Source organism: Roseateles sp. FW305-36 (assembly GCF_058787015.1).
On sequence record NZ_JBYSZK010000001.1, the window covers coordinates 167,570 to 222,045 of the forward strand.

57 protein-coding genes (2 of these 57 running past the window's edge) are annotated in these 54,476 nt (G+C 67.8%); 31 read left to right on the forward strand and 26 right to left on the reverse strand.

What is annotated here, in order from left to right; all coding sequences use genetic code 11:
* The 6 genes from AC3WOE_RS00765 to AC3WOE_RS00790 all read right to left on the reverse strand — a co-directional run.
* On the reverse strand, nt 1-534 hold the 5' portion of the coding sequence (locus tag AC3WOE_RS00765) for a hypothetical protein (protein WP_492687590.1). 462 nt of this gene lie to the left of the window's left edge; 534 of the gene's 996 nt are visible here — the first part of the coding sequence; it begins with the start codon at nt 532-534; its stop codon lies beyond the left edge, outside the window.
* 62 nt (nt 535-596) lie between these two features.
* Nucleotides 597-1,910, reverse strand: a complete 1,314-nt coding sequence (locus tag AC3WOE_RS00770; RefSeq protein WP_492687591.1) for a hypothetical protein — start codon at nt 1,908-1,910, stop codon at nt 597-599.
* Between the two features lie 89 nt (nt 1,911-1,999).
* On the reverse strand, nt 2,000-2,242 hold the full coding sequence (locus AC3WOE_RS00775) for a hypothetical protein (RefSeq protein WP_492687592.1): 243 nt from the start codon (nt 2,240-2,242) through the stop codon (nt 2,000-2,002).
* 242 nt (nt 2,243-2,484) lie between these two features.
* Nucleotides 2,485-4,386, reverse strand: coding sequence for a cyanobactin maturation protease PatG family protein (locus AC3WOE_RS00780; RefSeq protein ID WP_492687593.1), 1,902 nt, complete (start codon nt 4,384-4,386; stop codon nt 2,485-2,487).
* Nucleotides 4,387-4,522: 136 nt separating this feature from the next.
* Nucleotides 4,523-4,696, reverse strand: a complete 174-nt coding sequence (locus tag AC3WOE_RS00785; RefSeq protein ID WP_492687594.1) for a response regulator transcription factor — start codon at nt 4,694-4,696, stop codon at nt 4,523-4,525.
* A gap of 7 nt (nt 4,697-4,703) precedes the next feature.
* Nucleotides 4,704-4,943 carry a response regulator transcription factor gene (locus AC3WOE_RS00790; RefSeq protein ID WP_492687595.1) on the reverse strand — a complete coding sequence of 80 codons (240 nt, stop codon included), beginning with the start codon at nt 4,941-4,943 and terminating at the stop codon, nt 4,704-4,706.
* Nucleotides 4,944-5,385: 442 nt separating this feature from the next.
* Between AC3WOE_RS00790 and phaR the strand changes: the two genes are divergently transcribed.
* From phaR to AC3WOE_RS00805, 3 genes are all read left to right on the forward strand, one after another.
* Nucleotides 5,386-5,913 carry a polyhydroxyalkanoate synthesis repressor PhaR gene (gene phaR, locus AC3WOE_RS00795; RefSeq protein ID WP_492687596.1) on the forward strand — a complete coding sequence of 176 codons (528 nt, stop codon included), beginning with the start codon at nt 5,386-5,388 and terminating at the stop codon, nt 5,911-5,913.
* 65 nt (nt 5,914-5,978) lie between these two features.
* Nucleotides 5,979-7,376 carry a 30S ribosomal protein S12 methylthiotransferase RimO gene (rimO, locus tag AC3WOE_RS00800; RefSeq protein ID WP_492687597.1) on the forward strand — a complete coding sequence of 466 codons (1,398 nt, stop codon included), beginning with the start codon at nt 5,979-5,981 and terminating at the stop codon, nt 7,374-7,376.
* A complete protein-coding gene (locus tag AC3WOE_RS00805; protein WP_492687598.1) occupies nt 7,376-8,563 on the forward strand; it encodes a PLP-dependent transferase in 1,188 nt (395 codons plus the stop codon). The genes rimO and AC3WOE_RS00805 overlap by 1 nt, the downstream gene beginning before the upstream one ends.
* Before the next feature lie 59 nt (nt 8,564-8,622).
* Here AC3WOE_RS00805 and smpB read toward each other — a convergent pair whose 3' ends face one another.
* Complete coding sequence (gene smpB, locus AC3WOE_RS00810; protein WP_132570045.1) at nt 8,623-9,084, reverse strand: SsrA-binding protein SmpB; 462 nt, start codon at nt 9,082-9,084, stop codon at nt 8,623-8,625.
* A gap of 47 nt (nt 9,085-9,131) precedes the next feature.
* Between smpB and AC3WOE_RS00815 the strand changes: the two genes are divergently transcribed.
* Complete coding sequence (locus tag AC3WOE_RS00815; RefSeq protein ID WP_492687599.1) at nt 9,132-9,590, forward strand: type II toxin-antitoxin system RatA family toxin; 459 nt, start codon at nt 9,132-9,134, stop codon at nt 9,588-9,590.
* Entirely contained in the window at nt 9,580-9,897 is a 318-nt protein-coding gene (locus AC3WOE_RS00820; RefSeq protein WP_492687600.1) for an RnfH family protein, read from the forward strand. Before AC3WOE_RS00815 ends, AC3WOE_RS00820 begins: the two co-directional genes overlap by 11 nt.
* On the opposite strand, the gene AC3WOE_RS00825 is transcribed toward AC3WOE_RS00820, so the two are convergent.
* Nucleotides 9,898-10,410, reverse strand: coding sequence for a DUF4124 domain-containing protein (locus AC3WOE_RS00825; RefSeq protein ID WP_492687601.1), 513 nt, complete (start codon nt 10,408-10,410; stop codon nt 9,898-9,900). It lies immediately after the preceding gene.
* A 169-nt stretch (nt 10,411-10,579) separates the two neighbouring features.
* Here AC3WOE_RS00825 and guaB point away from each other — a divergent pair, with 169 nt between their 5' ends.
* The 5 genes from guaB to AC3WOE_RS00850 all read left to right on the forward strand — a co-directional run bounded on the left by guaB (nt 10,580) and on the right by AC3WOE_RS00850 (nt 18,038).
* Nucleotides 10,580-12,049: an IMP dehydrogenase gene (gene guaB / locus AC3WOE_RS00830; protein ID WP_492687602.1), complete on the forward strand. Its 1,470-nt coding sequence runs from the start codon at nt 10,580-10,582 to the stop codon at nt 12,047-12,049.
* 60 nt (nt 12,050-12,109) lie between these two features.
* Nucleotides 12,110-13,342 carry a TCR/Tet family MFS transporter gene (locus AC3WOE_RS00835; protein WP_492687603.1) on the forward strand — a complete coding sequence of 411 codons (1,233 nt, stop codon included), beginning with the start codon at nt 12,110-12,112 and terminating at the stop codon, nt 13,340-13,342.
* 7 nt (nt 13,343-13,349) lie between these two features.
* The gene (gene guaA / locus AC3WOE_RS00840) at nt 13,350-14,936 is read left to right on the forward strand and encodes a glutamine-hydrolyzing GMP synthase (protein ID WP_492687604.1); all 1,587 of its coding nucleotides are present in this window, start codon (nt 13,350-13,352) and stop codon (nt 14,934-14,936) included.
* A gap of 520 nt (nt 14,937-15,456) precedes the next feature.
* Nucleotides 15,457-17,568, forward strand: coding sequence for a PKD domain-containing protein (locus AC3WOE_RS00845; RefSeq protein ID WP_492687605.1), 2,112 nt, complete (start codon nt 15,457-15,459; stop codon nt 17,566-17,568).
* A 62-nt stretch (nt 17,569-17,630) separates the two neighbouring features.
* Complete coding sequence (locus AC3WOE_RS00850) at nt 17,631-18,038, forward strand: hypothetical protein (RefSeq protein WP_492687606.1); 408 nt, start codon at nt 17,631-17,633, stop codon at nt 18,036-18,038.
* Here AC3WOE_RS00850 and AC3WOE_RS00855 read toward each other — a convergent pair.
* The 3 genes from AC3WOE_RS00855 to nirK are packed head-to-tail and all read right to left on the reverse strand — an operon-like array spanning nt 18,035 to nt 20,723.
* Nucleotides 18,035-18,595 (reverse strand): SCO family protein, encoded by a 561-nt coding sequence (locus AC3WOE_RS00855; protein ID WP_492687607.1) that lies wholly within the window; start codon nt 18,593-18,595, stop codon nt 18,035-18,037. The genes AC3WOE_RS00850 and AC3WOE_RS00855 overlap by 4 nt on opposite strands.
* The gene (locus AC3WOE_RS00860) at nt 18,592-19,311 is read right to left on the reverse strand and encodes a formylglycine-generating enzyme family protein (RefSeq protein WP_492687608.1); all 720 of its coding nucleotides are present in this window, start codon (nt 19,309-19,311) and stop codon (nt 18,592-18,594) included. Before AC3WOE_RS00860 ends, AC3WOE_RS00855 begins: the two co-directional genes overlap by 4 nt.
* The gene (gene nirK / locus AC3WOE_RS00865; RefSeq protein WP_492688468.1) at nt 19,311-20,723 is read right to left on the reverse strand and encodes a copper-containing nitrite reductase; all 1,413 of its coding nucleotides are present in this window, start codon (nt 20,721-20,723) and stop codon (nt 19,311-19,313) included. Before nirK ends, AC3WOE_RS00860 begins: the two co-directional genes overlap by 1 nt.
* A gap of 177 nt (nt 20,724-20,900) precedes the next feature.
* Between nirK and AC3WOE_RS00870 the strand changes: the two genes are divergently transcribed.
* The 3 genes from AC3WOE_RS00870 (at nt 20,901) to AC3WOE_RS00880 (ending at nt 22,003) form a co-directional block, all read left to right on the forward strand.
* A complete protein-coding gene (locus AC3WOE_RS00870; RefSeq protein WP_492687609.1) occupies nt 20,901-21,131 on the forward strand; it encodes a hypothetical protein in 231 nt (76 codons plus the stop codon).
* Between the two features lie 4 nt (nt 21,132-21,135).
* Complete coding sequence (locus AC3WOE_RS00875) at nt 21,136-21,681, forward strand: 2'-5' RNA ligase family protein (RefSeq protein WP_492687610.1); 546 nt, start codon at nt 21,136-21,138, stop codon at nt 21,679-21,681.
* A gap of 91 nt (nt 21,682-21,772) precedes the next feature.
* Nucleotides 21,773-22,003: a hypothetical protein gene (locus tag AC3WOE_RS00880; protein ID WP_492687611.1), complete on the forward strand. Its 231-nt coding sequence runs from the start codon at nt 21,773-21,775 to the stop codon at nt 22,001-22,003.
* Here the strand turns inward: AC3WOE_RS00880 and AC3WOE_RS00885 are convergent.
* From AC3WOE_RS00885 to pxpB, 6 genes are read right to left on the reverse strand one after another with little or no spacing between them, the layout of a single operon-like run.
* On the reverse strand, nt 21,993-22,976 hold the full coding sequence (locus tag AC3WOE_RS00885; protein ID WP_492687612.1) for a DUF72 domain-containing protein: 984 nt from the start codon (nt 22,974-22,976) through the stop codon (nt 21,993-21,995). The genes AC3WOE_RS00880 and AC3WOE_RS00885 overlap by 11 nt on opposite strands.
* Nucleotides 22,976-23,935 (reverse strand): DUF979 domain-containing protein, encoded by a 960-nt coding sequence (locus tag AC3WOE_RS00890; protein WP_492687613.1) that lies wholly within the window; start codon nt 23,933-23,935, stop codon nt 22,976-22,978. Before AC3WOE_RS00890 ends, AC3WOE_RS00885 begins: the two co-directional genes overlap by 1 nt.
* A complete protein-coding gene (locus AC3WOE_RS00895) occupies nt 23,932-24,642 on the reverse strand; it encodes a DUF969 domain-containing protein (protein WP_492687614.1) in 711 nt (236 codons plus the stop codon). Before AC3WOE_RS00895 ends, AC3WOE_RS00890 begins: the two co-directional genes overlap by 4 nt.
* Nucleotides 24,643-24,655: 13 nt before the next feature.
* A complete protein-coding gene (pxpA, locus tag AC3WOE_RS00900; protein ID WP_492687615.1) occupies nt 24,656-25,390 on the reverse strand; it encodes a 5-oxoprolinase subunit PxpA in 735 nt (244 codons plus the stop codon).
* Nucleotides 25,375-26,310: a 5-oxoprolinase subunit C family protein gene (locus tag AC3WOE_RS00905; RefSeq protein WP_492687616.1), complete on the reverse strand. Its 936-nt coding sequence runs from the start codon at nt 26,308-26,310 to the stop codon at nt 25,375-25,377. Before AC3WOE_RS00905 ends, pxpA begins: the two co-directional genes overlap by 16 nt.
* Nucleotides 26,307-26,957: a 5-oxoprolinase subunit PxpB gene (gene pxpB, locus AC3WOE_RS00910; RefSeq protein WP_492687617.1), complete on the reverse strand. Its 651-nt coding sequence runs from the start codon at nt 26,955-26,957 to the stop codon at nt 26,307-26,309. Before pxpB ends, AC3WOE_RS00905 begins: the two co-directional genes overlap by 4 nt.
* A gap of 57 nt (nt 26,958-27,014) precedes the next feature.
* On the opposite strand from pxpB, the gene AC3WOE_RS00915 reads away from it, so the two are divergent.
* The 13 genes from AC3WOE_RS00915 to AC3WOE_RS00975 all read left to right on the forward strand — a co-directional run bounded on the left by AC3WOE_RS00915 (nt 27,015) and on the right by AC3WOE_RS00975 (nt 42,946).
* A complete protein-coding gene (locus tag AC3WOE_RS00915; RefSeq protein ID WP_492687618.1) occupies nt 27,015-27,518 on the forward strand; it encodes a winged helix DNA-binding protein in 504 nt (167 codons plus the stop codon).
* Between the two features lie 24 nt (nt 27,519-27,542).
* Nucleotides 27,543-28,091, forward strand: a complete 549-nt coding sequence (gene tadA, locus AC3WOE_RS00920) for a tRNA adenosine(34) deaminase TadA (RefSeq protein WP_492687619.1) — start codon at nt 27,543-27,545, stop codon at nt 28,089-28,091.
* Complete coding sequence (locus AC3WOE_RS00925; RefSeq protein ID WP_492687620.1) at nt 28,091-29,077, forward strand: LD-carboxypeptidase; 987 nt, start codon at nt 28,091-28,093, stop codon at nt 29,075-29,077. Before tadA ends, AC3WOE_RS00925 begins: the two co-directional genes overlap by 1 nt.
* A gap of 175 nt (nt 29,078-29,252) precedes the next feature.
* The gene (locus tag AC3WOE_RS00930; RefSeq protein WP_492687621.1) at nt 29,253-31,424 is read left to right on the forward strand and encodes an ABC transporter substrate-binding protein; all 2,172 of its coding nucleotides are present in this window, start codon (nt 29,253-29,255) and stop codon (nt 31,422-31,424) included.
* Complete coding sequence (locus tag AC3WOE_RS00935; protein WP_492687622.1) at nt 31,424-32,407, forward strand: ABC transporter permease; 984 nt, start codon at nt 31,424-31,426, stop codon at nt 32,405-32,407. The genes AC3WOE_RS00930 and AC3WOE_RS00935 overlap by 1 nt, the downstream gene beginning before the upstream one ends.
* Entirely contained in the window at nt 32,404-33,843 is a 1,440-nt protein-coding gene (locus AC3WOE_RS00940; protein WP_492687623.1) for an ABC transporter permease, read from the forward strand. The genes AC3WOE_RS00935 and AC3WOE_RS00940 overlap by 4 nt, the downstream gene beginning before the upstream one ends.
* A complete protein-coding gene (locus AC3WOE_RS00945; RefSeq protein WP_492687624.1) occupies nt 33,836-35,683 on the forward strand; it encodes an ABC transporter ATP-binding protein in 1,848 nt (615 codons plus the stop codon). Before AC3WOE_RS00940 ends, AC3WOE_RS00945 begins: the two co-directional genes overlap by 8 nt.
* 221 nt (nt 35,684-35,904) lie before the next feature.
* Nucleotides 35,905-38,715, forward strand: coding sequence for a TonB-dependent receptor plug domain-containing protein (locus tag AC3WOE_RS00950; RefSeq protein WP_492687625.1), 2,811 nt, complete (start codon nt 35,905-35,907; stop codon nt 38,713-38,715).
* Between the two features lie 432 nt (nt 38,716-39,147).
* Nucleotides 39,148-39,789, forward strand: coding sequence for a hypothetical protein (locus tag AC3WOE_RS00955; protein ID WP_492687626.1), 642 nt, complete (start codon nt 39,148-39,150; stop codon nt 39,787-39,789).
* An 80-nt stretch (nt 39,790-39,869) separates the two neighbouring features.
* On the forward strand, nt 39,870-40,697 hold the full coding sequence (locus tag AC3WOE_RS00960; protein ID WP_492687627.1) for a MotA/TolQ/ExbB proton channel family protein: 828 nt from the start codon (nt 39,870-39,872) through the stop codon (nt 40,695-40,697).
* A 34-nt stretch (nt 40,698-40,731) separates the two neighbouring features.
* Nucleotides 40,732-41,160: an ExbD/TolR family protein gene (locus AC3WOE_RS00965; protein ID WP_492687628.1), complete on the forward strand. Its 429-nt coding sequence runs from the start codon at nt 40,732-40,734 to the stop codon at nt 41,158-41,160.
* Between the two features lie 16 nt (nt 41,161-41,176).
* Nucleotides 41,177-41,617: an ExbD/TolR family protein gene (locus tag AC3WOE_RS00970; RefSeq protein WP_492687629.1), complete on the forward strand. Its 441-nt coding sequence runs from the start codon at nt 41,177-41,179 to the stop codon at nt 41,615-41,617.
* An 81-nt stretch (nt 41,618-41,698) separates the two neighbouring features.
* On the forward strand, nt 41,699-42,946 hold the full coding sequence (locus tag AC3WOE_RS00975) for a hypothetical protein (RefSeq protein WP_492687630.1): 1,248 nt from the start codon (nt 41,699-41,701) through the stop codon (nt 42,944-42,946).
* 86 nt (nt 42,947-43,032) lie between these two features.
* Here AC3WOE_RS00975 and AC3WOE_RS00980 read toward each other — a convergent pair whose 3' ends face one another.
* The 7 genes from AC3WOE_RS00980 to AC3WOE_RS01010 all read right to left on the reverse strand — a co-directional run bounded on the left by AC3WOE_RS00980 (nt 43,033) and on the right by AC3WOE_RS01010 (nt 47,616).
* Complete coding sequence (locus tag AC3WOE_RS00980; RefSeq protein WP_492687631.1) at nt 43,033-43,791, reverse strand: 3-hydroxyacyl-CoA dehydrogenase; 759 nt, start codon at nt 43,789-43,791, stop codon at nt 43,033-43,035.
* 94 nt (nt 43,792-43,885) lie between these two features.
* On the reverse strand, nt 43,886-44,539 hold the full coding sequence (gene adk / locus AC3WOE_RS00985; protein WP_492687632.1) for an adenylate kinase: 654 nt from the start codon (nt 44,537-44,539) through the stop codon (nt 43,886-43,888).
* 89 nt (nt 44,540-44,628) lie between these two features.
* A complete protein-coding gene (gene kdsB, locus AC3WOE_RS00990; RefSeq protein ID WP_492687633.1) occupies nt 44,629-45,366 on the reverse strand; it encodes a 3-deoxy-manno-octulosonate cytidylyltransferase in 738 nt (245 codons plus the stop codon).
* Complete coding sequence (locus AC3WOE_RS00995) at nt 45,363-45,566, reverse strand: Trm112 family protein (RefSeq protein WP_492687634.1); 204 nt, start codon at nt 45,564-45,566, stop codon at nt 45,363-45,365. Before AC3WOE_RS00995 ends, kdsB begins: the two co-directional genes overlap by 4 nt.
* Entirely contained in the window at nt 45,551-46,606 is a 1,056-nt protein-coding gene (gene lpxK / locus AC3WOE_RS01000; RefSeq protein ID WP_492687635.1) for a tetraacyldisaccharide 4'-kinase, read from the reverse strand. The genes AC3WOE_RS00995 and lpxK overlap by 16 nt, the downstream gene beginning before the upstream one ends.
* Complete coding sequence (locus tag AC3WOE_RS01005) at nt 46,572-46,988, reverse strand: ExbD/TolR family protein (protein ID WP_492687636.1); 417 nt, start codon at nt 46,986-46,988, stop codon at nt 46,572-46,574. Before AC3WOE_RS01005 ends, lpxK begins: the two co-directional genes overlap by 35 nt.
* A 10-nt stretch (nt 46,989-46,998) precedes the next feature.
* Entirely contained in the window at nt 46,999-47,616 is a 618-nt protein-coding gene (locus tag AC3WOE_RS01010; RefSeq protein WP_492687637.1) for a MotA/TolQ/ExbB proton channel family protein, read from the reverse strand.
* A 326-nt stretch (nt 47,617-47,942) separates the two neighbouring features.
* On the opposite strand from AC3WOE_RS01010, the gene xseA reads away from it, so the two are divergent.
* From xseA to AC3WOE_RS01025, 3 genes are read left to right on the forward strand one after another with little or no spacing between them, the layout of a single operon-like run.
* Nucleotides 47,943-49,244 carry an exodeoxyribonuclease VII large subunit gene (gene xseA / locus AC3WOE_RS01015; protein WP_492687638.1) on the forward strand — a complete coding sequence of 434 codons (1,302 nt, stop codon included), beginning with the start codon at nt 47,943-47,945 and terminating at the stop codon, nt 49,242-49,244.
* A gap of 59 nt (nt 49,245-49,303) precedes the next feature.
* Nucleotides 49,304-49,885, forward strand: a complete 582-nt coding sequence (locus AC3WOE_RS01020) for a superoxide dismutase (RefSeq protein ID WP_492687639.1) — start codon at nt 49,304-49,306, stop codon at nt 49,883-49,885.
* A gap of 59 nt (nt 49,886-49,944) precedes the next feature.
* Nucleotides 49,945-50,640: an alpha/beta fold hydrolase gene (locus AC3WOE_RS01025; protein WP_492687640.1), complete on the forward strand. Its 696-nt coding sequence runs from the start codon at nt 49,945-49,947 to the stop codon at nt 50,638-50,640.
* Nucleotides 50,641-50,648: 8 nt separating this feature from the next.
* On the opposite strand, the gene AC3WOE_RS01030 is transcribed toward AC3WOE_RS01025, so the two are convergent.
* Complete coding sequence (locus tag AC3WOE_RS01030; protein ID WP_492687641.1) at nt 50,649-51,863, reverse strand: polyhydroxyalkanoate depolymerase; 1,215 nt, start codon at nt 51,861-51,863, stop codon at nt 50,649-50,651.
* A 104-nt stretch (nt 51,864-51,967) separates the two neighbouring features.
* Between AC3WOE_RS01030 and AC3WOE_RS01035 the strand changes: the two genes are divergently transcribed.
* Nucleotides 51,968-52,684, forward strand: a complete 717-nt coding sequence (locus AC3WOE_RS01035; RefSeq protein ID WP_492687642.1) for a glutathione S-transferase family protein — start codon at nt 51,968-51,970, stop codon at nt 52,682-52,684.
* Here AC3WOE_RS01035 and AC3WOE_RS01040 read toward each other — a convergent pair whose 3' ends face one another.
* Nucleotides 52,685-53,137 carry a cupin domain-containing protein gene (locus AC3WOE_RS01040; protein WP_492687643.1) on the reverse strand — a complete coding sequence of 151 codons (453 nt, stop codon included), beginning with the start codon at nt 53,135-53,137 and terminating at the stop codon, nt 52,685-52,687.
* Between the two features lie 123 nt (nt 53,138-53,260).
* Here AC3WOE_RS01040 and AC3WOE_RS01045 point away from each other — a divergent pair, with 123 nt between their 5' ends.
* Nucleotides 53,261-54,476, forward strand: partial view of a heavy metal translocating P-type ATPase gene (locus AC3WOE_RS01045; RefSeq protein WP_492687644.1) — the 5' portion only. Its footprint extends 989 nt past the window's final position; the window shows 1,216 of its 2,205 coding nt (coding positions 1-1,216); its start codon is at nt 53,261-53,263; its stop codon lies off the right edge, out of view.

Genomic DNA, 54,476 nt, shown 5'->3' on the forward strand with positions numbered 1-54,476 from the left:
ATTGAGCGCCAGTCGCAGCGAGTTCGGGTTGTGGAGGGTCCCCGCCTCCACGGCTGCCATCCATGCCGATGCGCTCGGCGGCTGCAGCGTCCAGATGGGCCGCCACTGGGCGTATCCAGCCTCGGTCACCTTGGTCCACCCCGGGGGGGTCGGTGCCGTGGCGGGGTCGCCCGTGGGTGGCGCGATCTGCTGCAGCGCGGTCTGCAGCAGATCCGGATACGGGAACCTGCTGCTGGCAAGCACCCGCAGGAAGGTCATGTAGCTCTGCGAGAAGCTGCGCGACGAGGGCTGATAGAGCGCCCCGTCCACCGTGGACTGGGGGACGGCGTCGGCGAAATGGAACTGCGCACTGCCCGTCGTCCCGATGACCGGATCCGGCCAGCTCCAGGCCGTGGCCGGTATCACCATCTGTCCCGGCAGCAGGGGCGGTGGTGCGGTGGCTGCAAGAGCACGCCGGCGCCCGGCTACGGGCCTCGGCGGCGGCGCCGGGATCACGTTGTCAAGGCCAGCCAGGAACTGCTGGATCACGCTCATGATCATGCTCCGGTGTGCGGGCGGTGCCTCCTCCATCCCTTGCGCCGCCCGCGGGTTTCGGGTCAGGCGACGCCAGGAAAATCGACGATCACGCCGATGATCTGCGGGTTCTCGGAGGTGCTGCCGCCGCTGAAGGTGTTGGCCTTGGCAGTGCTCTTCGTGTACTCGCTCTCGTGCCCGCCGGAGCCGCCGAAAGTGAACGGCCCGATGCGCACGCCCGCGCTCGCATCAAACGCCTGCTTGTTCTGCTGATAGCTGTTGGCACTCATCGTGATCTCGAACGACGGCTTGTAGACCACCAGCAGCTCCGACACTCGCGCGGCGACGATGCCGTTGGGGCCGAACAGCGAACTCGACCCCGGCCCGCCATTGGCCACCCACGGCGCGACGATCGTGTAGCCCTGGGCGTTGGGCCCCTGCTGGGCCTTGCCCAGCGCACTCAGGAAGCCGCCCGGATACCAGTCGCCCGGATCCACCTTCACCCGGGTCGAGGATTCGCAGCTGATGGTCACCGACGAGCTCGAGTCCTGGTTGAAAAGATCGGACTTGCTCCACCCCCCGGATGCATTGACGCTCCAGAACAGGTTGCCGACGCTGGCCGAGCCCTTCGCGAACGAGGACTTGAAGTCGCTGCTGGACTCCGATGCCTTCAGCGAGATCGAGAACGCGCCGGCGCTGCCCTGGCTGAGCGCCGCGCGCCAGTTGGAGCCGGTCGTGTCGATGCGGAAGTCCGGCTGCCAGCGCAGGATGCCAGCGCCGTCAGGCACCTTGGTCCAGCCCGCCGGCGCGTTGGCCGTGGCCGGATCGCCTGATGGGATCTGCATCATGTCGATGGCCCGCTGCAGGTCGCTGGGCATGCCGGCCCGCTCCAGCTCGAGCTTCATCTTGACCGCCTGGTTGTAGGCATCGGTCGCCGCCTGGATGGTCTTGACATAGGCCGCGGCCTCGGGCGCGTTGTTGATCCAGGCGTTGATGTCCGGATAGCGCGCCGCGAAGATCACGCCGCCGTTCTGCTTGGAACTCAGGTAGACCTGGTTCATGTCGCTGTTGGCCTTGACCATCGCGTTGCTCTTCTCGACGCAGGTGTTGGTGAGCGCGTTCAGGTTGGCCTGCTGCTCGGGGCTGACCTTGAAGGTCACATGGCCGAAGATTTGGCGGACGGCATCGAACAGCGTCGCGTCGAGGCTGCCGGACTGGCCGATCGCGGACCACTGCGGCATCCCGCTGACGACCTGGTAGGCCGCCGGATCCCATTGCCCGGTCGGGGCGGTGTTCCAGCTGAAGTCCTTGGGCGTGCCGAGCAACTGGAAGTTCGGCGTGCCGAGGTTGCCGACGAGGGCGTTGTACAGCTGGCTGAACATGGCTTGGTCTGACATGGTGTTGATTCCCTGAAGGTGGATGGACAGGGAGCCGGGCCAGCACTGACCGTGCGGTCAAGGCCGCGGCTCCCGGGGCGGACGAGGGCTCAGTGGCAGGCGACGGCCTGGCCGGTTGCCGGGTGGCGCCACATGAGGGCACCGCGCAATGCGCAGCAGGCCGCGCAATTGAACTTGCCGACGATCTGCTCGCCATTGCCGAGGCACTCGCCGATGAGCTGGTTTTGCGCGGCGGTGCAGGCCGACGGCAGCAAGCCGACCGGTGCGGCCCAGCGGGCCGCCGGAGCGTAAGGATCGCGCGCCACTGGCGCGGCAAACGGAAGCGATGTCATGGATGTACTCCTTGATCGATGGGAAGAGCCGTGCGGCCCGGGGGCGACGGCGTGAAGGGCCGGCGTGCGAGCGCAGGCGGGGATCTGGGCGAATGGTTCATGGGGATGCCCTCCCTGGGCGTGCTGACGGAGATCCGGCGCGCAGGCGCCGGGCGATGGCCTCGACGGAGGCCGGGCGTGATCGCGAGACCACGGGATCGCGCGGAGGCGATGGGTGAAGGCGGATCGATCGTTGGCGTCGTTCAGCGCTCGTACCAGGAGCGGACTTGCCCGATGCTCACGGGCACCATGCCGCTCACGTCGACGGTGAACCGGAAGACGCGGTCGGCCATGTGCGTGTTCTGCGGATTGAAGAAGCGCAGCTGCACGTCGTAGCAGTCGGAGTCCGGCCGGCAGATCGGGCTCCTGCGCACGGTGATCGTGTTGAGCTCCGATTGCTCGTCCATCGCGACCTCGCGCATGACCTGGGCGGCCTGGAATGCGTTGGTAGCGGAGAAGTTCAGCGCGCGGTCCTCCGGTTTCTGGCCCAGGTTGCGGAGGTCGAAATAGACGCGCGACAGGAAATTGCGCAGCCATTGCGCGCGCCGGTCGAAGTCCGCCTGGCTGGACGGGTCGTCAGGTCGCTGGCCGACGGCCTGCTCGACGATGTGATCGGTGGACCAGCAGTACATGCCGCTCAGCACGGGAACGAGCAGCGGCACCAGCTGTCCCGATTGCAGACGCATCTGGCCCGCGAGATGACCCGGCACCGACACGATGCGCGCCCGCCCTGCGATCTGGGCCTCGAGGAATTCGCGCAGACGGTCGAAGACCGTGGCGGCGTAGGCGCCTGACGGTGCAAGCGCGTAGACCGGCGTGCCGTCGATGTTCAGCGTCCAGATCAGCGACTGCGCTTCATGCGGCTGCTGGTGCAGGTGCTTCAGTACCTGTGTGGGCGCATGTGGCGAGTTCGCCTCCGCCGGCATCGCCTGGGCGAAGGCGTCGCGATGGGATTCGGTGCCGAAGTCGTACCCCAGCGCGCCGAGCGCGTAGACGCGCACGGGCGCTGCTGCTGCGGCGGAGCCGGTGTCCTTGCAGCTGCACGAAGACGGCGACAGGCCGGCTTTCGCCGCGGCAGCCTCGTCGTTGAACGTGGTTTGGCCGGGGGCGTCGGAGGACGGCGGCGTCGGATCTTGGGCGATGCTGGACATGACGGGGTTTCCTTCCTGAAGGGACCTGACGATGGGCGGGAGACGCAGCGCGCCGGCCAGGTGGCGGTCGCACTGCGGGAAGTGGCGCGGATCGCACGGGGCCGCGTGGGCGAGGAGCTGTCGTCCGATGCCGATGGGATCGAGCCGCTGACCGCGCCGCCACTGCAGGCTCAGCAGCAGCGCGGCGACGCCGGCCACCAGCGGCGTCGCTGCGCTCGTCCCACTCATTCGGGCGCCGCCGCCGACCTCGGCGCACAGGACCTGATCGCCCGGTGCCAGCAGTCCGCGCCCCTCGTATTCGGCGCCCCAGTTGCTGCTCGCCAGCGGCACGCCGTCAGCGTCCGCAGCGCCGACGCTGAGCACGGGCGCCAGCGACGCGGGAACATGCGGACAGTCGCATCCGTCGTTGCCCGCTGCGGCGACCACAAGCACGTTGGCGGCCGCACAGGCGGCGATTGCGTCGATCAGGCGCTGGTCCACCGGGCCGTTGCGCAAGCGCTCGCCCGCGCTGACGTTGATGACGTGGGCGCCGTGCGCCAGTGCGGTGTGGATCGCAGCGGCGAGCCGGGCCTGGCTGCACGGGACGATGCCACCGACCGTGTCTTCGAAGATCGGGATGACCAGCCCGGTGCAGTGCGGCGCAACCCCGTGCACAGGCGAACCCGGTTGGCCGAAGAGGATGCTCGCGACCTGCGTGCCGTGCCGCAGCGACGGGCCGTCCGAGGGCGTGATGGCCGGCGGAGCCAGGACCTGCAGCCGTGCACCTCGCAGGGACGGATGGGTCTGGTCGACCGGCCCGTCGAGCAGCGCGACTCGCACGGCGGCCTCGCCGCTCGTCATCGCCTGCAAGGCCGTCAGACCTCCGGCGCGTTCCGCCGGTGTCGGGACCGCATCCCGCGGATGTGGCAGCCGCAGCGATTGCGGCGCGCGCAGCGGCGTGGTGTCAACCCACATGAGCTCCCCCTGGTGAGCCGAGGTCGCGGTGCTGGATGCCCGCGATCGATGGAACTCATCATGCGGAGCGGCCAGGGTGGCAGCAATACTCCTAATGTCGTATTCAGTGGGATCTGCTGAGGGACGGATCTTGGTGTCAGGTGGTGCCTTCGTCACTTGGCGCAGGCGCGAGCGCCAACAGCTGGGCCGTGCTCGTCAGGCCCAGCTTGCGCAGCAGGTTCTCGCGGTGCTTGCGCACGGTCAGATCGCTGAGGCACAGCAGGCGGGCGATCTCCTTGCTGGTGCGACCTGCCAGCACGTGCGTCAGCACCTCCTGCTCACGAGGCGACAGCGGCAGCTGCTGGAGGTGCGCGGGCCTCGCTCAGCCAGCCAAGCTTCCTCGCGTGGGCCACGAGCGCCGCGGCGTTGTGCATGCTGAACCGGCCGAGCATGTTGCTGCGGTGCTTGCGCACCGTGAGCTCGCTGATGCACAGAGCGCGTGCGATGTCCTTGCAATCGAGCCCCTTGGCCATGGCCTCGAGCACCTCGAGTTCGCGCGCGGTGAGCGGCGCCGCCACGGCCTCACCCGATCCCGGGCGCGCGGCACGAAGCCCGCCTGGTCGGCCCGGGTGGGGCGGCCGTTCTTGGTTGGATACGCATGGCAATTCTCCCTGGGGCGCCGATGCGACATGGCTGCGTCAACGCAGACTCGGGTCGAGGCGCTGGGCGAAGTGTCAGACGTGCGTGCCGATGGACGGTGAACCGAGCCGATGCTGCATCGCGCCGGCCGGCGCAAGCGCTGCGATCAGGTCACCAGCATCGACGCAACCCGTGCGCGCGATGCAGGCTAAGCTCTTGATTTACAAGGGAAAGCGGGAGGCTTTCCGGCACGCGTGCCAACTCACTTGCCGATGGCCCGGAGCGTCGCCGGAGTATTGTTGTTTCGGCCCCAGGTAAACCCGTTCCGGGTCACCATGATCGTCTGCCTAGAATTTGCTGCACTGCACAGGAGATCACCGCATGGCGACAGCCCGCAAGAAAGCGGCACCCGATCAGGCCCAGACCGGCGACAGCAAGCCCGGTCTGCGCGTCCTCAAGAAATACCCCAACCGCCGTCTCTACGACACGCAGACCAGCAGCTACATCACGCTGGCCGACGTGAAGCGCATGGTGCTGGAAGGCGTCGACTTCGAGGTGCACGACGCCAAGACCCAGGAAGACCTGACGCGCTCCATCCTGCTGCAGATCATCCTGGAGGAAGAGACGGGCGGCGTGCCGATGTTCTCCACCAACTCCCTGGCCCAGATCATCCGTTTCTACGGCCATGCCATGCAGGGCGTCATGGGCGGCCTGCTGGAACGCCAGATGCAGGCCTTCACCGACATGCAGTCGCGCTTCTCCGAGCAGACGCCGGGCATGCCCTTCACGCCCGAAGCCTGGACCGGCCTGATGGGGGGCTATGCCGAGCAGTCCAAGACGCTGATGAACCAGTGGCAGGAGCAGCTCAAGCAGGCGGGGGTGATGTTCCCGTTTGGCACCAAGAAATAGGCATTTCCGGCGGGCGTGCTTGAGCGCCTGGCACGGTTCCCCGCCACATCGCCGAAAATAGGCGGATGAACGAATCCGCCACCACCGCCGCTCCGGTCGCCGCGCCCAAGATCGGCTTTGTGTCCCTGGGCTGCCCCAAGGCCCTCACAGACTCCGAGCTCATCCTCACGCAACTGCGTGCGGAGGGCTATGAAACCTCCAAGACCTTTGCCGGCGCCGACCTGGTGATCGTCAACACCTGCGGCTTCATCGACGATGCCGTCAAGGAAAGCCTGGACACCATTGGCGAGGCCCTGGCCGAGAACGGCAAGGTCATCGTGACCGGCTGCCTGGGCGCCAAGGCAGGTGCCGCCAGCAAGGACGCCGGCAGCCTGGTGCGCGAGATCCATCCCAGCGTGCTGGCCGTGACCGGCCCGCATGCCACCCAGGAGGTCATGGACGCGGTGCACACCCATGTGCCCAAGCCCCACGACCCCTTCGTCGACCTGGTGCCCAGCTTTGGCGTCAAGCTGACGCCCAAGCACTACGCGTATCTGAAGATCAGCGAGGGCTGCAACCACCGCTGCTCCTTCTGCATCATCCCCAGCATGCGCGGCGACCTGGTGTCCCGACCCATCGGCGATGTGCTGAACGAGGCCCGCGCGCTGTTTGAGAGTGGCGTGAAGGAACTGCTGGTCATCAGCCAGGACACCTCGGCCTATGGCGTGGACGTGAAGTACCGCACCGGCTTCTGGGACGGCAAGCCGGTCAAGACCAAGATGCTGGACCTCGTCGCCCAGCTCGGCGAGATCGCCAAGCCCTATGGCGCCTGGGTGCGCCTGCACTACGTCTACCCCTACCCGCACGTCGACGAGGTGCTGCCGATGATGGCCCAGGGCCTGGTGCTGCCCTACCTCGACGTGCCGTTCCAGCATTCCCACCCCGACGTGCTCAAGCGCATGAAGCGCCCGGCCAACGGTGAGAAGAACATGGAGCGCATCCTGCGCTGGCGCGAGGCCTGCCCCGAGCTGGTCATCCGCTCGACCTTCATCGCCGGCTTCCCCGGCGAGACCGAGGCCGAGTTCCAGCATCTGCTGGACTTCATGCAGGAAGCCAGGATCGACCGCGCCGGCTGCTTCGCCTATTCGCCGGTGGAAGGCGCCAGCGCCAACGACATCCCCGGCGCGCTGCCCACCGAGGTGCGCGAGGAGCGCCGCGCGCGCTTCATGGCGGTGGCTGAACAGGTGTCGGCCGCCAAGCTGCAGGCCCGCGTGGGCCAGACCCTGCAGGTCCTCGTCGACTCCGCGCCGGCCCTGGGCCGCAAGGGCGGCGTGGGTCGCTCCTACGCGGACGCGCCCGAGATCGACGGCACCGTGAAGATCCTGCCGCCCGAGAAGGCCAGCAAGACGATGAAGGTGGGCGATTTTGTTCGCGCACGAATCGTTGCCGCGGACGGCCACGATTTGGTGGCGAGCCTGGTCTGATGAGCAAGAAGGCTCCCAGCACCCAGCTCATCCACCACCCCTACCGCGCCCCGGAAGGCTGGGACGCGGTGCCCGTGCCGGTGGCCAAGGCCTCGACCGTGCTTTTCAAGGACACGGCCGACCTGCACAAGCCCCGGCCGCGCGATGGTCTGACCTACCGCTACGGCCTGCACGGCACGCCCACCAGCTACACCCTGGCCGCGCGTCTGGCGACGCTGGAGCATGCCGAGCACTGCCTGCTGGTGCCCAGTGGCCTGGCGGCGGTGACGCTGCCGTCGCTGGCCATCCTGCGCCCGGGCGACGAGGTGCTGGTGCCGGACAACGTCTACGGCCAGAACCGCTACCTGACCGAGTCCTGGCTGCCGCAATGGGGCGTCACGCATCGCTTCTACGATCCGCTGACGGTGCCGGAGCTGCGTGACAACACCAAGCTCGTCTGGCTGGAGGCCGCGGGCTCGATCACGCTGGAGTTCCCGGACCTGCTGGGCACGCTGGCCGTCTGCCGCGCCCGCGGCATCACGACGGCCCTGGACAACACCTGGGGTGCGGGCCTGGCCTTCAACGGCTTCGAGCCGGCGCCGACGACCCACCCGGGCCTGGGCGCCGACATCGTCATGCAGGCCCTGACCAAATACCCCAGCGGCGGCGCCGATGTGCTGATGGGCTCTGTCTGCACGCGTGACCGCAAGCTGCACGACCGGCTCAACCACGCGCACGAACACCTGGGCTACGGCCTGGGTCAGAACGACGTGGAGCTGGTGCTGCGCGGCCTGCCGACCATGCAGCTGCGCTACGAGACCCAGGACCGCGTGACGCGGCAACTGGCGAGCTGGATGGCCGGCCGGCCCGAGGTGGCTCAGGTCTTCCATCCGGCCATCCCCGGTTCGCCGGGCCATGAGAACTGGCTGGCCGTCGGCGGGGCAGGCGCGGCCTGCCTGTTCTCGGCCGTTTTCAGGGCGGATTACAGCGCGGCCCAGGTGGATGCGTTTGTCGACGCCCTGCAGCTCTTCGGCATCGGCTATTCCTGGGCCGGCCCGATGAGCCTGGCGGTGCCCTACGACATGAGCCGCAGCCGCGACCTGCCGCTGCCTTTCGATGGCGGCACCCTGGTGCGGTTCGCCATTGGCCTCGAGGACGGCAACGACCTCAAGGCGGACATCGAGCAGGCCCTGTCAGCCCTTGGCTGACACCTTGTGCCGCATCAACTGGCCCTTTTGGCGAAAAGTCCAATGAGCCGCTGCGCGTCTCAGGCCTTGCGGCCGGTCGATGCGTGCCGCATCAACTGTCCTTTTTCGCGTTCCCAATCGCGCTTCTTCTCGGTCTCGCGCTTGTCATGCTGGGCCTTGCCCTTGGCGAGCGCGATGTCGGCCTTCACGCGGCCGCCCTTGTAGTGCAGGTTGAGCGGCACCAGCGTGAAGCCGCGCTGCTCGACCTTGCCGACCAGGCGCTTGATCTCGGCCTTGTGCATCAAGAGCTTCTTGGTGCGGTCGGCCTCGGGTGAGACGTGGGTGGAGGCGCTGCGCAGCGCGTTGATGCGGCAGCCAATCAGGAACAGCTCGCCGTCCTTGATCATCACGTAGCCGTCGGTCAGCTGGACCTGGCCGGCGCGGATGGCCTTGATCTCCCAGCCAGAGAGCACGACACCGGCCTCGAATTGCTCTTCGATGTGGTAGTCGTAACGGGCGCGGCGGTTCTCGGCGATGGACATGAAGTGGGATCTGGGGCCTGGAGCCCTTCTTACAATCCCGTCATTCTATGAAGCAGGTCAAAAAGTCAGTTCTGCTCTGGTACACGCCGCGTGAGATGTACGAGCTGGTCACCGCGGTGGAGCGCTATCCCGAATTCCTGCCCTGGTGCAACGAGGTCGAGGTGCTGGCGCGCGAGACCGACACCGTCACGGCTCGTCTGCACCTCGCCTACGCCGGCGTGCGCCACGCCTTCACGACGCGCAACCTCAACGAGGACGGCCGCACCGTGCGCATGGAACTGGTCGACGGGCCCTTCTCCAAGCTGGACGGGCTCTGGCAGTTCCTGCCGTTGAACAAGCCCGGTGCGGATGCCGAGGCCACGGCCTGCAAGATCGCCTTCGAGCTGAGCTATGCCTTCAACAGCGGCGCCCTGGAGGCGGTGGTCAGCCCCGTCTTCGATCGCATCGCCAACACCTTCGTCGACAGCTTCGTGCAGCGCGCGGAAAGCCTCTACGGTGCGCGTTGAACTGGTTTGGAGTCCGGCCGCCGGCGACGTTCAGCACCGCTGGCTGGAGGTGGAGGAGGGCGCCACGCTCGAAGGCGCGCTGCGCGGCTGTGCCGACTTCATGGCGGCGCAGAGCCAGGCGCTCGAGGATTTGCGGATCGGCATCTGGGGCCGGGTGAGGCCGCTGGGCATGCTGCTCAGGGAGCGGGACCGCATCGAGGTCTACCGGCCGCTGACCGTCGACCCCAAGGAGGCCCGCCGGCTGCGCTATGCCAAGCGCGGCGAACGCATCGTGTCGCGGCACCGGCCGCAGGCGGGCAAGGCCTGATCAGCGGCACTCGCTGGTGATGGCGTCGCGGGCGCGGCCGACCTCAGCGGCGATCTGGCCCTCGTCCATGAAGACGCGTTCGCCCTTGTCGTTGGTGCGGGTCAGGCGCGTACCGCTCTGCAGTTCGCGCAGATTGGCCTGGGCGCGGCTGCAGTTCTCGCGGCGCTGGGCGGCGATGCGGCGCTCTTCTTCCTTCTTCTTGGAGGTCTCGCTGTCCTGGTCCTGCTTCTGGCGTGCCGAGGCTTCGAGTTCGGCCTTGGTGGGCGCGCTGGCGGCCGCCTTGGGCGCCGAGGCGGCGCTGGCCGCAGCCCCGGACGGTGCCACGACGATGGTGGGCTTGGCCGGGTAGGGCCGCTGCAGAACGTCCTTCTCGGGCGTGCCGGCCGGCGGCGGCATGTCGCTGTACTGCACATTGCCCTTGGCGTCGCGCCACTTCCATTGCGCCTGGGCGGCGCCGGCAGCGACGAGGCAGAGCAGCACGAGAAGGGCTTGGCGGAGGGCTTGGCGAGGCATCCGGCCAGTTTAGAGCCTGTTCACCTGTGAGCAATGGTTGCAAACGCGACGCAACTCACGCTGGGGCGCAACCGTTGCCCACAGCTTTGCGAAGGCCTTCCGCGCCCGCAGGGCAGGGCGGGTCATCTGACCCTCCGTATAATGCCGCTTTGCGTCTGGAGCTTTCCTCATGCGCCTTCTCGGCAAAGCGCTCACCTTCGACGATGTTCTGTTGGTGCCAGCGTTCTCCCAGGTGTTGCCCCGCGACACCAGTCTTGCGACCCGCCTGTCGCGCAATATCCCCCTGAACCTGCCGCTGGTGTCCGCCGCCATGGATACCGTGACCGAAGCTCGCCTGGCGATCGCGATCGCGCAGGAAGGCGGCATCGGCATCGTGCACAAGAACCTCAGCGCCGAAGCGCAGGCGCGCGAAGTGGCCCGGGTCAAGCGCTACGAGAGCGGCGTCGTCCGCGAGCCGCTGACCATCTCGCCCGATGCCTCCGTGCGCGACGTCGTCGAGCTGACTCGCCTGCACGGCTTCTCGGGCTTCCCGGTCGTCGAGGGCAAGCGCGTCATCGGCATCGTCACGGCCCGCGACCTGCGTTTCGAGACGCGCATGGACGCCAAGGTCCGCGAGATCATGACGCCGGCCGAAAAGCTCGTCACGGTGCGTGAAGGCGCGTCGCTGGATGAAGCCAAGGCCCTGATGCACACCCACAAGCTGGAGCGCGTCGTCGTTGTCAACGATGCCTTCGAGCTGCGCGGCCTGATGACCGTCAAGGACATCACCAAGCAGACCAGCTTCCCCAACGCCGCCCGTGACAGCCACGGCAAGCTGCGCGTTGGCGCGGCGGTCGGTTTCGGCGACGACACCGAGCAGCGCGTCGAACTGCTGGTCAAGGCCGGCGTCGACGCCATCATCGTCGACACCGCCCACGGCCACAGCGCCGGTGTCGTCGAGCGCGTGCGCTGGGTCAAGCGCGCCTTCCCCAACGTCGATGTCATCGGCGGCAATATCGCCACCGGCGCGGCCGCCCTCGCCCTCGTTGAAGCCGGTGCCGACGGCGTCAAGGTCGGCATCGGCCCCGGCTCCATCTGCACCACCCGCATCGTCGCGGGCGTCGGCGTGCCGCAGATCACCGCGGTCGACAACGTCGCCACGGCCCTGCGCGGCACCGGCGTGCCGGTCATCGCCGACGGCGGCGTGCGCTACTCCGGCGACCTGGCCAAGGCCATCGCCGCCGGCGCCGACTGCGTGATGATGGGCGGCGCCTTCGCCGGCACCGAGGAAGCGCCGGGCGAGACCATCCTCTACCAGGGCCGCACCTTCAAGAGCTATCGCGGCATGGGTTCGATGGGCGCCATGGCCAAGGGCAGCGCCGACCGCTACTTCCAGGCCGAGACGGGCAACAACCCCAACACGTCCAAGCTGGTGCCCGAGGGCATCGAAGGCCAGGTGCCCTACAAGGGCTCGGTCGTGCAGGTCATCTTCCAGATGGCAGGCGGCCTGAAGGCCTCCATGCACTACTGCGGCTGCGCGACGATTGCCGACATGCAGAACAAGGCCGAGTTCGTCGAGATCACGACGGCGGGCATGCGCGAGAGCCATGTCCATGACGTGCAGATCACGAAGGAAGCGCCGAACTACCGCAGCGAATAAGCTGCCGACAGCGACAACGGGGCGACGCCAGATCGCCCCGTTTCGCTTTTCAGGAACACGATGAGCGCATCCACGCAACGCACCCCGGCCATGGGCTTCATCATGGCCGCCGTGCTGATCGACATGATCTCCATCGGGCTGATGGTGCCTGTGCTGCCGCATATCGTGGGCACGTTCACGCACAGCAACGATGAGCAGACCTCGGCCTTCCTGATGGTCACCATGGCCTTCGGCGTGGCCAACTTCATCGGCTCTCCCGTGCTGGGCTCGCTGTCGGACCGGTTCGGCCGCCGTCCCGTGCTGCTGATGGGTTTTGCCGGCCTGGCCCTGAGCTTCTTCGTCACCGCCATCGCGACGGCGCTGTGGATGCTGGTCGTCGTGCGCCTGTTCTCGGGCGCCATGCAGGCCAACATCGCCATCGCGAATGCCTATGTGGCCGACATCACGCCGGCCGAAGACCGGGCGCGCCGCTTCGGCCAGCTGGGCGCGATGTTCGGCCTGGGCTTCATCCTCGGCCCCGTCATCGGCGGCTGGCTGGGCCATTACGACGTGCACTGGCCCTTCATCGCGGCCGGCTGCATGGCCGTGCTGAACTGGTGCTACGGCTTCTTCGTGCTGCCCGAGTCCCTGCCGCTGGACCGGCGCACCGGCTTCAACTGGAAGAAGGCCAACCCGGTCTCGGCCCTGCGCGGCCTGGCGGCGCTGAAGGGTGTCGGCTCGCTGGTCGTCGTCATCGCGCTGGCCTCGCTGGCCCAGTTCATGTTGCACATGACCTGGGTGCTGTACACCAAGTTCAAGTTCGGCTGGGGACCGCTGGAGGTCAGCTGGTCGCTGTTCGCGGTCGGCATCGTCTCCGTCATCAGTCAGGGCGTGCTGCTCAAGCCGCTGCTGGCGCGCTTCAGCCCGCAGCGCCTGGCCCTCATCGGCATGGGCTCGGCCTCGGTGGCCTACCTCGGCTTCGGCCTCGCGACCGAGGGCTGGATGATGTATGCCGTCATCGCCTTCAACCTGCTCGGCGGCGTCGCCACGGCGGCGGTGCAGAGCATCATCTCCAATGCTGCCGGCGCCCACCACCAGGGCCAGGCCATGGGCGCCGTGTCCTCGCTGAACAGCCTGATGGCCGTCATCGCGCCAGTCATCGGCCTGACGCTGCTGGGCTGGGTGTCGCACCGCCCCGCCACCGACCCGCTGATGGGCCTGCCCTTCTACACCTGCGCCGCCCTGCAGCTGACGGCCCTGATCGTGGCCTATCGCTTCTTCCACGGCCAGCGCACCGCTTTGCAAACCGCCTGAGATCACCATGCAACACGACAAAGTCCTCATCCTCGACTTCGGCTCCCAGGTCACCCAGCTCATCGCGCGCCGCGTGCGCGAGGCGGCCGTGTATTGCGAGATCCACCCGAACGACGTGTCCGACGACTTCATCAAGTCGTTCGCGCCCAAGGCCATCATCCTGAGCGGCAGCCACGCCTCGACGTATGAGGACCACGAACTGCGCGCACCCCAGGCCGTCTGGGACGCCGGCGTGCCGGTGCTGGGCATCTGCTACGGCATGTTCACGATGACGGTACAGCTCGGCGGCCAGGTCGAGGCGGCCGACCACCGCGAGTTCGGCTACGCCGAGGTGCGCGCCCACGGCCACACCAAGCTGCTGGAAGGCATCCAGGACTTCGAGACGCCCGAGAAGCACGGCATGCTCAAGGTCTGGATGAGCCATGGCGACAAGGTCACCGCCATGCCGCCGGGCTTCAAGCTGATGGCCTCCACGCCCAGCTGCCCCATCGCCGGCATGGCCAACGAGGAGAAGCGCTACTACGCGGTGCAGTTCCACCCCGAGGTCACGCACACGGTGCAGGGCGATGCGCTGCTGCGCCGCTTCGTGCGCGACATCGCCGGCTGCCAGGGCGACTGGCAGATGGGCAGCTATATCGACGAGGCCGTCGCCAGGATCCGCGAACAGGTCGGTGACGAAGAGGTCATCCTCGGCCTGTCGGGCGGCGTCGACTCTTCGGTGGCGGCGGCCCTCATCCACCGCGCCATCGGCGACCAGCTGACCTGCGTCTTCGTCGACCACGGCCTGCTGCGCCTGAACGAAGGCCAGATGGTCATGGAGATGTTCGCCGGCCGCCTGCATGCCAAGGTCGTGCATGTGGACGCGAGCGAGCAGTTCCTGGGCAAGCTGGCCGGCGTCAGCGACCCGGAGCGCAAGCGCAAGATCATCGGCGCCGAGTTCGTCGAGGTCTTCCAGGCCGAGGCCAAGAAACTCACCAACGCCAAGTGGCTGGCCCAGGGCACCATCTACCCCGACGTCGTCGAGAGCGGTGGCACCAAGACCAAGAAGGCCATCACCATCAAGAGCCACCACAACGTCGGCGGCCTGCCCGAGACGCTGGGGCTCAAGCTGCTGGAGCCGCTGCGCGAGCTGTTCAAGGACGAGGTCCGCGCCTTGGGCGTGGCCCTGGGCCTGCCGGCCGACATGGTCTACCGCCATCCCTTCCCGGGCCCGGGCCTGGGCGTGCGCATCCTCGGCGAGATCAAGAAGGACTATGCCGACCTGCTGCGCCGCGCGGATGCCATCTTCATCGAGGAACTGCGCAACACCATCGACCCGGCTTCGGGCAAGAGCTGGTATGCGCTGACGTCCCAGGCCTTCGCCGTCTTCCTGCCGGTCAAGAGCGTGGGCGTCATGGGCGACGGCCGCACCTACGACTATGTGGTGGCCCTGCGCGCCGTGCAGACCAGCGACTTCATGACGGCCGACTGGGCCGAGCTGCCTTACTCCCTGCTCAAGCGGACGTCGGGCCGCATCATCAACGAGGTGCGCGGCATCAACCGCGTCACCTACGACGTCAGCAGCAAGCCGCCCGCGACCATCGAGTGGGAGTGATCTCGAAGCTACGCCGCGGCGCCGGATGTGTCCGGTCGCCAGTGCGGCGTTGGCATCGCGAGCGGGCTGTCAACCCCTGCACATCGCAAGCTTTCGGCGGACTGTCGGCTGGCTGTCGAGTGTTTCAAAAAGCGGCGCCGCGTAGCGTCCAGAAGTGGTGAGCCGGGAGGCTGTGCCCCTGCGTCGAAAGCCCCGTTTTTCATAGAGAAGATGCCGCCTGCAATCGAGGCGCGGACGCGGCCTTCCCGCCTCATTTCACGGCGGTGACGCTGAAAACACGGACGGGATCACCCGCATAAGTCCGGCCCCAGCCCCCCACCTAGCATCGCGCCCGCCTCGAACTCGAGGTTTCGTTGGGATCGGTGTTCACGCGGCGTATCTGCGCTCGCGCTCGCCCATCTGGCTGAGCGTCGATCTTTCTCGTCCCAGCAGTCACCCTCACTCTGGAGTAGATGGAGCTATGAATCATTTGAAACGCCGGCTCGGCCTTGGTGCCGCGCTGATTGGTTTGTGTACCACGATGGGTCTGGCCTCGGCCGACACGACCGGCCAACCCAAGGACGCAGGCAATGCGACCGACGTGGTCAACCCCCATTCGCCGCGCGTCGGCCACCCGTATCGCCACGGTGTCGTCGCAACTCGCGAGGTGCACGAGAAGATGCGCGCCTGGGCGGCTGCCAACCAGCCCGTGCACCCCGCCGTGGCCGCAGGCAAGGCTTCCGCCGCCGTGGCGGCAGCCACGGGCACGCAGACGCTCAGCTACAACGGTGGCGTCAACGGCATCGGCGTCACCAGCGGCACGCCGCGCGTCTACCTGGTGTTCTGGGGCAGCCAATGGGGCACGTCCGGGACGGACGCCAGTGGCTACATGACGCTGACGGGTGACACCAAGAGTGCAGCGCCCTATATGCAGAAATGGATCAAGGGCCTGGGCACCAACGGCGAACTGTGGTCCGGCGTGATGACGCAGTACTGCGACGGCCCGCTGGTCGCCAAGGGCGCCACCACTTGCCCGGCCGGCGCCCCTCATGTCGGCTATCCGACGGGTGGCGGCGTGCTCGCCGGCGTCTGGTACGACAACTCCGCGGCGGCACCGTCGGCCGCGACCGGCAACCAGATCGGCGCCGAGGCCGTCAAGGCGGCGGCCCACTTCGGCAACACGACGGCGGCCTCCAACCGCTACGTGCAGTACATCATCATGTCGCCGACCGGCACCAAGCCCGACGGCTTCAACACGCCCAACGGCGGCTTCTGCGCCTGGCACGACTACACCGGCGACACGACGCTCTCGGGGGGCGCGGTCAACTCGCCCTACGGCGACATCGCGTTCACCAACATGCCCTATGTGACCGACGCGGGCACGAGTTGCGGCCAGAGCTCGGTCAGCTCGGTGCTCGACGGCTTCTCCCTCGTGGGCGGCCATGAGTACGCCGAGACCATCACCGACCAGAACCCGGCGGGTGGCTGGATCAACCAGACCGGCTCCAGCTACAACGGCCAGGAGAACGCCGACGAGTGCGCCTGGATCAGCTCGGGCCAGGGTGCCTCGGCGCTGGTGGCAATGTCGACCGGCAGCTTTGCGATGCAGAGCACCTGGTCGAACGACACCAACCGGTGCGATCTGACGCATCCGATCGTGACGGGCTCCGGCGGCACGCCGACGGCGAACTTCACGTTCGCGGCCACCGGGTTGACGGTGAACTTCACCGACACCTCGACGGACTCCGGCGGCACGATCACGTCGCGCGCATGGACCTTCGGCGATGGCGGCACGTCCTCGGCCACCAGCCCCAGCCACACCTACGCCGCCGCTGGCACCTTCAGCGTGACGGAGACGGTGACGGACAGCGCCAGTGGCAAGACCAGCTCCAAGACGGTCTCGGTGACGGTCAGCCCGAGCGGCGGCACGCCGGTGGCGAACTTCACGTTCACCACCAGTGGCCTGACGGCGAACTTCACCGACACCTCGACCGACACCGGCGGCAGCATCGGTTCGCACGCGTGGAACTTCGGCGACGGCTCGACGTCGACGACGACCAGCCCGAGCCACACCTACGCCGCATCGGGCACCTACAGCGTCAGCGAGACGGTGACCGACAGCGTGAGTGGCGCGAGCAACACCAAGACGAGCTCCGTCACGGTGAGCACCTCGTCGCAGCTGCTGGGCAACACCGGCCTGGAGAGCGGCACGGCCAGCCCCTGGACGCTGACCTCGGGCGTGCTTTGCTCGACCAGCAGCAGCGGCTGCAGCGGCGAAACCTCGCATGGCGGCAGCTGGTTCCTGTGGCTCAACGGCTATGGCAGCTCGCACACCGACTCGGCGGCGCAGACCGTCAGCATCCCCGCAGGCAAGTCCGGCGCCACGCTGTCGTTCTATCTGCACATCGACACCAAGGAGACGGGTACGACGGCCTACGACACGCTGAAGGTGCAGGTGCTGAACAGCGCCGGCACCGTGCTGGCGACGCTGGCGACCTACTCCAATGCCAACGCGGCTTCCGGCTATGTGCTGAAGAGCTTGAACATGGGCGCCTACATCGGGCAGACCGTGACCATCAAGTTCCTGGGCACTGAAGACTCGTCGCTCGCGACGTCCTTCGTGCTGGACGACATCACGCTCACCGTCCAGTGAGATCACACTTGCATTGAGCCAGGGGCGGCCTGTCGGGCCGCCCTTTTTTACTGGAGCTTGTCATGTCGAAACATACCGCCACGTCACGGAGCCGTCGGCGCGTCGCGGCTGCGCTGGGGGCGTTGATTGCGGGTCTGGTGGGCTGCGCGTCGCCCACTTTGGCCGCGCGGCCGGTCGTGCCAACGCCGCGGCTGGAGCTGTTGCCCGAGCAACTGCAGCTGGCGCCGGGCGAGCAGGTCAGCCTGAAGGCGCGTCCACAGGGAGGCGAGGCGATTCTTTTCCACGTGGACTGGCAGCTCGTCGAGGGCCAGGCCGGTGGCCGGCTGGAAGCCAGTGAGTCGCGTGATGAGGACGGCCGGTATCTGGCGCGCTACACCGCACCCGCCGCGGAAGGGGTCTTCCACGTGGTGGCGCGCCTGCGCGAGTACCCGGCTGCCGAAGCCCGCGTCGAGATCCGCGTGCGCCGCTAGCGCTGGGCCAGCTGCTTCTTGATCGCGCCGACCAGCTTGGCATCCGCCCCAGCCAGCATGCTGGTGCGCGCCGTCACGCGCCCGTCGCCGTCGAGCAGGATGAGTTCGGCGCTGTGGTTGAACTCGCCGTCGGGCAGGGCGCGGTACTGGAACTTCAGCAGCGCGGCGATCTTGCGCACGGTGGCGGGGTCGGTGCGGGCCAGCGTCCACTGCGAGGCGTCCAGGCCGCGTTCCTTGGCCATGCTCTCCAGCTTGGCGGGCGTGTCGCGCGCCGGGTCGAAGCTGATCAGCAGCACCTTGACGCGCTTGCGCTCGGCCTCGCTCAGCGCGGCCTGGGTGTCGCGGGCTGCGTCGATCAGCATCGGGCAGACGAACTGGCAGGACGTGTAGAACATGCTGATCAGCACGGGCTGGCCGCGGGCGTTGTCGAGCTTGACGGCATGGCCGAGCTGGTCGGTCAGCTGGGCGTCAAGCTGGTAGACGGAGTCACCGGGCAGGGCAAGGGCCACGCCGGCCAGCCACAGCCAGGCGCAGGCGAACAGGCGCTTCATCATCATTTGATCTCCTGTGCACAGCGGAAGCCCAGGCTGCCGGTGCTGTCGGCGGCGTTGAGCGAAGAGAGCAGGGCGATGCGCATCAGCACCGCGTAGTTCTGGCGGTCCTGCAGGTCGATGGCGCCCGCGCCGCAGAACTTCAGCTTGTCGGGGTCGCCGCTGCTGCGGCTGTCGGCATTGACGAGCAGGGCGTTGAAGTCGTCCACCCATTCCCACACCAGGCCGTGCAGGTCGCGCACGCCGTAGACATTGGCTTGGCCGCCGACTTCGGGCAGCGGGCCGCTGGCGGGCCGCGCATACCAGCCGAGGATGCGCGCCAGCCAGGCCGGGTCGCCGCGTGCGTCGGTGCGGGTGGGGTCGGCCGCGGCCGCGTATTCCCATTCGTACCAGGTCGGCAGCCGGCCGCCTTCCGCCTCGCAATAGGCCTGGGCGGCGAACCAGCTGACCTCGGTGACCGGGACCGCGGTCTCGTCCGGTTCGTGCTGCAGATAGCCACTGCCTGCGAACACCGCCGGCGCGCGGCTGGACTGCCACTCGGGGTGGCTGACGAGGAAGCGGCGGAACTCGTCGCGGGTGACCGGCGTTTCGCGCAGCTTGAACGCGGCGATCGGCGTCGGCTCCCGGTCGGTGTCGCGGGCCAGCACGCTGTTGAGGGTGCCGGCCGGCAGCGCGACATAGGCCGCGCCGGCCAGGAGGGTCAGCGCGGTGGTGAGGCTCATCAGTGGCCTGCCTGGTTGGTCGTGGCGGGCTTGGCCGAGCGCTGCTTCTTGACCTCGTCGGCCGAGATGCTGCCGCCCGGGTTGCCCCAGCTGTTCAACACATAGGTCAGGATGTTGGCGACTTCGTCATCGTTGAGCTGGTTCATCGGCGGCATGACCGAGTCGTAGTCCTTGCCGTTGACCTTGACCTTGCCCGACAGGCCGTGCAGCACGACGTTGACGGCGCGCTTGGTGTCCTGGTTCAGGAAGTCGGACTTGGCCAGCGGCGGGAACACGCCCGGCAGCCCGGCGCCGTTGGCCTGGTGGCAGACCGAGCAGGTGCCGGCGAACAGGGCCTGGCCGGCGGCAATCTGGTCCTTGGGCGTCAGCGTGCCGGTGGCGGCCGCGGTCGTCGCGGTGGCCACGGCCTGGAGGTTGGGCGCGGCGCGGTCGCCGAGGTAGACCGAGTCGACTTCCTTGCCGGAGTAGATGGCCTTGTTCTCGGGGCCGTCGATCTTCAGGATGGCCAGGGCGCCCTTGTTGAAGGCGCGGAAGATGGAGTGGTCGACCAGCACATAGCTGCCCGGCACCTTGGCCTTGAAGTCGACGATGGCGGCGCCGCCCGCGGGGATCAGCGTCGTCTGCACATTCTTCTGCGCCAGCGTGCCGCCTTCGAAGCGCACGTTGTCGAAGATGGCGCCGATGACGTGGAAGCTGGACACGAGGTTGGGGCCGCCGTTGCCGACGAACATGCGCACCGTCTCGCCGACCTTGGCGCCCATGGCGCGTTCACCGGTCAGCGCGCCTTCCGCGCCGTTGAACAGCACATAGGTCGGGCGCTCGTCGATGGCCTTCTCCATGTCGAAGGGCTGCAGGCCCTTCTCGCGGTACTTGCCCGTCGTGTAGAAGTCGCCCTGCATGACGTAGTACTCGTGGTCGACCTTGGGCAGGCCCTGCGGCGGCTCGACGAGGATGAGGCCGTACATGCCGTTGGCCACGTGCATGCCCACCGGCGCCGTGGCGCAGTGGTAGACGTAGATGCCTTCGTTCAGGGCCTGGAAGGTGAACTGCGACTCGTGGCCGGGTGCCGTGAAGCTGGAGGCCGCGCCGCCGCCGGGGCCGGTGACGCCGTGCAGGTCGATGTTGTGCGGCATCTTGCTGCTCGGGTGGTTCTTCAGGTGGAACTCCACCGTGTCGCCCTGGCGCACGCGGATGAAGCTGCCGGGCACCGTGCCGCCGAAGGTCCAGAAGGTGTAGTTGACGCCTTCGGAGATGGGCATTTCCTTCTCGACCACTTCCAGCTCGACGATGACCTTGGCCGGCGCCTTGCGCGCCGTGGGCGGCGGCACCATGGGCGGGCTGGTCAGCTGGGCGCGGATGACCGGCAGATTGGCGGCATCCGTCGCGCTGTGCGCGGGAGAGGTCACCGCCATCGAGGCGGCGACGGTGGCGAGCAGAAGCAGTCGCTCGAGCATGAGGTTCTCCTTGGTCTTGAGTGGCCAGGCCATGCTAGGGAGGGCTGGCGTGTAGGGGCTTGCGCCAAATCAAGCTTGGTGACGCTACCCCGGCGCGGCTATGCTCGTCCACCACGCCAACCCCAATCGTTCGCCATGCGCGCTGCCTTCAGCCTTCTCGCCCTCGTCATCGTCGCGGCCATCGTGCTGTCGCTGGCCAAGAAGCAGGCCACGGCCTTGAAGCCGGCGGCGCCCGGCGCTTCCGCGGCCGCTGCCGGCAGCGGTGGCGCGCTGCCGCAGCCCCAGGCCGTCGGCCAGCAGGTGCAGAGCAACATCGACGAGGCCGCCAAGCGCGCCGCCGAGGCCGCGTCCGCACAGTCCAACTGAGCTCGTGACCGGGCACAAGCTCTTCTTCGCGCTGCGGCCGGACGAAGAGACGGCCAAGCGCATTGCCGGCTTCGTCGTCGCCGAGCATGAAGCGCGAGGCCTGCAGCCGCGGCTGCGACCCAGCCGCGTCTTCCACATCACGCTGCACTACTTCGGCTACTTCGATGGCGAGCCCGATGCGCAGGTGGTCGAGAGTGCCGAGCGCGCCGCATCGGAGGTCGTCCGACCGGCCTTCGACCTGAGCTTCGACGGTTTCAGCAGCTGGGGCCGGGAAGGCGCGACCAAGCATCCCTTCGTGCTGACCGGCGGCCAGGGCCTGGAGGCCGTGCGCGAACTGCGCGACGCCCTGGTGCAGCGCCTCCTCGCCCACGGCCTGCCGGCGCCCGAACATGACTATGAGCCGCATCTGACCTTGCGCTACGACAAGCGCAGGGCGCCCACCTGGCCGGTCGATCTGCCGGGCTGGATCGCCAGTGAATTCGTGCTGGTCAAAAGCCCCCAGGGCGAGACGCGGCACGAGGTCATGCGTCGCTGGCCCCTGCAGGGCTGAGGCCTGTTCCTACAGGCCCTGAAGCCGCCGGCCGACGGGCGGCGGGCCGCGGATCGCTGACGATGCGCCATCCCTGCAAGCGGAGGCCCTCATGATCCTCAAGCCCATTCTTGCCGTCCTCGCCACCTCGGCCCTGGCGATGAAGCTGGTCCAGCACCTGGGCCACAAGCATCAGCAGCGGCGCGTGCGCCACGACGGCCAGCAGCACCGCGAAGACGTCAACCGCTGGGAGGCCGAGGGCGGCAATCTGCCCGCCACGCCGCCGGCGGCCAAGGCACCGGCCAAGCGCCGTGCCAGCCGAACCCGGCGCGTCAGCCCGTGACGATGGCCTGGGCCAGGGCCCGCACGCTCAGCGGTGCCGAGCCCTCGGCCTTGTTGGAGATGGTGACGAAGGCATCCTGGCCTGCGTTCGCCGTGCCGCGGACGATGCGGGCCAGTTCGGCGCGGGTCTCGGGATCGGGGTCCAGCATCTCGTTGAACTCGCCGTAGCGCTTCTCGGCTTCTTCGTAGCCGTAGGGGCCGTGCAGGCGGTTCAGGTTCCAGCGCACCACCAGCGGCCCCGGCCACAGGGCGCGCAGCAGCGGCAGTTGCTCCGCCAGCGTCGGCAGCTTGGGGTGCAGGCCGACGCAGTAGCGTGCGCCGGCATCCTTCAGCAAGGCGACCAGGTCTGGCGTCAGCCAGGCAGCATCCCGGACCTCGACGGCGATGACGCCGGCGGGCGGCTTGGGCAGGCCCAGCAGCAACGCGTGCAGCAGGTCGAACTGCTCGTTCATGGTCGCCAGCCGCGGGCCGGGCAGGGGGCTGAGCTGGAAGACAAGGGCACCGATGCTGGAGCCCAGCCCTTCGTAGACCGGTTCGATGAAGCTCTGCAGCGCCGTCGCGGCGTCCAGGAACAACGGGTTGGGTTCCTGGCCACGGCCGTCCTCGCTGCGCACGAGCGCGTCGGTCACCAGGCTGGGCGCCTTGACCGTGAAGCGAAAGCCGGCCGGCACCTGCTGGGCATGGCGCTCGAAGTCGCTGGCCGCCAGTGGCCGGTAGAAGCCGCGGTCGATGCCGACGGCACGCAGCAGGGGATGGGCGGAATAGGCCGTGAGGCCGGTCTTGGACAGAGTCGCCTCGCTGTGCCTGCCGGACCAGACCAGGCCTTCCCAGCCGGGATAACTCCAGGTCGAGGTGCCGAGGTGGATGTGGGGCGACAACGACGCGGCCAGGGCCTGGTCTTCGGCGAGGGGCGGCGCCGCATGGACGCCGCGCTGCCGCTTCTCGGGCGGGCCGCCGAACAGCTCGTCCTGCATCAGAACATCAAGACCTTCAGCAGCACGATATTGACGGCCAGCAGCATCAGCGCGGTGGGCAGCTGTGCGCGGATGACGCCGTTCTTGTCCTTCAGCTCGAGCAGGGCGGCAGGGATGATGTTGAAGTTGGCGGCCATGGGCGTCATCAGTGTGCCGCAGTAGCCGCAGAACATGCCGATGGCGGCCATGACGGCCGGGTTGCCGTGATGCATGCCGAGCAGGATGGGGATGCCGATGCCGGCCGTCATGACGGGGAAGGCCGCGAAGGCATTGCCCATGACCATGGTGAAGAGGGCCATGCCCAGCGCATAGGCCGCGACGGCGATCAGCGAGTTGTCTACCGGGATGTAGCTCGTCGTGAGATGGGCGACGGCCTTGCCGACGCCGGCGTCGGTGAACAGCAGGCCCAGCGTGGCCAGCATCTGCGGCAGGATGACGGCCGGGCCCATGGTCTCCAGCAGGCGGCGCGATTCGCGCAAGGCCTGCATCGGCGTTTCACGCGTCATCCACAGCGCAGCAACCAGACCTGCCAAGGCGCCCAGGCCGACGCTGATCAGCGTGATGTTCTTGGTCTCGGCGATCAGCAGGCTGCCGACGTGCACGTCCTTCAGCGTCAGCGTGCCGACCAGGGCCAGGACCGTGATGGCCAGAATGGGCAGGAAGAGCTTGTTGCCCAGGCGGGCGGCGCTGGCCTGGCGCTCGGCCGGTTCGCGCGTGCCGTGCTTGCCCAGGGACACGCCACCCAGGCCGCCCAGGGCCGCGAGCATGACGACGATGAGGCCGCAGACCACCGGCGGCAGCAGGTCGCCCACCAGGTAGATGGCTGCCCACAGGGCCCAGAACAGGCCGCTGCTCCAGCGCTTGGTGTTGCTGCGGTCGCGCCAGGTCAGCCCCGCGACGACGAGCAGGGCAACGCCGGTCAGCAGGAACAGTTGGTCGAGCTTGAGGAGGGCGTTCATTTGGATTCCTCGGCGCGGGCGCGTGCGATGTCTTGCGGCAGGCGGTGGTCGAGGCGGATCAGGCGTGCGGCATGGATGAGGAAGGCGGCGATGGCCGTCGGAATGCCCCACAGCGCGATGTGCAGCGGGTCGGTGACGACGCCGTTCTCGGCCAGGAAGGTCTGCATCAGCACGATGGAGCCGAAGGCCACGAAGATGTCCTCACCGAAGAACAGGCCGACGTTGTCGGTCGCCGAGGCCATGGCCTTCCACTTGTCGCGAACGGCCTGCGGGATGGGGCCGTGGGTCTTCTCGGCGGCGGCTTCGGTCATGGGGGCGACGAGAGGCCGCACCATGGGTGCATGGCCGCCCAGCGAGGTCAGGCCCATGGCCGCGGCGAGTTCGCGGATGAAGAGATAGACGACGAGGAGACGGCCTGCCGTCGCCGAGCGGATGCTGGCGATCCAGGTCTGCGCTCGCTCGCGCAGGCCGTGGCGTTCCAGCAGGCCGATGATGGGCAGGGGCAGCAGCAGGGTCAGCGGCAGATTGCGCGTCTTGACGAAGCCGGTGCCCAGCTTGGCGAGGATGAGGTCCAGCGGCAGCTTGGCCGCCAGGCCGGTCGCGATGCCGGCGACGGCCACGACCAAGACCGGGTTGAAGCGCAAGACAAAGCCGACGATGACGACGGCGACGCCGATCAGCGGCCAGAGGGATACATCAGCGGTCATGGGAGCTCCTGGGTCAGGCGCGCAGTTCGACGCCGGCTTGGTTGAGGGACTGGTGGATGGCGCGGGCAAAGGCGAGGGCGTGTGGCCCGTCGCCATGCAGGCAGATGGTCTGGGCCTGCAGGGGAACGATTTCTCCGGTCACGGCCTGCACGACGCCTTCGCTCACCATGCGCAGGGTGCGGGCGACCGCTTGGGTCGTGTCTTCCACGAAAGCACCGGGCTGGCTGCGCGGCATCAGGCTGCCGTCGGCGCGGTAGCCGCGGTCGGCGAAGACTTCGGCGACGGCGCGCAGGCCGGCGCGCTCGGCGGCCTTCAGCAGTTCGCCGCCGGCCAGGCCGTAGAGGGCGAGTGACGGATTGACGTCGAGAACGGCGGCGGCGATGGCATCGGCGAGAGCAGGATCGCGCGCCGCCTGGTTGTAGAGGGCGCCGTGCGGCTTGACGTGATGCAGGCGGCCGCCGGCGGCGCGCACCAGGGCGTCCAGCGCACCGACTTGATAGATGACGTCGGCCCGCACTTGTTCTGGCGTCAGCTGCATCTCGCTGCGGCCGAAGTTCTCGCGGTCGGGGTAGCTGGGATGAGCGCCGATGGCCACGCCGCGTTCCAGCGCCGCCACCACCGTGGCCTGCATCAGCCGTGCATCGCCGGCATGCCAGCCGCAGGCGATGTTGGCGGAGCTGACCAGGGCCAGCAGTTCGGCGTCGTCGGGCGCGCCTTCGCCGAGGTCGGCGTTCAGGTCGACATGCATAGGGCAGTCCTCAGTTGATCCAGCGTGGCCTGGCGTTGGCGCAGCGCGTCGCGGGCCTCGTCCAGGGTGCAGGGAACGAAACGCAACGTGCCGCCCAAGCGCAACTGGCCCAGCTTCCACAGGTCGGCGCGGATGACGACGCCGATCTTGGGATAGCCACCGGTGGTCTGCGCGTCGGCCAGCAGGACGATGGGCTGGCCCGAAGGCGGCACCTGGATGACCCCGGGCAGCACGCCATGCGAGGCCAGCTCGCCGCCGCGCTCGCGCCGGAGTTCGGGGCCGGAGAAGCGATAGCCCATGCGATTGCTCTGCGGCGTGAGTTGCCAGTCGGCGGCCCAGAAGGTGGCGCGGGCAGCGTCCGAGAAATCGTCGTGCTCGGGACCGGGCAGCACGCGCACGCTGGCGTCCCACTCGGGTGGCTGGATGCCGATGCTGCGGGTGGGCAGGCGCGCCGGTGCGGCCAGCGGCAGCGCATCGCCGTCACGCAGGGCGCGGCCGTCGAACCCGCCGAAGCCGGCCTTGAGGTCGGTGCTGCGCGAACCCAGGGCCTCGGGCAGGGCGATGCCGCCGGAGACCGTCAGATAGCTCCGCATGCGCTCGCGCGGCGCGGCAAGCTTGAGGGTCTGGCCGGCCTGCACGCGGTGGCGCCACCAGGGCCGCAACGGGCGGCCGTCCAGCGTGGCGTCGACATCGGTGCCGGTGATGGCGACGCAGCAGTCGGCGTCCAAACGCAGCGTGGCCGGGCCGAGGGTGAACTCCAGGCCGGCGGCATTGATGTCGTTGCCGACCAGCAGATTGCCCCAGCTCAGCGCGATGTCGTCGACGGCGCCGCAGCGGCTGATGCCGCGGTCGCGCCAGGTGTCGCGGCCGAGATCCTGCACGGTGGTCAGCGGGCCGGCGCGCAGCAGCACGAGGCTCATGGACCCTCCGCGATGAAGCGCACGCGGTCGCCCGGCGCCAGCAGCGTGGGCGGCTCGGCCTGCGGGTCGAAAAGGGGCAGGGCGGTGCGGCCGATCAATTGCCAGCCGCCGGGCGTGACGAGGGGATAGATGCCGGTCTGCGCACCGCCGATGCCGACGCTGCCGGCCGGCACGGCCACGCGCGGCTCTGCCCGGCGCGGCGTGTGCAGGGATTCGTCCAGCCCACCCAGATAGGCAAAGCCGGGCTGGAAGCCGATGAAGTAGACGACGTAGTCGGCCGCGGTGTGGCGGCGCACGACTTCGTCGGTGGAGAGGCCGCAATGGCTGGCGACGTCGGCCAGGTCAGGTCCGTCATAGCTGACCGGGATCTCGACCAGGCGGCCGGCCTGTTGACGCTTCAACGGCTTGGCCCACAGCGCGCGCGCTGCCTGCTCCAGCGACGCCGCTTCGGTCCGCAGCGGGTCGAAGGTCAGGGTCAGGTTGTTCATGCCCGGGATCAGGCCCAGCACGCCTGTCGTCTGGGCCAGGCCCGCGCCGAGCTGCCAGATGCGCTGCTGGTGCTCCAGCGCGATGGCCCCGTCGACCGCGCAGTACAGCGCTGCCTCGCCCATGGGGCGAATCAGCAGGTCGGGGGACGAAGCGCTCATGTTGATGATTGAAAAACGTATACGATTTGTATTCGACTCGTGTTTATGATGTCAATCATGGTTCGCAGCATCGTGTCGTCTTCGCATCTGGTGTCGGACAAGAGCGCCGAGTTGTCGGAGTTCGAGTTCGGCCTCATCGTCGTCAGCAATGCCTTCAACCGCTGGATGGTGCGTTGCATGGCCGCCGCCGGCATGAAAGACCTGGCGGCCCTGGACGTGTCGCTGCTGCATCACGTCAACCATCGCGACCGGCAGAAGAAGCTGGCCGACATCTGCTTCGTGCTGAACGTGGAAGACACCCACGTCGTCGCCTACTCGCTGCGCAAGCTGGTCGGCCTGGGCCTGGTGCAGAGCGAGAAGGTGGGCAAGGAAGCCTTCTATTCGACAACGGATCAGGGCCAGGCCCTGTGCGAGGCCTACCGCGAGGTGCGTGAGCGCTGCCTGATGGAGGCCCTGGCCGACAGCGGCCAGCAGAACCAGGACATCGGCGACTGCGCCCAGTTGATGCGCCTTCTGTCGGGGCTCTATGACCAGGCGTCGCGTTCCGCCGCTTCCCTCTGAGCCCGGCCCTAAACTGCCGGCGCGATGACAGAGCCGCCTATCCTTTTCTCCCCCGCCGACGAGTTCGCCATGCGCCAGGCGCTGGATCAGGCGCACAACGCCTGGCTGGTGGGCGAGGTGCCGGTGGGTGCCGTCATCGTTCGCGCCGGCCAGGTCATCGCGACCGGCTACAACCGCCCCATCACGACGCACGACCCGACGGCCCATGCCGAGATCGTGGCCCTGCGCCATGCGGCCACGCTGCTGGAGAACTACCGCCTGCCGGAGTGCGAGCTCTTCGTGACGCTGGAGCCCTGTGCGATGTGCGCGATGGCGCTGATGCATGCCCGCTTCAAGCGCGTCGTCTTCGCCGCGGCCGATCCCAAGACCGGCGTGGCCGGCTCGGTGATCAACCTGTTTGGCCAGCCCCAGCTCAATCACCACACGCGCATTGAAGGCGGGCTGATGGCCGAGGCCTCGGCCCAGCTGTTGCGCGACTTCTTCGCCGAACGCCGCGAGGCCGCACGCGCACGCCGCGCCGAGCGGCAAGGGATCATCCCGACCGGCGAAGCGACCCACCTGGACGAAACCTGATGACCTCACTCACGCTGTTCACGCCGTCCGGCGTGCTCGCCAAGGCCGAGAACCTGAAGCGCGCCGCCAAGCGGCTGACGAAGCTCGGCTTCGAGGTCAGCATCGACGCCGATGCGCTGTCCAAGCACCAGCGCTTTGCTGGCGATGATGCGACCCGGCTGGCGGCCCTGCACCGCGTTGCCGACGCGGCGCCTTCGGTGGCCCTGGCGACGCGCGGTGGCTACGGCCTGACGCGCCTGCTCGACCAGCTGGACTGGAATCGCATCGCGAAGAGTGTCGAGCGAGGCACGCGCTGGGTCGGCTACAGCGATCTCACTGCCCTGCAGAACGGCCTGATCGCGCGCCACAAGGGCTTGTCCATGTGGGCCGGGCCGCTGGCCTGCGACGACTTCGGCCGCAGCGAGGCCGACGGCGGTGTCGACGAGATCACCCAGGACTGCTTCACCGAGGCCATGAGCGGCGCACTGGAGGCCGTGGGCTTCCGTGCGCCCACTGCCGAATTCGACGGCCTGGAAGCGCGCGGCCGGCTCTGGGGCGGCAATCTGACGGTGCTGTGCTCGCTGCTCGGCACGCCGCACTGGCCCAGAATCAAGGGCGGCATCCTGTTCCTGGAAGACATCAACGAGCATCCCTACCGCGTCGAGCGCATGCTGCTGCAGCTGCAGCAAGCCGGCGTCATCGACAGCCAGGCGGCGGTGCTGCTGGGCGACTTCAGCGGTGCTGCCAAGTCGCCGCTGGACCGGGGCTACGGCATCAAGGACGCCGTCGCCATGCTGCGTGCGCGCACCCGGACGCCGGTGCTGACCGGCCTGCCTTTTGGTCATGTGCGCACCAAGGTCTGCCTGCCGGTGGGCGGCACGGTGGAGCTCTATGTGCAGGGCCGCGAGGCCATCCTGGGCTGGCAGTCCGACCCGCGCCTGGCGCATGCCGCGCATCATCAGCATGATGAAAACTGCGGCGACGACTGCGGCCACGACCATCACTGAAGTCACCCCGGGTTTTCCTCGCCGCCTTTACGGCGCGACGGGGCCTGTATAGACGAGTGGCCCGACTATCATCCCGACATCGCCTCGGCCTGCCGAGGCGCTTGTCTTTCGAGGGTTGGCGTTGGGTGCATTGGGTGGTTGGATCAAGGTAGGCTTGGGCGCGTTGGCGCTGCTGGTGCTTTCCGCTTGCGACAACAGCCCCCACCCGCATGGCGCCGAGCGCGAGAACACGCTCTACATGGCCTTCGCCGAGCGCTCGCCGCGCTATCTGGACCCGACCTCGTCGTATACGGCGCCCGAAAGCACCTACACCTACGAGATCAGCGAGCCGCCCTATGGCTACCACCCGCTGAAGCGCCCCTACACGCTGATCCCGCGTGCCGCGTCCGAGATCGCCCAGCCCTACTACCTCGACGCCCAGGGCAAGCGCCTGCCCGACGATGCGCCGGACGAGCAGATCGCCGAGGCGGTCTACGACATCGCCATCAAGCCGGGCCTGAAGTGGTCGCCCCATCCGGCCTTCGCCAAGGACGGCCAAGGCCATTACCTCTATCACCACCTCAAGCCCGGCGAGCTGGGCGACAAGCGCAGCCCCTTCGACTTCAAGCAGCTGGATACGCGCGAGGTGGTTGCCGAGGACTTCGTCTACGCCCTCAAGCGCCACGCCAACCCGCGCATCGAGACGCCGCTGCAGGCCGTGTTCGCAGAGCATGTGTTGGGCCTGAAGGACTATGTCGCGCAGTTGAAGCGCGAGAGCGCCAGGCAGCTCGAAGGCAGCCCCGAGAACCTGGCCGACAAGCCCTTCCTGGACTTGCGTCAATGGCCGCTGGCCGGCGCCCAGGCCGTGGGCGACCACCTGCTGCGCATCCGCCTCAAGGGCCGCTACCCGCAGTGGCGTTTCTGGCTGGCCACCAACTTCACGGCCGCCGTGCCTTGGGAGGTGGACGCCTTCTACGCTCAGCCCGGCATGGCGGCCAATTCGCTCACCTGGAACCAGTGGCCGGTGGGCACGGGCGCTTTCATGATGACGGAGTATGTGCAGGACCGCCGCCATGTGATGAGCCGCAACCCCAACTACCGGGTCGAGACCTATCCCTGCGACGGCAGTCCCGGTGATGCCGAGGCGGGCCTGCTGGCGGACTGCGGCAAGCGCATTCCCTTCGTCGACAAGGTCGTCGCCATCAACGTCAAGGAGAAGGTGCCGATCAAGGAGCTGTTCAAGCAGGGCTACCTCGACCTGCCCGAGATGGACCGCGCCGACTGGGGCGTCAACCTGGCGGTGGATCGCGACGACTCCGACGAGGTCAAGGCCTTCTTCGAGCAGCGCGGCTTTCGCCTGCCCATGGATGTCGACATCAGCAGCTGGTACCTCGGCTTCAACTGGCTGGACCCCGTCGTCGGGCGCGGCGACACGCCCGAGCAGCAGAAGCGCAACCGTGCCCTGCGCCAGGCCATCTCCATCGCCATCGACTGGGAAGAGGGCTATGGCCGCATCTTCCGTGACCGTGGTGGTGACGTCGCCTACGGTCCCATCCCGCCCGGCGTGTATGGCTCCAAGGAGGGCCAACCGGGTGAGTTCAACCCGGTCACGCACAAGCTCGTCAACGGCAAGCCGGTGCGCCGGCCGCTGGAAGACGCCTTCAAGCTGATGGCCGAGGCCGGCTATCCCGATGGCCGCGACGCCAGAACCGGCAAGCCCCTGGTGCTGAACTACGACTTCCAGCGCGTCATCACGCCCGAGCTGAAGGCCGAGAACGACTGGATGGTGCGCCAGTTCGCCAAGCTCGGCATCCAGCTCGACATCCGCGCCACCGACTTCAACCAGTTCCAGGAAAAGATCCTCAAGGGCAAGCACCAGATCTTCTGGTGGGGCTGGTTCGCCGACTACCCGGACGCCGAGAATTTCCTCTTCCTGCTCTACGGCCCCAACAGCAAGAGCCATCACGAAGGCGAGAACACGGCCAACTATGCCAACCCGGAATTCGACCGCCTGTTCCGCAAGCTGCAGTCGCTGGAGGACGGGCCCGAGAAGACGAAGGTGATGGCGCAGATGAACGACATCGTGCGCGCGGATTCGCCCTGGGCCTGGGGCTTCTGGAGCTACTCGGGTGTGGCCTTCCAGCGCTGGGTGCACAACGGCAAGCCCGGCGTCGTCGTGCGCGACCGCGCCCGCTATCTGCGCGTGGATGCCCAGGAGCGCACCCGCAGCATCCACGAATGGAACCAGCCGGTCTGGTGGCCGCTGCTGTTGCTGGCCGCCGGCGGCCTGGCCATCCTCGTCGCCACGCGCCGTGCCTGGCGCGCCCGCGAGACGGCGACGGCGGTGAAGGTGGAGGAGGCCGCCTGATGCTGGGCTTCGCACTGCGCCGCCTGGGCTATGGCCTGGCCATCCTCATCGGCGTCAACCTCTTCACCTTCCTGCTGTTCTTCTCGGTCAACACGCCCGACGACATGGCGCGCCTGAACATCGGCGGCAAGCGCGTGACGCAGGAGCAGATCGAGAAGTGGAAGCAGGAGCGCGGCTATGACAAGCCGCTGTATTTCGACGAGAGCCGGCAAGGCAGTGAACGCCTGACCCACACCATCCTGTGGGAGCGCTCGGTGTCGCTGTTCGCGCTGGACTTCGGCAAGAGCGATGCGCGCCAGGCCGTCAACATCGGCCACGAGATCAAGGTGCGCATGGGCGTCAGCCTGCGGCTGGCCGTGCCCCTCTTCATCCTGCAGGTCATCGTCAGCATCGCCTTCTCGTTGCTGCTGGTGTTCTTCAGGCACACCCGCATCGACTTCTGGGGCGTCGTGCTCTGCGTGCTGATGCTGTCGATCTCCAGCCTGTTCTACATCATCGTCGGCCAGTTCCTGTTCGCGCGCCTGCTCAAGCTGGTGCCCATGAACGGCTTCGCGCCGGGGCTGGACGCCATGCGCTTCCTGGTCCTGCCGATCTTTCTGTCGCTGCTGTCGCGACTCGGCGGCGAGGCGCGCCTGTATCGCGCCATGTTCCTCGAGGAGATGGGCAAGGACTATGTGCGCACCGCACGTGCCAAGGGCCTGAGCGAGGGCAGGGTGCTGAGCCGCCATGTGCTGCGCAATGCCCTCATCCCCATCATCACCAGCGCCGGCAGCTATCTGCCCTATGTCTTCCTCGGCAGCCTGGTGTTCGAGAGCTTCTTCGGCATCCCGGGCCTGGGCGCCTTCGTCATCGAGGCCATCACGGGCCAGGACTTCGCCATCGTGCGCACCATGGTCTTCCTCGGCGCGCTGCTCTACATCGCCAGCAATGCGTTGATCGACATCGCGTACACGTGGGTGGATCCCCGCGTCAGGCTCTCATGAAGTTCGTGCTGCTCTGGACCGACCTGGCGCTGTGGCTGATGACCGCCGCGGGCCTGGGCTACGCCTGGAGGGTGAGGACGCAGGCTCATCTGCGTGCAACCTGGCAGCGCGTGCTGCGGGACCCGGTGGCCGCCTGCGCCGGCGTCGTCATGGCCCTCTTCCTGCTCGTCACGCTGGTGGACAGCTTCCACCTGCGCCGCGCCCTGCCGACGACGGATGGCAGCACGGTCTACGACACGCGCACGCAGTCGGCCCTGGACCTGCTGCTGGAGCGCCAGATCGCGATGCGCGAGGTCAGCTACTCGGTGCCGCTGGGCGCGCACGGTTTCAACAAGGAGAGCCTGATCGACGCCGGGGGCGAGGTGCGGCGCGACTACCCGCGCCTGGCATTCGGTGGCGCGCATCTGGCGGATCCCGCCATGCAGTGGGCCGGCGACGTCGCTGCCCGTGCCGGCGTCGGCCTGGCCTGCGGCCTCGTTGTCGCCCTGGTCCTGGTGGCGCTGACCGCCGCCGGCCTGGCGCGCCATCACGGCGGCTGGCGCCCGGCTCTGCGCGACCTTGCCGCCGACCGCACCTTCTACCCGTTGCGCGCCATGCTGCTGACGCTGGCCGTCGTCCTGCTGCTGGCCGGCCCCGTCATCGCGCTGATGCCGCACTACCACGTGTTCGGCACCGACCGCACCGGCAACGACGTCCTCGTGCAGGCGCTGAAAAGCGTGCGCACGGCCTTCGTCATAGGTGCACTGTCGACGCTGGCCACCCTGCCCATCGCCCTGCTGCTCGGCGTGCTGGCGGGCTATTACAAGGGCTGGGTCGACGAGGCCATCCAGTACGTCTACACGACGCTGAGCTCGGTGCCCAATGTGCTGCTGATCGCCGCCTGCGTGTTGATGGTGCAGGTCTTCTTCGACAAGAACCCCGAGCTCTTCGAGACGGCTGCCGAACGCTCAGACGTGAAGATGCTGATGCTTTGCCTCATCCTCGGCCTGACAGGCTGGGCCGGCCTGTGCCGCCTGGTGCGGGCCGAGACGCTGAAGCTGCGCGAGCTCGACTATGTGCAGGCCGCGACGGCCTTCGGTGTCGGCGACCTGCGCATCATGGCCCGCCACATCGTGCCCAACGTCATGCACCTGGTGCTGATCACCGTCGTGCTGAGCTTCTCCGAGCTCATCCTGTACGAGGCCGTGCTGACCTATGTCGGCGTCGGCGTCGATCCGGTCATGAACAGCTTCGGCAGCATGATCAACCTGGCCCGCGCCGAGATGTCGCGCGACCCCATCGTCTGGTGGAGCTTCGCAGCGGCCTTCGGTTTCATGGTCAGCCTGGTGCTGGCGGCCAATCTCTTCGCCGACGGCGTGCGCGACGCCTTCGATCCCAAGGCGCGTTCGGCCCGGCCGCGCCTGTTCCGGCGCAGCCAGGGGGCCGTCGATGCTTGAGATCGACGACCTGAAGGTCCAGCTCGATGCCGACGCCGGCCTGGTGCGCGCCATCGACGGCATGCACCTGGCGTTGTCGCGCGGCGAGACCTTCGCGCTGGTCGGCGAAAGCGGCTGCGGCAAGAGCATGACGGCCCTGGCCCTGATGCGCCTGCTGCCCGAAAACGGCAGCGTCGCCAGCGGCAGCATGCGCCTGGATGGGCAGGACCTGCTGGCACTGCCCGAGAGCCGCATGCGCCAGGTGCGCGGCGGGCGGGTGTCCATGATCTTCCAGGAGCCGTCGACCAGCCTGAACCCCGTCATGCGCGTCTGCGACCAGATCGTCGAGGCCATCGAGGCGCACACGGCGCTGCGCGGCGCGGCGGCGCGGGCCAAGGCCATCGACTGGCTGCAGCGGGTCGGCATCCCCGAGCCGCAGCGTCGCATCGACGACTACCCCTTCCGCCTGTCCGGCGGCCAGAAGCAGCGGGTCATGATCGCCATCGCACTGGCGGCCGAGCCCGACTATCTGATCGCCGACGAGCCGACCACGGCCCTGGACGTGACCATCCAGGCACAGATCCTCGACCTGATCCGCGACCTGCAGCGCGAACGCCAGCTCGGCGTGCTGCTGATCACCCACGACCTGGCCGTCGTCAGTGGCATGGCCCACCGCGTGGCGCTGATGTATGCCGGCCAGATCATCGAGGTCGCGCCGGCGGCGGAGTTCTTCGCCCATCCCAGGCATCCGTACGCCCGGCTGCTGCTGCAGGCCCTGCCGGACGCGGCGCGCCGCGATGCGCCGCTGGCGGCCATCGCCGGCACCGTGCCGCCGCTGTGGCTGGACTTCACCGGCTGCCGCTTCGCGCCGCGCTGCGACAAGGCCATGGGCCATTGCGCGACCATGCCGCCCGCGCTGACGGAGGAAGGCCCGCGCCACCAGGTGCGCTGCCTCCTCTACAGCCAGCCCGGCGCAGCCCTGCCTCGCGAGGTGGCGACTCCGAAGGCGTTGCCGCCTGCGGCAACGGGGGAGGGCGCTCCCCTGCTCGATGTGCGCGATCTGCGCGTGCGCTTCGCGCTGAAGGCGCCGTTCTTTCATCGCAGCCCGCGCCATTTCGATGCGGTCGACGGCATCAGCCTGCAGCTGCATGCCGGCCGCACCCTGGCTCTGGTCGGCGAATCCGGCTGCGGCAAGACCACCTCGGGCAAGGCCATCGTGCAGCTGCTGCGCCGCCAGGCCAGCATCAGCGGCCAGGCCCTGTTCGAAGGCCGGGATCTGTTCCAGCTCCACGGTCCGGCTCTTCTGGAGGCCAGGCGGCAACTCCAGATCATCTTCCAGGACCCCTTCGCGTCGCTGAACCCGCGCCTGCGCGTGGCCGACCTGCTGGAGGAGGGCCTGATCGCGCTGCGCCCGGACCTCGACGCGGGCGCCCGCCGCGAGCGCCTGCACCGCCTGGTCGACCAGGTCGGCCTGCGCCGCGATGCGCTGCAGCGCTGGCCCCATGAGTTCTCCGGCGGCCAGCGCCAGCGCATCGCCATCGCCCGGGCGCTGGCGGTCGAACCCCGCCTCATCGTCTGCGACGAACCGACGTCGGCGCTGGACGTCTCGGTGCAGGCCCAGATCCTCAACCTGCTGCGCGAATTGCAGCGCGAGCAGGGCTTGGCCTACCTCTTCATCACCCACAACATCGGCGTCGTCGAATACATCGCCGACGAGGTCGCCGTCATGCAGGCGGGGCGGGTTGTCGAGCGCGGAAGTTGTGAAGAAGTTCTCAGACAGCCTTCAGAAAGCTTTACGCAAGCTTTACTCAAGGCTGTGCCCAGGCTCATTTCTGACCCGTCGCGCCGCGACAACGGCTAGGGGTTTTACTCTAGGGGTCGTAACTCCTGGAAACCCTTGTAAATCAATGGCTTACTGCGCCCCCCCATGGCTCTAGGGACATCTACGGGGCGGGGCGAATGTTGCGCCCGCACAAACTTCCGGCACCCCAAATCTGAGCTGATCGCTCAGGCCAAGGATTGGCCTCATCGGGCCAGCACGCCTCACCACCAAGGCGGGCATCCATCCATTCAGGAGTGTCCATGTTCAAAACAACCACCATCACTGGCGCCATCCTGGCGCTGGCCGCAACAAGCGCGCTGGCCCAGGAAGCACAAAAGCTGGAACGCATCGAAATCACGGGTTCGAGCATCAAGCGCGTGTCCGCCGAGACCTCGCTGCCGATCACGACCTTCAACCGCGAGGAAATCGCCCGTACCGGCGCGACGACCGTCCAGGATCTGGTCCAGACCCTGCCGTCCAGCTTCGGCGGCGGCGTCGTGGCCAACAACGTCGGCGCGACCGGCGGTGCCTCGACCGCCAACCTGCGCGCCCTGGGCCCCAAGTACACGCTGGTGCTGCTGAACGGCCGCCGCGTGGCCAACTTCGCCTTCGGCAACAACCCCGTTGACCTGAACTCCATTCCCCTGGCTGCTGTCGAGCGCGTTGAAATCGTGCGTGACGGCGCCTCGTCCACCTACGGCGCCGACGCCGTTGCCGGCGTTATCAACTTCATCCTGAAGAAGGACTATCAGGGCGCTGAAGTCACCTGGGCCGAGTACAAGTCTGACCAGCACGGCGGCAACGTCGACAATGTCAGCGCCGTGATGGGCTTCGGTGACCTGGCTGCCGACAAGTACAACGTCATGCTGACGGCCGGCCGCGAAGAAGTCTCGCCCGTCAAGGCGCGTGACCGCAGCTTCGCCAACACCGCCGTCCGTCCGGACCTGGGCATCAACAAGTCCTCGCCCCGCAACGGCGTCCCGAACCTGAACTTCACGGACACCAAGGGCAACAAGTACACCGGCGTCAACCCGCTGCGCTACACCGGTTGCAATGCACCCGAGTTCGGCCTGGCCACCTTTGGCGTCCCCGCCAGCGCCACGCAGTGCGGCACCGACTACGTCAAGTTCATCGACCTGGTGCCCGAGCAGTGGCGCGCCAACTTCACGGGCCGCGCGGTCGTCCAGCTCCCGGGCGACAACCAGCTCATCGTCGAGGGCATGCACAACCGCGACCGCCAGCAGTCGTTCTACTCGCCGGCGCCCTACACCAAGCCGATGTCGTATCCGACGACCGGCCGCTTCTATCCCAAGAGCATCACGCTGCCCAAGGGCATGACCCTGCCGGCCGGCTACACGATGCCTGACGGCAGCAAGCTGGCTGCAGCCACGGTGCTGGCCAACGACATGGTCGTCACGCCCACCGGCAACCTCACCGGCACCTGGCGTACCGTCGCCGGCGGCGGCCGTTCCGACATCACCGAGACCGAGACCGACCGCCTGATGGTCGGTGCCAAGGGCTCGATCGCAGGTTGGGACTACAACACCGGCCTGACCTTCTCGCGCAACAAGGGCGAGATCTTCTTCGGCCCGGGCAAGTTCTCCTATGCCAAGCTGACCCCGCTGGTCAATTCGGGCCAGATCAACGTCTTCGGTGCCCAGGACGCCACCAGCCAGGCCCTGCTCGACAGCGCCCTGCTGACCGGCACCCGCCAGCAGGCTGCCCAGTCCAAGTCCACCGAGTTCGACTTCACCATCAACCGCGAGCTGATGGAGCTGCCGGCCGGCCCGATGGCCATGGCGCTGGGCGTCACCTATCGCCAGGAAAAGCTGAACCAGATCTCCGACCCGGTGCTCGAGTCCGGCGACGAAGTCGGTGGCGGCGGCGCCGTGCCGACCGTCAGCAGCGGCCGCAAGGTCTATGGCGTGTTCGGCGAACTGGAAGTGCCCCTGGTCAAGGACCTGAGCATGAACCTGGCCGCCCGCTACGACAACTACAAGAACGACTTCGGCACCAGCTTCAACAACTTCAGCCCCAAGGCCAGCCTGCGCTGGCAGCCGAACAAGGACCTGGTCCTGCGTGGCTCCGTGGCCAAGGGCTACCGTGCCCCGACGCTGTATGAAAACCTGCGTCCCCTGACCACCAGCAACAACACGGCCGCCAACTGGAGCGACCCGATCCGCTGCCCGAACGGCGTGCCCATCACCAACACCATCAACCCCGTGGGCGAAGTGGTGGACGAGTGCCAGGTCCAGCTGACGGCCGGCACCGCGGGCGACCCCAACCTGAAGCCCGAGAAGTCCAAGCAGTTCTCCTTCGGCGTCGTGTTCTCGCCCGTCAAGGACATGACCCTGGGCGTGGACTACTGGAACGTCCAGATCAAGGACCCCATCGTCGCCAAGTCTGAAATCCAGGTGCTGAGCGATGCCGCCAAGTACAAGGACTACATCTACCGCTTCGACCCGGTGGCCGATCCTGACCAGGCGCATCCCATCAAGGGCAGCCAGAACAAGGACTTCCCGATCGCCTACGTCTTCCTGCCGTACGAGAACACGGACAAGACCTATGCTTCGGGCCTGGACCTGAACGCGGCCTATCGCACCAAGCTGGCTGGCGTGGGCACGGTCGGCTTCAACTTCGACGGCGCCCTGATGCTGACCCACGGCTATCAGTACACCGGCCTGGCCAAGACCGACGACCTCGGCAAGTTCAAGGACTTCGGTGCCGTGCCGCGCTGGCGCCATGCCATCACGGCCAGCTGGTCCAGTGGCATGTTCAGCGCTTCGGTGACGAACAACTACACCCACAGCTACGAGGACTACACCGACCCGACGGCCGTCGGCGCCAGCTACCCGCTGGTCCGCAAGGTTGATGCCTACTACACCTGGGACACCCAGTTCGGCCTCAAGCCCACCAAGTCGCTGTCGCTGACCTTCGGTATCAAGAACCTGCTGGACAAGGATCCGCCGGCTTCGCGTAACTCGCTGTACTTCCAGACCGGCTATGACCCGACCTACACCAACCCCATCGGCCGCCAGTTCTATGGCCGCATCAACTACAAGTTCTTCTGAGCTTGAGCTGATGGGTTGATGAGTGAAGCCGCGCCCCAGGGCGCGGCTTTTTTGTGTCTGCTTGCATGTAATCCGCCTGTCTCGCTTGCCCGGGTTAGCCCCAGGAAGTCGCGACAAAACGGACGGCTAAGATGCTTGCATGGCCAGGTTTGGCCGGGGGTGTAGTTTTGCTGCACCTGGTTCGTGGCGATGAAACGCGTGCCCGACGGCTGATTGCCACCGGGCGTTTTTTTTGGCTCGGGCAGGTGTAAAGAGGCCTTACACGCCGGCTGCACTGCGTGTTTTCGACGAGGCGGAATCGTTCTCTCCGCGATCTAGAATGCACGCCCTTCGGGAACCAGTTGACGGCAGGAACGCAACTTCCGCCGTGGCAGTGGCCGCTTTCCAAGAAGAGTCATTGACTGTGATTTGTAGTTGCAAGAAGGAGCGCGCATGAATTTTGCGCAGGAGAAGCAGGGCGCGTCCCGGTTCACGGGCTTTGGCGTCGTCGTCCTGATCCACGTCGTCGCCATCTACGCGCTGGCCAGCGGTCTGGCTCGCGATATCGTCAAGAAGGTCACCGGCCCCATCGACGTCAAGGTGATCGAAGAGAAGGTCAAGCCGCCGCCGCCGCCTGAGAAGGTAGTGCCGCCGCCGCCGGACATGAAGGCGCCGCCGCCGCCTTTCGTCCCTCCGCCCGAATTCCAGGTGACCGCGCCGACGCCGCCGGCACCCGCCATCGTTTCCACCCAGGTCCAACCGCCGCAGGCCGACATCCGTCCGGCACCGCCGCCGGTTGTCGCGGCTCCGCCGCCGGCCGCCAAGCCGACCAAGATCACGGCCGGCATGGTCTGCACCAAGATGGGCAAGCCTGAAGTGCCGTCCGTCAACTGGAGCGGCGAAGCCCTCTACAAGGCCGTGGCCACCGTCAAGGCGGGTCGCGTCACCTCTGTCGAAATCACCCCCTTGCGTGGTGGTGTTGACCGCAAGGCCCAACGCGCGATGACGCAAGCCATCACGCAGACGCTGCAGGACACCTACGAATGCCCGGGCGACCACGTGTTCGAGCAGGAGTTCCAGTTCAAGATCGAATAAGAGACCTCGCTTCGAACCCGGCGCCAGACCGGCGCAATCAGAACCGCATCAAACCAGAATTTTTCCTAGGAGTTGACTCCATGATTTCTCGCATCACCGGCTTCCTTGCCGCCATCGCCATGGCCGCGACCCTGGCAGTTTCGCCCGCTCACGCGCAAGACCAGAAGCCGGCCGACGCCGCCTCGGCCGCCGCTGTCGACGCTGCTGCTGCTCCCGCTCCCGCTGCTGCTCCTTCGAAGCCTGCTGAGAACCCGTACAGCCTGACCAACATCCTGGCCCACGGCAACATCGTCGACCAGGCCGTGCTGGTCCTGCTGGGCATCATGTCCATGGGCTCGTGGTACATCCTGGTCGTCCGCCTGTGGGACACCAGCAAGCTGGCGTCCGAAGCCAAGGAAGTCCGCGCCACCTTCTTCAAGAAGGCCAGCCTGGCTGACGGCGTCCGCAGCCTGAAGGAAGAAAGCGCCTTCCGCTACATCGCCACCGCCGCCATCGAGGCTTCGGAGCACCATGAAGGCGCCCTGACCGAGAACATCGACCACAGCAGCTGGGTGACGATGAACGTCGACCGCGCCGTCGCCGACGTCAACTCCAAGATCTCGGGCGGCCTGGGCTTCCTGGCTACCGTCGGCTCGACGGCTCCCTTCATCGGCCTGTTCGGTACGGTGTGGGGCATTCTGAACGCGCTGACCGCCATCGGTCTGGCAGGTCAGGCTTCCATCGACAAGGTGGCAGGCCCCGTGGGCGCCGCCCTGATCATGACCGCCATCGGTCTGTTCGTCGCCGTCCCGGCCGTGCTGGGCTACAACTGGCTGGTCAACCGCAACAAGAGCGTCATGAGCCAGGTCCGTTCCTTCGCCGGCGACCTGCACGGCGTGCTCATGGGCAACCGCGCCGTCAAGCGCTAATCCCTGAGCTGAAGCTCATTCAGGAGCCAATGCCATGGGCATGAACGTCGGATCCTCTTCCGGCGATGAAGATGTGGTCTCGTCCATCAACACCACGCCCCTCGTGGACGTGATGTTGGTGCTCTTGATCATCTTCCTCATCACCGTGCCGGTGGTGACGCAATCGATCGCGGTGAACCTGCCAAAGGAAACCAACATCGTCCGCGTCACCAAACCGGAAAACATCGAAATCTCGGTCAGCAAAGGCGGCGACGTCTACTGGGGTACCAAGCTGGTTCCTGACATGGAGGAGCTGGTCAAGCGCCTCGGCAAGGAATCGGTCAAGAACCCGCAGCCCGAGGTGCACATCCGCGGCGACGACAAGTCGCGCTACGAGTCGGTCGGTCGCGTGATCTTCGCCTGCCAGCGCGCCGGCATCATGAAGATCAACTTCGTCACCGAGCCGCCGGCTCGCGGCGGTTGATCCCAGGAGTCGAATAATGGGAATGAATGTTGGAAGCTCGTCGGGCGGCGGTGAACCCGAAGTCATGATGGACGTCAACACGACGCCGCTGATCGACGTGATGCTGGTGCTGCTGGTGATGCTCATCATCACCATCCCGATCCAGCTGCACACGGTCAACCTGGACATGCCGCCGCCGAGCACGACGCCGCCGACGGAAGACCCCGTCGTGCACACCGTCATGATCGACTTCGATGGCACCGTCTACTGGGACGAGAACGCACTGCCGAACAGCACGGACGCCGTCAACGCCAAGATGCAGGAAGTCGGTGCCATGCCGCTGAGCCAGCAGCCCGAAATCCACATCAAGCCGAACAAGCTGGTGGACTACGGTGTCGTTGCTTCCGTGATGGCTTCGGCCCAGCGGAACAACGTCAAGAAGATGGGCATGGTCGGTAACGAGCAATACGTCAAGTGACGTCCTCGGGACCGCTGACCACGATACTGTGATGCGCGCTGCCCGAAAGGGCGGCGCGTTTTTGCTTTGCAGGAGAGCAGATTGAAGACTCTGAAAACCATGGTGGCCGTCGCCGTTGGCGCCCTGGCCCTGTCCCTGAATGGCGCCCCCGGCGCCGAGTTCGGATTCAGCCAGGCCGCCGCCCAGGACAGCGTGCGCAAGGAAGTCGGCGCGCCGCTGACCGACGCCAGCAAGTTCGTCAAGGCCGGTAAGTACAAGGAAGCCCTGGCCAAGCTGCGTGATGCCGAAGCCATCGGTGGCCGCACGGCCGCCGAGACCAACGCCATCGAAGGCGTGCGCTTCTCCGCCGCCATGGGTGCGAACGACCCCGACACCATGGCCCGCTCGTTCGACGTGCTGAAGGCCAAGCTCGGTGGTCCGCAGCAGCTGCAATACATGGAAGCCATCGCCGGCACCTATCTGCGCGCCAACAACGCGCCGAAGGCGCTGGAATGGGCCAACAAATACTTTGCGGCCGGCGGCAGCAGCCCGGCGGTCAAGCAGATGCAGCAGCAGGCCCAGTTCAAGTCGGGCGACATGACGGCCGTCCTGAAGGACACCATGGCCGAGATCCAGGCCGACGAGAAGGCCGGTCGTGCACCGACCCAGGACAAGCTGAACATCCTGCTGTACGCCGCCCAGAAGAAGGGTGACGCCGCGACCGAGTCCTACGCCATCGGCCTGCTGCTGAACCACTATCCCCGCAAGGAGCTGTGGGCCCAGGTGCTGGGCGGGCTGCAGGGCAAGAAGGGCTTCTCGCCGCGCTTCGCGCTGGACGTCTATCGCCTGCAACTGGCCACGGGCAATCTGCGCACGGCGGACGACTACATGGAAATGGCCCAGCTGGCTGCCCAGGCGGGCTATCCGGACGAAGGCAAGAAGGTCGTCGAGCAAGGCCTGGCCGCCAACATCCTGGGTCAGGGCGCCGAGGGGGCACGCCACAAGCGACTGATGGACCTGATGGTCAAGAAGTCCAATGAGGCCAAGGCCGGCGCGGCCGCCACTGAAAAGGCGGCCAACGACGCCAAGACCGGTGACGAACTGGTCAAGCTGGGCCTGTCGCGCGTCTTCGCCGGCGACAAGGCCGGTGGCCTGCAGTTGGTCGACGCCGGCATCGCCAAGGAAAACTTCACGCGTGCCGACGACGTCAAGCTCTACCAAGGCCTGGCCTACTACAACGCCGGCGAGACCGCCAAGGCCCAGGCCGCCTGGCGCGCCGTGAAGGGCACCGACGGTTCCGGCGACCTGGCCCGCCTGTGGCAGGTCCAGGCGCGCAGCGCCAAGAAGTGATGAGCCGGCGGGCCTTGCCCGCTGCGCCTCACCCCAAGCAAAAGGCCCCGTCGGGGCCTTTTTTCATGGCTGCGCGGTGCCGGTCTTCACTTCGGCGCCATGCGGATGGCGCCGTCCAGGCGGATGACCTCGCCGTTCAGCATGTCGTTGGTGACGATCTGGTGCACCAGCTTGGCATAGTCCTCGGGCTTGCCCAGGCGGCTCGGGAAGGGGACGCTGGCGGCCAGCGCGTCCTGCACTTCCTGCGGCATGCCGAACAACATCGGCGTGCCGAAGATGCCGGGGGCGATGGTCATGTTGCGGATGCCGTTGCGCGCCAGGTCGCGGGCGATGGGCAGGGTCATGCCGACGACGCCGCCCTTGGAGGCCGCATAGGCCGCTTGGCCGATCTGGCCGTCGTAGGCAGCCACCGAGGCCGTCGAGATCATCACGCCGCGCTCACCGGTGGCTTCCGGCTCGTTCCTGGACATGGCTTCGGCGGCCAGGCGGATCATGTTGAAGCTGCCGACCAGGTTGACCGTGACGGTCTTGCTGAAGGCCGCCAGCGGGTGGGCGCCGTCCTTGCCGACCGTCTTGATGGCCGGGGCGATGCCGGCGCAGTTGACCAGGCCCATCAGCTTGCCCAGACCCGTGGCGGCGGCCACGGCGGCCTGGCCATCGGCCTCCTGGCTGACGTCGCACTTGACGAAGACGCCGCCGATTTCGGCCGCGACCTGCTGGCCGCGCTCGACCTGCAGATCGGCGATGACGACCTTGGCGCCGTGGGCCGCGAACATGCGGGCCGTACCTTCGCCGAGGCCCGAGGCGCCGCCGGTGACGATGAACACCTTGCCTGCGATTTCCATGATGAGGATCTCCTGGTTGACGTAAACGTCAATTGTGGACGACAAAAAAGCCGCGAGGCCAGAGGCGCCGCGGCTTGTTTGGGGTGAAGGGCGCTCAGGCCAGTGCGGCCAATGCCTTCTTCATGATGTCGTCGACCGAACCCACGCCTTCGATGCGGCGGTACCTGGGTGCATTGGCGTCGCCGGTGGCGGCCCATTGCGAGTAGTAGTCGACCAGGGGGCGGGTCTGGGCCGAGTAGACGTCCAGGCGCTTCTTGACGGTCTCTTCCTTGTCGTCTTCGCGCTGGATCAGGTCCTCGCCCGTCTCGTCGTCCTTGCCGGCCACCTTGGGCGGGTTGAACTTGACGTGATAGGTGCGGCCCGAGGCCACGTGCACGCGACGGCCGCTCATGCGTTCGATGATGGCGTCGAAGGGCACGTCGATCTCGAGCACATAGTCCAACTTCACGCCGGCGGCCTTCATCGCGTCGGCTTGCGGGATGGTGCGCGGGAAGCCGTCGAACAGGAAGCCCTTGGCGCAGTCGTCCTGGGCGATGCGTTCCTTGACCAGGCCGATGATGATGTCGTCGCTGACCAGGGCGCCCGAATCCATGACGGCCTTGGCGGCCAGGCCCATGGCGGTGCCGGCCTTGATGGCGGCGCGCAGCATGTCGCCGGTGGAGATCTGCGGAATGCCGAATTGCTTGCAGATGAAGGCAGCTTGGGTGCCTTTGCCGGCGCCGGGTGCGCCCAGAAGGATCAATCGCATGGGTCTCCTCGTCATGTCGGGACTTGGTGGAAAGTCCCTTTTCATTCAGCGGTCAAGTATCGCATGTGGCCTTTCTAGGGCCTGACGTGTCAACCCGCGATCAGACGCCTCACGCGCTCCAGATCCTCGGGCGTGTCGACACCCGGTCCCGGCCGTTCTTCGCTGACGTGCACGGCGATGCGCTCGCCATGCCAGAGCACGCGCAACTGCTCCAGAGACTCGATCTGCTCCAAGGGGCTGACGGCCAGCGTGGGGAAGCGGCGCAGGAAGCCAGCGCGGTAGGCGTACAGGCCGACATGGCGCAGCGCCTGGTTGGGTTGGCCGGCGCCGTCGCGCCACCAGGCGATGGGGGCGCGAGAGAAATAGAGGGCCCGGCCGGCCTTGTCGGTGACCAGCTTGACGACGTTGGGGTTCGCGAACTCGGAAGGATCGGTCAGCGCATGCGCGACGGTGGCCATCACGCAGTCGGGCTGAGCTGCCAACGTGGCCGCGCAGGCGTCGATCATGGCCGGCGCGATCAGCGGCTCGTCGCCCTGCACATTGACGACGGCGGCATCGTCGGCCAGGCCGAGCTGCTCGACGGCTTCGGCCAGGCGATCGCTGCCCGAGGGATGGTCGGCGCGTGTCATCAGCGCGCGCACGCCGTGGGCGGCGCAGGCGGCGGCCACTTCGGGGGCATCGGTCGCCACGACGATCTGGCTCGCGCCCGACAGGGCGGCGCGCTGGGCGACGCGCACGATCATCGGCAGCCCGGCGATGTCGGCCAGCGGCTTGTTGGGCAGGCGGGTGGACGCCAGTCGCGCCGGGACGATGACGGTAAAGCTCACGGCGCGAGCGGCACCGGCGCGCTGGCGGTGTCGGGATCCCAGGGCTTGGCCTCGCTCTCCAGCATCAGCGGGATGCCGTCGCGGATCGGGAAGGCCAGGCGGTCGGCACGGCAGGCCAGGGCGGGTTCATCGCCGCGCAGCAGCGTCAGCGGCCCCTTGCACAGCGGGCAGACCAGCATCTCGATCAGTCTTGGGTCCATCGGGAGGGAAACAGGCGTTGGAGTTGGGCATCCAGCGCGGCCTCGAAGCCGGCGCCGGGGGCAAAGTCTAGCGTCACGACCCAGACCGGCGTCGCGCCGACGCGCACCGGGGGCAGCTTGACGGCGTCCTTCTCGGTCAGCAGCACGCCGGCGGCATCCGCGGGCCAGGGCAGGGCGGTGAAGTCGGCGTGATCGGGCAGGGGGTGGGCGTCGAAGGCCAGGCCCAGGCCGGCCAGCATGTCGAAGAAGCGCTGCGGGCGGGCCAGGCCGGCGCAGGCGACCAGGCCGGCGCGGCCGCGCAGAGCCAGCAAAGCGTCCATCGACGCCTTCTCGCCCGCCCACCAGCCCGCCAGTGGCACGGCGCCGGCGAGGTGCCGCTCGGCGACAAAGCCGGGCAGGGCGGTGCTGGGCGAGGCCGCGTTGTAGACGACGAGCTGGTCGGCTGCCAGCGCCGCTGGCGGCTGGCGCAGCGGTCCCGCCGGCAGCAGGCGGCCATTGCCCAGGCCGCGCTCGTCGAAGACCAGCAGGCTGAGTTGCCGCGGCAGCCGCCAGTGCTGCAGCCCGTCGTCGCTGACGAGCAGGTCCAGCTCGGGATGGGCCGCCAGCAGGGCCCGTGCCGCGGCGACGCGGTCGCTGCCGACGGCGACCGGCACGCGGCCACGCAGATGGATGAGCAGGGGTTCATCACCGGCCTGGCGCGCCGTCGACTGCTGCGTCACCAGCTGCACTTCGTCGCCCTCGCGCCCATAGCCGCGCGACACGACGCCGGCGCTCAGGCCGCGCGCGCGCAGCAGTTCCAGCAGGGCCAGCGTCGTCGGCGTCTTGCCGGCACCGCCGACGATCCAGTTGCCGACGACGATGACGGGGACGGGCAGGGTTTCGGTGCGCTTGAAGCCGACGCGGTAGGCCAATGTTCGCAGCGCCAGCAGCGCGCGGTAGAGCCAGCTCAGCGGCAGCAACGCGGCGGACAGCGGTCCGCCGGTCAGCCACTGTTGCTGGAGGCGATCAGCGAGCGTCGGTCTGCGCGGCGAAGGTGACACGCGTCAGGCCGACGCGGCGCGCGGCGTCCATCACGTTGACCACGGCCTGGTGGGGCGTGGCGGCATCGGCCGAGATGATCAGCGACGCGTCGGTGCTGCCGCCCGAGGCCTGGCGCAGCGCGCCGATGAGGATGTCCACCGAGCGGCCTTCCACCGGCTGGCGGTTGACGACGAAGCGGCCGTCGGCGGCGATGCCGACGATGACTTCCTGCGGCCTGTCCTTCAGCTTGTCCGCATCCGCCGAAGGCAGGGTGATCTGCAGCTCGGTGAACTTGGAATACGTCGTCGACAGCATCAGGAAGATCAGGATCACCAACAGCACGTCGATGAAGGGGATCAGGTTGATCTCCGGCGGCTCGCGGTGGGGGGCGCGAAAACGCATCGCGTCCTCCTCAAGCCGTGTAGCGGCGCAGTTGCCCGAGCAACCGGTCGGCGGCGGCTTCCAGCTCCAGGACGTACTCCTCGATCTTGCCGCGGAAGTAGCGGTAGAACATCAGCGAGGGGATGGCGATCATCAGGCCGAAGGCGGTGTTGTAGAGGGCGATGGAGATACCGTGCGCCAGCTGGGCGGGGTTGCCGCCGCCGGGCGTCTGGCTGCCGAAGATCTCGATCATGCCGACCACGGTGCCCATCAGGCCCAGCAGCGGCGCGGCCGTGGCGATGGTGCCCAGGGTGTTCATATAGCGCTCGAGCTGGTGCACGGCGCGGCGGCCGGCGAATTCGAACACCAGGCGCAGCTTGCCCTCGGGCATCTGCGGCTCGGCCGTCACGGCGCGCAGGCCGGACGCCAGCACCTCACCGAGCACGGAGTTCTCCGCCAGGCGGTCGACCATGTCGGGCGCCGGCAGCTGCTGGGCGCTGACGTTCATGACGTCCTCCAGCAGCCGCGGCGGCAGGATGCGGCTGGCGCGCAGGCTGGAGAGCCTCTCGATGATCAGGGCCAGGGCCACCACGGAGCACAGGAGCAAGGGCCAGATCGGCCAACCGGCGGCTTGTATGATCGAAAACAAGGTCGTCCCCGTCTAAAGAGTGCGCGGGATTATGGCCCCAGCCTCGGCGCCCGCCGCGCATCCTCCAGGTCCGCGAAAGCGTTCCCACAATCCACCGTTGCTGTGGATAACTTTGTGGGCAAGCCGGGTCGGTCGGCCGGCAGAGGCCGTCAAATCAAGGCCTTGGACAACTTGCCTCCAATTTGAGCAGCGGAAATCGAATTGAAAAACAAGGCCTTATGTGCTCATGACGGCGCCGTGACAGGCGCAATGAGCCGCAATTGCCCGCCAGCCCAGTATTGGCGCGGCTGTGGACTTCCCGGCCCGCGCCGGCATTGGGTTTGCGCGTGATTGAGCCTCGCGAAGCCGCTTCAAATCGGCGTATCTGGGGCGTGGCCGGCCTGCTGGAGGCGGTGGGCCAGAGCCTGGCCGAACGCTTTTCCGTGGTGGCCGTCGGCGGCGAGATCGGCGGCTTCACCCGGGCGGCCAGCGGCCACTGCTACTTCAACCTCAAGGACGCCGACGGCCAAGCCGCCAGCCTGCGCTGTGCGATGTTCCGCCGTGCGGCCGCCCTGCTGGACTTCGCGCCGGGCGAGGGCGTGCTGGTGGAGGTGCGCGGCCGCGTGGCCGTCTACGAGCCGCGGGGCGAACTGCAATTCGTCGTCGAGGCCATGCGCCGCGCCGGCGCGGGCACGCTGTACGAGCAGTTCCTGAAGCTGCGCGCCCGGCTGGCGGCCGAGGGCCTGTTCGAAGCCGACACCAAGCGCGAGCTGCCGCCCCATCCGCGGCGCATCGGCGTCATCACCTCGGCGGCCGGCGCCGCCCTGCACGATGTGCTGACGGCGTTGGCGCGCCGCGCGCCGCAGATCGAGGTCGTCGTCTACCCCAGCCCGGTGCAGGGCGTCGAGGCGCCGCCGGCTCTGGTGCGGGCCCTGCAGACGGCCAATGCGCGGGCCGAGGTCGATGTGCTGCTGCTGGTGCGCGGCGGTGGCTCGCTGGAGGACCTGTGGGCCTTCAACGACGAACGTGTGGTGCGCGCCCTGGTGGCTTCGGCCTTGCCGGTGGTCTGCGGTGTCGGCCACGAGACCGACGTGACCCTGTGCGACCTGGCGGCCGACCTGCGCGCGCCCACGCCCACGGCCGCGGCCGAACTGGCCGCGCCGTCCCGCGCCAGCCTGCTCCAGCATCTCGCCAGCCTGGAGCGCAGCCTGACCCTGCGCACCGACCATCGCCTGCAGTCCCTGGCCCAGCGCCTGGACCGCCTGGCCCTGCGCCTGTCCCGCCCCAGCGACACGCTGGCGCGCCAGCGCCGGCTGCTGGCCCTGCTGGCCCAGCGCGCCACTGCCGCGCCGGGCCGTCGCGTCGAACTGCAGGGCCAGCGCCTGAACCATCTCGAGCAGCGCCACGAACGCGCCCACCGCGACATCCTGGCCCGCCAGCACACCCGGCTCGACGGCCTGCAAGCCCGCCTGCTCGCCCTGGACCCCCAGCATGTGCTGGCCCGCGGCTATGCCTGGCTGGACGACGGCCAGGGCGGGGCGGTCACCTCCGTGCAGGCCCTGCAGCCCGGTCGCGAGCTGCGCGCCGTGCTGGCCGACGGCAGCGCCGACATGCAAGTCCTGCAGGTACGGCCTTTGCCACAGGGGTGATTCCCTCTCCCTACAATCCGCCGCGTTTCCCTTCCCCCCAACACTCTGAGGTTCACACCATGGAACACACGCTGCCCCCGCTGCCTTACCCCATCGACTCGCTGGCTCCGCACTACAGCAAGGAAACGCTGGAGTTCCACCACGGCAAGCACCACAACGCCTACGTGGTGAACCTCAACAACCTGCAGAAGGGCACCGAGTTCGAGAGCATGTCCCTCGAGGACATCATCAAGAAGAGCTCCGGCGGCATCTACAACAACTCGGCCCAGATCTGGAACCACACCTTCTTCTGGAACTGCATGAAGCCGCAAGGCGGCGGTGAGCCCGGCGGCGCCCTGGCCGCGGCCATCAACGCCAAGTGGGGCAGCTACGCCGCCTTCAAGGAAGCCTTCGTCAAGAGCGCCGTCGGCAACTTCGGTTCGGGCTGGACCTGGCTTGTCAAGAAGGCCGACGGCACGGTCGACATCGTCAACACCGGCGCCGCCGGCACGCCGCTGACCACCGCCGACAAGGCCCTGCTGACCGTCGACGTGTGGGAACACGCCTACTACATCGACTACCGCAACCTGCGCCCCAAGTTCGTCGAGACCTTCCTGTCGAACCTCGTGAACTGGTCTTTCGCCGAAGCCAACTTCGCCTGAGGCGAGTTGTCGTTGGAAAGGCCGGCAGCGCCGGCCTTTTTTTGCGCCCCGATTCCGTGATGGCTGACCCTGTGAGCGCCCTGGTGCTGCTGCCCGGCATGGATGGCACGGGCGAGCTGTTCGCGCGCTTCGTGAGCGCGCTGGGCACTGGCATCGAAGCGCGGGTGCTGCGCTATCCGGTCGACCGGCCATGGGGCTACGCCGAACTGCTGGCCTTCGTGCGCGAGGCCTTGCCGGCGGACAAGCCCTATGTGTTGCTGGCTGAATCCTTTTCGGGCCCGATAGGCATACGGATCGCGGCACAGGCGCCGCCTGGGCTCAGGGGCTTGGTGCTGTGCTGCACCTTCGCCTGCAATCCGCGGCCCTCGATGCGCCCGTTGGGCGGCCTGCTGCCCGCGATTCCGTTGGCGGCCATGCCAACAATGCCCTTGGGCCGCGTGCTCATGGGTCGCGATTTTGATCCGGCGTTGAATGCCGATCTTGCGGCTGCCATGCGGCAACTGCCGGCCACCGTCATGCGCGCCCGCCTGAGGGCGGTCCTGGATGTGGATGCGACGGCCGACCTGCGCAGGATCACCGTCCCCGTGCTCGATCTGCGGGCCAAGGACGATCTGGTGGTGCCGCGCGCTGCGGGCCAGCGGATGGCAGCGCTCTCGCCAGGCATCGTGGCGGCCGAACTGCCCGGGCCTCATTTCCTCCTCCAGACCCGACCGGTCGAGGCCGCAGCCGTCGTCAAGCGCTTCGTGCTCGGGTGAACGAATCTCTACTGCGAGACCTGAATGACATGCCGCACCAGCGGATAGACCTGATGCTGCCAGCGCCGCCCGCTGAACACGCCGTAGTGGCCGACGTTGGGCTGGATGTAGTGGGTGCGCAGATAGGCCTTCAAGCTTGACGCCAGGTCCTGGGCCGCCAGCGTCTGGCCCACCGAGCAGATGTCGTCGCGCTCGCCCTCTACCGTCAGCAGGGCGGTGCGGCGGATGGCCGCGGGGTTGACGCGCCGACCCTTGAACATCAACTCGCCGCGCGGCAGGTCGTAGGTCTGGAAGACGCGCTCCACAGTCTCCAGGTAGAACTCGGCCGCGAGGTCGGCCACGGCCAGGTACTCCTCGTAGAACATGCGCGTGACCTCGGCCTTGTCGAACTCGTCGGCGACGAGGTGGCGGTAGTAGTCCTTGAAGGCGTTGGCATGGCGGTCCTTGTTCATGCTCATGAAGGCCGACAGCTGCACAAAGCCCGGGTAGACGCGCCGGCCGGCACCCGCGTGCTGCCAGGGCACATGGCTGATGAGGTTGTTGCGGAACCACTCGATGGGCTTGCTGGTGGCCAGCCTGTTCACTTCGGTGGGGCTGACGCGGCAGTCGATGGGGCCGGCCATCAGCGTGAGACTGGCCGGCGTGGCCGGGTGGTCGTCCTCGGCCATCAGCGCGACGGCGGCCAGGGCGCTGACGCAGGGCTGGCAGACGGCCACCACATGGGCCTGCGGACCGATGGCGGCCAGGAAGTCGATCAGATGGCCGGTGTACTCGTCCAGGCCGAAGCGGCCGGCCGACAGCGGCACGTCGCGCACGTTGTGCCAATCGGTGACATAGACGTCGTGGTCCTGCAGCAGGGTGCGCACCGTGTCGCGCAGCAGCGTGGCGAAATGGCCCGACATCGGCGCCACCACCATCACCCGTGGCTGCGATGGCGCACCGTCCTTGCGAAAGCGCAGCAGCGTGCCGAAGGGCGTCGTCAGCGTGACCTCCTCGGTGACGGGCCAGCGCTCGCCGCTGCTGTGGATCTCGCCGATGCGCCAGGGCGGTCGGGCGTGGGTGACCTGGGCCAGCTGAAAGACCCGCCCGGCGGCCGACAACTGCCGCGCAGGCAGCCAGCCGGTGTCGGCGACGGCGGACTGCTCCAGCAGCGGCAGGGACAAGCGCGTGGCCATGCGCAACGGCCACATCAGATCGCTGTGAGCCTGGTAAGCGGGGTACATGCCTGCTCCTGCAAAGCCGTGATGCATCGAGCGTCGCAAGTAGCGCGCCAGCATGGCATGGGCCTTGCGATGAGATGGGGGTCCTGAACGCCGAGGAGACGCCCATGCCCGTTGCCACGCCCACCAAGCCCGCAGCCCGCAAGACCGTCAAACCCAAGGCCGCCGCGGCGGCCGCGACGCTGACGCTGAGCAGCAAGAACTACTCGTCCTGGTCGTTGCGCGGCTGGCTGCTGACGCGCTTTGCCGGCCTGGCCTTCGAGGAGATCATGGTCTCGCCCGACGACGAGGATGCGCGCAAGGAGCTGCTGCTGCTGGCCCCGTCCATCCGCGTCCCCTGCCTGCGCCACGAGGGTGTGACGGTGTGGAACAACATGGCCATCGCCGAGTATCTGAACGAGGTATTTCCCAAAGCGGGCCTGTGGCCTGCCGACCGCGTCGCGCGTGCTCATGCGCGGGCCATCTGCGGCGAGATGAATTCGGGTTTCGCCAATCTGCGCGCGTCTCTGCCCATGAACCTCAAGGGGCATTTCCCGCGCCACAAGATCTGGGCCGGAGCCAGGCCCGACATCGAGCGCATCAGCGAGATCTGGACCGATTGCCTGGCGCGCTACGGCGGCCCCTATCTGTTCGGCAGCAAGCGCAGCGCGGCCGACGCCTTCTTTGCGCCGGTGACCACACGCTTCAAGACCTATGACGTGCCGCTGAACCCGGCCTGCATGGCCTATTGCAAGACCATCAGCGCCATGCCTGAACTGAAGGAATGGACGGCTGCGGCCCAGCTCGAGCCCGACGAGATCGAGCAGCTCGACATGGATTTCTGATCAGGGCCAGGAGGAGGGCGCCGGTACCTCGCAGGGCGCCGGCATGTCCACGGTGCCGAAGTCGGCGGGCGAGACGATCTCCAGGTATTCCATGTCCGGCGAGTAGTCGAAGAGGTAGTGCACGATGCCCGGGCGCTGGTGCACGCAGTCGCCGGCCTCGACCAGGGTCACCTGGTCGCCGTACATGAACTTGGCCCAGCCCTTGGTCATCAGCACGATCTGGAACTCCGCCTCATGTCGGTGCCAGCCCGTGCCCTTTTCAGGGGCCATGTTTGCCTTCACAAGGTGCGCGATGACCTTGCCGCCGGTGGCCTCGGCCACGCCGAGGTCGCGGTAGAGGAAGAAGTCTCTGAGCCCGTCGCTGCGCCAGGGCGTGTCGCCGGGCTTGACGTGGGAGAACTGCGTGGCGGACGCGTCATTGGCGGCGTCCACGGGTATCGACAGGTCCGACATGAGGGCCTCCTGAAATGCTGAAAGGCTCAGGAGCTCACGCAATATGCGTTCCTGCATGGGCGGGCGGCCGCTGCCTTGATTCAGGTCAAGCGCCCAAGGGCAGGGGCGGCCTAGATTGCCGGCGTGAGTGCCCCACCCCCTGGCTTGCACGCGGCTGAGTCCGACGCGCGGCTTCTGATTGCCCCCTTCACGACCTGGCCTGATGGCCCGGGCGGCGCGGCGTTGTCGCAGTTCCAGGTGGCGGGCATGCATTGCGGCGCTTGCGCCGGCATCATCGAGGCGGCCCTGTTGAAGCTGCCGGGCGTGCAGGCGGCCACGGTCAACGCGGCCTCGGCGCGGCTGGGCCTGACCTGGCAGCCGTCGCGCATCGCCCTGGGCGACGTGTTCGCTGCCCTGCAGGCCGCGGGCTACCAGGCCACGCCCGACGTCGCCGCGCCGGCGCGCGAACTGCGCCGCCGCGAGAAGCGCCAGGCGCTGTGGCGGCTCTTCGTGGCCGGCTTCCTGATGATGCAGGTCATGATGATGGCCACGCCGGCCTATGTGGCCGGTGCGGGCGAGCTGGCGACCGACATCGACCGCCTGCTGCGCTGGGCCAGCTGGGTGCTGACGCTGCCGGTGATGGTGTTCTCGGCCGGCCCCTTCTTCAGCGGCGCCTGGCGGCAGCTGCGCGCCGGACGGCTGGGCATGGACGTGCCGGTGGCTCTCGGCATCGCCGTCACCTTCATCGCCAGCACCGGCGCCTTGTTCGATCCCGGCGGCGTTCTCGGCCGCGAGGTCTATTTCGATTCCCTCACCATGTTCGTCGCGTTGCTGCTGCTGGCGCGCTGGTTCGAGTTGGGGGCTCGCCATCGTGCCGCCGACGCGCTGGAGGCCGTCGCGAGCGCACTGCCGACAGCCGCCGAGCGCCTCAAGGACGACGGCACGATCGAGAGCGTCCCGCCCGAGGCCCTGCGCGTCGGCGACCGCATCCGCGTGGTGGCCGGTGAAGCGTTTGCGGCGGATGGGCGCATCAGCGGCGGCCAGGGCTGGGTCAATGAAGCCCTGCTGACCGGCGAATCCGCACCGGTCGCCAAGGCGGCCGGCGACGCCGTCGTCGCGGGCAGCCTCAGCGTCGACGGCAGCTTCGTCGTCGTCGTTGAGCGCGTCGGTGCCGACACGACGGCCCAGGGCATCGTGCGCCTGATGCAGCAGGCCCAGAGCCAGCGGCCGCTGGCCCATGGCCTGGTTGACCGTGTTGCCGCCGGCTTCACGGCCACAGTGCTGCTGCTGGCCCTGGCGGCCGGCATGGCCTGGTGGTGGGTCGATCCCTCGCGCGCCATCGCCGTGGCGGTGGCCGTGC

Excerpts from the sequence above, each read along its gene's own strand:
- AC3WOE_RS00770 (WP_492687591.1), bottom strand. The coding sequence starts at position 1,910 with ATGTCAGACCAAGCCATGTTCAGCCAGCTGTACAACGCCCTCGTCGGC.
- AC3WOE_RS00775 (WP_492687592.1), bottom strand. The coding sequence starts at position 2,242 with ATGACATCGCTTCCGTTTGCCGCGCCAGTGGCGCGCGATCCTTACGCT.
- AC3WOE_RS00780 (WP_492687593.1), bottom strand. The coding sequence starts at position 4,386 with ATGTGGGTTGACACCACGCCGCTGCGCGCGCCGCAATCGCTGCGGCTG.
- phaR (WP_492687596.1), top strand. The coding sequence starts at position 5,386 with ATGGCGACAGCCCGCAAGAAAGCGGCACCCGATCAGGCCCAGACCGGC.
- rimO (WP_492687597.1), top strand. The coding sequence starts at position 5,979 with ATGAACGAATCCGCCACCACCGCCGCTCCGGTCGCCGCGCCCAAGATC.
- AC3WOE_RS00805 (WP_492687598.1), top strand. The coding sequence starts at position 7,376 with ATGAGCAAGAAGGCTCCCAGCACCCAGCTCATCCACCACCCCTACCGC.
- smpB (WP_132570045.1), bottom strand. The coding sequence starts at position 9,084 with ATGTCCATCGCCGAGAACCGCCGCGCCCGTTACGACTACCACATCGAA.
- AC3WOE_RS00815 (WP_492687599.1), top strand. The coding sequence starts at position 9,132 with ATGAAGCAGGTCAAAAAGTCAGTTCTGCTCTGGTACACGCCGCGTGAG.
- AC3WOE_RS00825 (WP_492687601.1), bottom strand. The coding sequence starts at position 10,410 with ATGCCTCGCCAAGCCCTCCGCCAAGCCCTTCTCGTGCTGCTCTGCCTC.
- guaB (WP_492687602.1), top strand. The coding sequence starts at position 10,580 with ATGCGCCTTCTCGGCAAAGCGCTCACCTTCGACGATGTTCTGTTGGTG.
- AC3WOE_RS00835 (WP_492687603.1), top strand. The coding sequence starts at position 12,110 with ATGAGCGCATCCACGCAACGCACCCCGGCCATGGGCTTCATCATGGCC.
- guaA (WP_492687604.1), top strand. The coding sequence starts at position 13,350 with ATGCAACACGACAAAGTCCTCATCCTCGACTTCGGCTCCCAGGTCACC.
- AC3WOE_RS00845 (WP_492687605.1), top strand. The coding sequence starts at position 15,457 with ATGGGTCTGGCCTCGGCCGACACGACCGGCCAACCCAAGGACGCAGGC.
- AC3WOE_RS00850 (WP_492687606.1), top strand. The coding sequence starts at position 17,631 with ATGTCGAAACATACCGCCACGTCACGGAGCCGTCGGCGCGTCGCGGCT.
- AC3WOE_RS00855 (WP_492687607.1), bottom strand. The coding sequence starts at position 18,595 with ATGATGATGAAGCGCCTGTTCGCCTGCGCCTGGCTGTGGCTGGCCGGC.
- AC3WOE_RS00860 (WP_492687608.1), bottom strand. The coding sequence starts at position 19,311 with ATGAGCCTCACCACCGCGCTGACCCTCCTGGCCGGCGCGGCCTATGTC.
- nirK (WP_492688468.1), bottom strand. The coding sequence starts at position 20,723 with ATGGCGGTGACCTCTCCCGCGCACAGCGCGACGGATGCCGCCAATCTG.
- AC3WOE_RS00870 (WP_492687609.1), top strand. The coding sequence starts at position 20,901 with ATGCGCGCTGCCTTCAGCCTTCTCGCCCTCGTCATCGTCGCGGCCATC.
- AC3WOE_RS00880 (WP_492687611.1), top strand. The coding sequence starts at position 21,773 with ATGATCCTCAAGCCCATTCTTGCCGTCCTCGCCACCTCGGCCCTGGCG.
- AC3WOE_RS00885 (WP_492687612.1), bottom strand. The coding sequence starts at position 22,976 with ATGCAGGACGAGCTGTTCGGCGGCCCGCCCGAGAAGCGGCAGCGCGGC.
- AC3WOE_RS00890 (WP_492687613.1), bottom strand. The coding sequence starts at position 23,935 with ATGAACGCCCTCCTCAAGCTCGACCAACTGTTCCTGCTGACCGGCGTT.
- AC3WOE_RS00895 (WP_492687614.1), bottom strand. The coding sequence starts at position 24,642 with ATGACCGCTGATGTATCCCTCTGGCCGCTGATCGGCGTCGCCGTCGTC.
- pxpA (WP_492687615.1), bottom strand. The coding sequence starts at position 25,390 with ATGCATGTCGACCTGAACGCCGACCTCGGCGAAGGCGCGCCCGACGAC.
- AC3WOE_RS00905 (WP_492687616.1), bottom strand. The coding sequence starts at position 26,310 with ATGAGCCTCGTGCTGCTGCGCGCCGGCCCGCTGACCACCGTGCAGGAT.
- pxpB (WP_492687617.1), bottom strand. The coding sequence starts at position 26,957 with ATGAGCGCTTCGTCCCCCGACCTGCTGATTCGCCCCATGGGCGAGGCA.
- AC3WOE_RS00915 (WP_492687618.1), top strand. The coding sequence starts at position 27,015 with ATGGTTCGCAGCATCGTGTCGTCTTCGCATCTGGTGTCGGACAAGAGC.
- tadA (WP_492687619.1), top strand. The coding sequence starts at position 27,543 with ATGACAGAGCCGCCTATCCTTTTCTCCCCCGCCGACGAGTTCGCCATG.
- AC3WOE_RS00925 (WP_492687620.1), top strand. The coding sequence starts at position 28,091 with ATGACCTCACTCACGCTGTTCACGCCGTCCGGCGTGCTCGCCAAGGCC.
- AC3WOE_RS00935 (WP_492687622.1), top strand. The coding sequence starts at position 31,424 with ATGCTGGGCTTCGCACTGCGCCGCCTGGGCTATGGCCTGGCCATCCTC.
- AC3WOE_RS00940 (WP_492687623.1), top strand. The coding sequence starts at position 32,404 with ATGAAGTTCGTGCTGCTCTGGACCGACCTGGCGCTGTGGCTGATGACC.
- AC3WOE_RS00945 (WP_492687624.1), top strand. The coding sequence starts at position 33,836 with ATGCTTGAGATCGACGACCTGAAGGTCCAGCTCGATGCCGACGCCGGC.
- AC3WOE_RS00950 (WP_492687625.1), top strand. The coding sequence starts at position 35,905 with ATGTTCAAAACAACCACCATCACTGGCGCCATCCTGGCGCTGGCCGCA.
- AC3WOE_RS00955 (WP_492687626.1), top strand. The coding sequence starts at position 39,148 with ATGAATTTTGCGCAGGAGAAGCAGGGCGCGTCCCGGTTCACGGGCTTT.
- AC3WOE_RS00960 (WP_492687627.1), top strand. The coding sequence starts at position 39,870 with ATGATTTCTCGCATCACCGGCTTCCTTGCCGCCATCGCCATGGCCGCG.
- AC3WOE_RS00965 (WP_492687628.1), top strand. The coding sequence starts at position 40,732 with ATGGGCATGAACGTCGGATCCTCTTCCGGCGATGAAGATGTGGTCTCG.
- AC3WOE_RS00970 (WP_492687629.1), top strand. The coding sequence starts at position 41,177 with ATGGGAATGAATGTTGGAAGCTCGTCGGGCGGCGGTGAACCCGAAGTC.
- AC3WOE_RS00980 (WP_492687631.1), bottom strand. The coding sequence starts at position 43,791 with ATGGAAATCGCAGGCAAGGTGTTCATCGTCACCGGCGGCGCCTCGGGC.
- adk (WP_492687632.1), bottom strand. The coding sequence starts at position 44,539 with ATGCGATTGATCCTTCTGGGCGCACCCGGCGCCGGCAAAGGCACCCAA.
- AC3WOE_RS00995 (WP_492687634.1), bottom strand. The coding sequence starts at position 45,566 with ATGGACCCAAGACTGATCGAGATGCTGGTCTGCCCGCTGTGCAAGGGG.
- AC3WOE_RS01005 (WP_492687636.1), bottom strand. The coding sequence starts at position 46,988 with ATGCGTTTTCGCGCCCCCCACCGCGAGCCGCCGGAGATCAACCTGATC.
- AC3WOE_RS01020 (WP_492687639.1), top strand. The coding sequence starts at position 49,304 with ATGGAACACACGCTGCCCCCGCTGCCTTACCCCATCGACTCGCTGGCT.
- AC3WOE_RS01025 (WP_492687640.1), top strand. The coding sequence starts at position 49,945 with ATGGCTGACCCTGTGAGCGCCCTGGTGCTGCTGCCCGGCATGGATGGC.
- AC3WOE_RS01030 (WP_492687641.1), bottom strand. The coding sequence starts at position 51,863 with ATGTACCCCGCTTACCAGGCTCACAGCGATCTGATGTGGCCGTTGCGC.
- AC3WOE_RS01035 (WP_492687642.1), top strand. The coding sequence starts at position 51,968 with ATGCCCGTTGCCACGCCCACCAAGCCCGCAGCCCGCAAGACCGTCAAA.
- AC3WOE_RS01040 (WP_492687643.1), bottom strand. The coding sequence starts at position 53,137 with ATGTCGGACCTGTCGATACCCGTGGACGCCGCCAATGACGCGTCCGCC.